This is a genomic window from Salmonella sp. 741265116_PST (assembly GCF_046567715.1).
GTDB lineage: Bacteria > Pseudomonadota > Gammaproteobacteria > Enterobacterales > Enterobacteriaceae > Salmonella > Salmonella enterica.
The window spans coordinates 1-57,671 of the sequence record NZ_JBKFPH010000001.1; the positions used below are offsets into that span (position 1 = coordinate 1).

A 57,671-nucleotide genomic window follows, 5' to 3' on the forward strand; every position below is an offset into this window, starting at 1 on the left:
GGTGTTTTTAGAACACGTTATATGTGGACCTGACTCCACATATAACGAATCCCCGTCCGCCAAATAACAATTTTTCGTGATAACCCTCACAAAAACAAAGCGATTTTTTATGGGGGCCTTCGTGGGGGCGCTGTTTACGAGAAATACCAACAAAACTAATAACAAACAACGTGTTAATCGTGGATATGATTCCGAGTCCGGCACCACTATTCAAAGCCGGTTGGTCAGATTTGCAAGATGCAATCCTGACGGACACGAAGGCGAGCCAGTAAAAACACGATGTAACGCTGTTACTTGTGGTTGAAAAAAGGCTCTTGGAAAACAGACTTGTTGGAGCAAGTCTGTTTTTTCGTGCGTGATCTTTACAGATATTTGTTGTTAATGTCAAATTGTGTCAGCGACACATTCATCAGGCCGCTACATCAACTCCGTTTCCAGTATATCCCGCAGGCTATCAACACTTTCATCAATGTATTCCAGCGTCGATGTGATGCTGACATGGCCCAGCAGTTTCTTCACCGCGTACAAATTACGTTCAGGTGATTTCATCATATGGGTTGCCACCGTATGCCGGAACCGGTGCGGTGTGATCGTGAACTTACACTCCCGGGATAAGCGCCGGAAGAATGCCCGCATGAGTCACTGAACAATATGACTCCGGCTGAATTTATCCGAAGTCTCCGGAAAGACGAAGATCTCTGATTTAGCACTGTACTGAATTTGGGCCAGGGTCATCAATTTGGCCGGGATCTCAAAAAAAGCATGGGACTAAAGTGGGTCTATTTACAGTTCCACAGGACTATCTTGCAGGAGTTTTATCAGGTGACGTTCCGCAAAAAGTTATATGGTGATCTTGAAGCATTACAATCGGATCTTGATGAATGGCTGGCTCACTATAATAATGAGCGAACCCATCAGGGAAAAATGTGCTGCGGCCGGACGCCGATGGAAACGTTACTTGATGGAAAGCGCATCTGGGCTGAGAAAAATTTAAACCAGATGTAATCTGACAGATACCTGTATAAATAACCGGTAACTGTCAGATCAGGTCTGAGCTAATACTATGATCTTGCGTTCGATCTCGTCGGACAGCGTAGTCTGATGTTTCTTCACCTGTTGTGGCTCAAAAGTGCCGTTACGATCGCGCGGGGTTGTCAGTTCGAAGTTGCCTGTCGGGGCCTTAATGGTCTTTTTACCGGAACCATTTTTACGGTTCGCTTCCACATCCTGAGCCAGATGAGAGTCAGGCTCAGCAGACAGAGCCGCTTAGGTTAACTTATTGATTAATAGCTCTAAAATACCATCATTGCCCGTTAATGCCTGACCGGACTGGAGGGCTTTAAGTGCTTTGTCGAAATCGAAGGGCTGGGACATGTGTCATTCCTTTTTGATTGTATATTACTGGAATGACACAGAATTCCTAACACTATCTTCTTTTCTGCATTACTAGCGCCATCTACCGTTAGAGTAGGCTATCTCCAGTCTTAACGGTTCAGACTCATCCTGTAACATCGCTTCCAAAGACAACGCCAGCGTCTGATGATGGGCATCTTTTACACTGACTTTCAGCATGTTGATGCTCGGTTCATAACGTAAAATAGCAGCGCGAAGCTCACGGCAAAACCAGTTGAGAACCCGTTTGTCACCCACATTCACCTCGTGCCATTCCGGCATACCCCGAGTGAGCAGCGGCGGTAATGTCTCGCCACCTGCCACAGCGCAAGAGTTGAATAAACACATTAACTTGCGGCGTACCAATTCATGTGGGCTTATCCCCTCAACCAAGAGCCTGTCGAATAGCGCGACCGGAATGGTTGGCGTCATCATCATTTCCCTATCTGGTCCATCGCCAGATCCCATACTGACGTTCTGGACTCCTGTTGAGCGCCGTCTGATTTCTCGGCAGTGATTTGCCATTCGATTTTCGTGAAGTTCAGCGACATCGTTTCCACTGGCTTACCGCCGGCGCCGCCGCTAACACTGAGTTGTGATATCAGCGCGTTTGTCAGGGTATAAACGATAAGCGACCGCATTTTGCCGTCGTCATTACGGCACAACGTCAGCACCGCTGTTCTAATTAGCCTCCCGCTACAGCAGTACTCATTGAGCACAGGCGTGGCGAGGTCGACAAATTTGGTGAGCGACATTTCACCAACATGCGTGCGCCCGGAAGTCCGCTCAGTGAGGCTAACATCGTTATTTACCTGCATTGCCACATTGTGGCTATAAGACATGATCTCTATCTGATCTTCAAAGCCTTCAACCTGGCTTTCGCCTTTGATATTGTCGAGCTTTAAAAAAATCACATCCATGATTTATCTCCTTGTTGATCAGGTGGCAGTTCAACAGCCAGACGAATACCGGCGGCCAACGCTTGTGACTCTTATTAAAAGCGCAACTACCAAAAATACAGCGTGAAAAGCGCCAGGTTTGCAGGGATTTTGCCAACGTTTACCCGCGTCTGATGAACGTTATTCGGCTGGTTGCAATGCAATAGAGGGTTTTGGCCCGCTGTGGCCAAATACAATTGAGGTTATACTGAACGCTCTCTGCCATATTCAATCCCTTTTATCGCAAAGTATCCCTGGTGCCGGTATCACAGCGTCATCATTCAAAAATTGACATTTCAGAATAATAGTCAGCTATATATAAAAAACACATCAAAAAGCAAATATCAACTTAATTTTTACTTATTTAATAAAAATATACAAATTGATTTACATCAATTAACACACACAAAAACATTAAAAATCAAAGCTTTAAATAAAAATTAATCACTATGGAAATTTTATTTTTCTTAATACTCACATTATAAATGTTATTTGCTTATTTTCCTGTGAACACAAAAAATGATTTAAATCAAAAAACAAACTATTCTTGTTGATTAACGTTTTGACCGAAATAAAAAAGATTTTATACGTCCCGGGATAGTCTCCCTTTCTGATGGACAATATGCATTAACGAGCGGGCAAACAGGTAACTTCTGCCCGGGTAATCCGTTACCCGACTGATATTAACATTGTCATGAGGTGATATCATTTGCCTGGCCAGCCATAATCATCCGGAACCGGCGCTACGCCACGAACATCAGGACGGAGCATTTTTTGTCGATCCTCTTCGTCATCCACCCAGACACTGGCTATCTCTTCACAGGTTGCAAACCATACGCCATCATGCCCTTTAATATGTTCAATCAAACGTGACAACATCATCATATGATGCCCATGACCGATTATCTGCGGATGAAGGGCCATCGCATATAAGCCGTTTTCCTGATGGTTATAAGCATAGGTAAAAATATCCTTCCAGCGTCGCAGAACACCGTCAGTATCGCTCATCCCCTCCTGGTTGCCGGTATACGCCAGTGCGGGAAAATCATCCAGATACCAGCTAACAGGAATTTCCAGAATCGCGCTGGCCGGGCCTGCGATATTTCCCGTCTCCCAATTCACCTGCCAACGTTGAGGATGGTAAGGCACAAGATCTCTCGCCATCAGGCTACTGTCATAGAGAAAACCGGCTTCCTCCAGAAGATCCAGCGTATTCTCGCTATAATCCCAATAGGGAGAACGGTATCCCACAGGACGTATGCCGAAATGTCTTTTATAACAGGCGAACGCCAGATCCATAAGTCGGCGTTCTGTATCACGATTCACCAGCGTCGGGTTTTCATGATAGTAGCCATGGTGAGCGATTTCATGCCCGGCATCAAAAATCGCTTTACTGATTTCCGGGAAGGTGTCTACAGTGTGTCCGGGAATAAAAAAGGTGGTTTTGATATTATTTTCTTTGAACAATTTCAGAAGCCTTGGTACGCCAACTTGTGCACCAAACTCTCCTCGTGACATAAAGGATGGCGATGGTCGATTAAATCCGCCCAGCCATAAAGACTGAGCATCTACATCAACACCAAGATTGACCGCAATCTTTTTACCCTCAGGTAAATTTAAATATCCCATAACGACCTCCAGTTAATACATAGAAGGGACACATTCTGTTATTTAATGTGTGATGGCCAGATATTATATATGCCTGTTTTTCTGCGTCTGTCCTTGAACGTTGTTGCTGCTCCCCCAAGTCTATTTTCATATAGAACATCGAGGTTAATTTCTCCTGAAATGACATCCTCTTGATTGACATGCGCCTCTGCAATAATACCTTGTGGATTGTTCCACACGACATCACAGGGGCTTAAAATTGAACTTCGGGCCCAGCAGCCAGGCAGTGGTCCACCCGGGTTTCCGCCCAGGCAACAGTGAACAAGATAAATTTGATTTTCAATACAACGTGCGTGGCAACAATGCCTGACTCGCCAAAATCCCTGTTCAGTAAACGTAGCGGAAGGCGTTAAAATTAACTCCACACCCTGTTCCGCCAGCGTCGCGGCACACTCCGGTATTTCTGCTTCATAACAAATATTAAAACCTACTTTTGCAAATGGCAGTTGAAAAACAGCCATTTTATCGCCTTCCTGAGTATACCAACCCCGTTCAGCCGGGAAAATATGCGTCTTACTGTGAGCATAATGTTCGCCATCGGGTCCCCATATATGCGCAACATTCTCATAGCGATCTGCTCCGGTCTGCTCCAGATGAGAGCCAGCAATAATGAACTGTCCTCTTTCTTTCGCTTCCTGTTGAAAAAGCTGCTTATAGGCATCCGTGAACTGATCAATTAAAGTAAGGTGTGAAATGGGTCTTTCTTGCCATTTTTTCAATAGGGTAAATAGCTCAATGGTAAATAGCTCCGGGAAGATAACGACATCAGCCCCCTGACTTTTATTAAGAAGTATTCTTACCTTTGTTATGAAATCTTCAAAAGTGTTTATTTCAGTAACAATATACTGACAGGCTGAAACAGTAAAATTACGTGACATCGTGATATCCCCGGCATGAAATTTAAACTCCAATTAACGTATAGTGTATGGAGCATATTATATAGTGGGCATTACTACATCAGGTTATTTTTTGTGAGGCTGCGCAAAATATATGAGAAAAAGAGTAGAAGCATTTAACCTTTATTTACATAAAGGGAATTTTATCGATGATCGTAGCGAGGCAGAGAGTCGATAAAAATCCTGGCGAAAAACAATAACTCTTACCACAATATTATTTTCAGCATCTGAAAATAATCAGGCAAACTAAAGGATAACGCGCTGGTATAAAACCAACGCGTATTTTTACCGATAAGGGTGATGAAGACGGCCACCCGAAGGTGGCCGTTAGAGGCCAGTAGCGCTTCGCTTATCAGGCCTGTGAAACCGAGACAGCTTTAGCGGTGAGACGCCAGCGGCTGCTCCGTCATTGGCGGGTGGTGCTTTTCTGGATCTTTAATCAGTACCCACAGGATGATGGCACCGATAATATCGAACAGACTGAGTGCAATGAAGAACGGGCCGTAACCGATAATAGCGACCAACGCCCCCATAAACAGGTTGAAGCTTAACTGTCCCATCCATGCCGCAGATCCTGCCAGACCGGCAACCGTCGCGACCTCATTTTTCTTGAACAGGTCAGCGCTCATGGTAATCACGACGGTAGACAGCGTCTGGTGCGCAAAACCGCCAATACTCATCAATGCAATGGCGACATACGGATTAGTCGTAATGCTGACAAAACCGATCGAAATCATCAAAACAGCGCCGATGGTAAAGCTACAACGACGCGCATTGATCGTGGTCATGTGCATCTTTTCCATGAAGAACTTCGCCAGGAAACCGCCTGCAACGCAGCCAAAGTCCGCCGCCAGGAACGGCAGCCAGGCAAACATGGCGATCTCTTTTAACGGCAGATGCATCACGTTAATCAGATACAGCGGCATCCAGAAACTCAGCGTTCCCCATGCCGGGTCAGCCAGAAAACGGGTTATCGCCAACGCCCAGAAGTTACGCTTTTTAACGATCTCTTTAACGGCCGGTTTTTTGTTATCGTCCTGGAGATAGCTTTCCTGGCCGTCTTCGATATAACGCAGCTCTTTGTGGGTGATCCACGGGTGTTTATTTGGCGAGTTATAAATCAGGAACCAGGTGATGGCGAACAGCACGCCGATCCCACCGGTAATCACAAACGCCATTTCAGTACCGATGCCGCTATCAGCAAAAGTCAGCATCGCCCAGACCACCAGCGGCGGCGCCAGCATCGCGCCAATTGAAGTACCGATATTAAACAGTCCCCCCGCAATACCGCGTTCTTTCGTCGGGAACCATTCGGCGCTGGCTTTAATCCCGGCCGGAATCGCTGACGCTTCGGTTAGCCCCATCAGACCACGCAGAAATGCCAGGCTTATCCAGCCGCCGGCCAGCGCGTGCGCCATGTTGATCAGCGACCACAACAAGGCAAAAATAAAGAAGCCGATTTTCAGTCCGATGACATCCATCAAATAGCCGGTGATCGGCTGCGCAATGGTGTAACAAAGCTGGAAGGCGCTCACCACCCAGGAATATTGTTGCTCATCAAAATGGAGTTCTTTCATCATCGCTGGCGCCGCAACGCTAAGCGAGCTACGGGACAGGTAGTTTACGATGGTCCCTACGCAGACCAGGCCGATAATCCACCATCTTAATTTTGTCATCTTCATGATAAAGCCTCGTTAAAAAACATTAGCTCCGCGCCGTCTGACCTGTAGCGGGAAAACTGAAATCACAAAATTGGTTGACCAATCAATATTTTCTCACCGGACCGGTCAAAATCTGGCGGCAACTCCCGCCCTTAATATTTTGAAATAAATACATCAACTCATTTCAAGTTGAATGGTGAATGCTTTTCATCCAGCAAAAATTGACGCAGATCAAATAATTAAAATTGGCAGACCGTGAATGATGATATTTGTGATTTGGTTAGCCAATTTAAACAGCAAGGTTGACATGAGAAAAATTTTGGTTGAATTTAGGGGGCAGAACGGGTTTACAAAGCACGTTTCGAAGTTGGCTGGCAATGGGTCAACCACGAAGACGTTATCGCAAGAAGAGGAAACGAGATATGAAACAAACCTGGCGCTGGTACGGACCTAACGACCCGGTAACGCTGTCAGATGTACGCCAGGCTGGCGCAACCGGCGTGGTAACGGCGTTACACCATATCCCGAATGGAGAAATTTGGTCGGTAGACGAGATCCAGAAACGTAAAGCTATCGTTGAAGAGGCGGGTCTGGAGTGGTCTGTGGTAGAGAGCGTACCTATCCACGAAGATATCAAAACCCACACCGGTCAGTACGATTTATGGATCAAAAACTACCAGCAAACGCTGCGTAACCTGGCGCAATGCGGTATCTATACGGTTTGCTATAACTTTATGCCGGTGCTGGACTGGACACGTACGGATCTGGAATACGTATTACCGGATGGTTCAAAAGCGCTGCGTTTTGACCAGATTGAATTCGCCGCGTTCGAACTGCACATCCTGAAGCGTCCGGGAGCAGAAGCCGACTATACGGCAGAAGAGATTGCTCAGGCAGAGCGGCGTTTCGCCACCATGAGCGAGGAAGACAAAGCACGTCTGACCCGCAACATTATTGCCGGTTTACCTGGCGCGGAAGAAGGCTATACGCTGGATCAGTTCCGTCAACACCTGGCGACGTATAAAGATATCGATAAAGCAAAACTGCGTGAACATTTTGCCTATTTCCTGAAAGCCATTATTCCGGTTGCCGACGAGGTTGGCGTGCGTATGGCCGTTCACCCTGACGATCCGCCGCGCCCTATTCTCGGCCTGCCGCGCATTGTCTCTACCATTGAAGATATGCAATGGATGGTGGAAACCGTTAATAGCATGGCGAACGGCTTCACCATGTGTACCGGATCTTACGGCGTGCGCGCCGACAACGATCTGGTTGATATGATCAAGCAATTTGGTCCGCGCATCTACTTTACGCATCTGCGCTCTACGCTGCGCGAAGAGAATCCGAAGACCTTCCACGAGGCCGCCCATTTGCACGGCGATGTGGATATGTATGAAGTCGTTAAAGCGATTGTGGAAGAAGAGCACCGTCGTAAAGCCGAAGGTAGCGACGATCTGATCCCGATGCGCCCGGACCACGGTCATCAGATGCTGGACGATCTGAAGAAGAAAACGAATCCGGGTTATTCCGCCATTGGCCGTCTGAAAGGGCTTGCGGAAGTCCGCGGCGTCGAACTGGCTATCCAGCGCGCTTTCTTTAGCAAATAACCTTCTTTCGCATGGCGCGACGCGTCATGCGATTTCCCCTACTCAATGCAATAGCAACATGCCTCGCCCCGGAGATCGCGGGCGAAGACGTCGAATGACAGGAGTTTGCAATGGAACAGAATATCGCCACCGCCCAGGTTTCCGTCGCCCGCCCAAACTGGGACAAATCACGTCTGGTATCCCGTATTGTGCATCTGGGCTGCGGGGCGTTTCACCGCGCGCACCAGGCGCTCTTTACCCATCATTTACTGGAAAAGAGCGACAGCGACTGGGGCATTTGTGAAGTGAACCTGATGCCGGGTAACGACGCGCGGCTGATCGCGAACCTGAAAGCGCAAAATCTGCTGTACACCGTTGCAGAACGCGGCGCAGAAAGCACCGAACTGAAAATTATCGGTTCAATGAAAGAAGCGCTGTACCCTGAATTCGACGGCCATGCAGGGATTCTGGCGGCAATGGCGCGCCCGGAAACCGCCATCGTCTCCTTAACCGTGACCGAAAAAGGCTACTGCACCGACCCCGCCAGCGGCGAGCTTGATGTCAATAACCCGCTGATCCAAAACGATCTTGCCCATCCACAGCAGCCTAAATCCGCCATTGGCTATATTGTCGAAGCGCTAAACATGCGCCGGGAGCAAGGACTGAAAGCTTTTACCGTGCTGTCGTGCGATAACGTGCGCGAGAATGGTCACGTCGCGAAGGCTGCCGTCCTCGGTCTGGCGAAAGCTCGCGATGCCGCCCTCGCCGCATGGATTGCCGACAATGTGACCTTCCCCTGCACCATGGTTGACCGCATTGTTCCGGCAGCGACCGAAGAGACGCTACAGCTGGTTGCCGACCAGTTAGGGGTTTATGATCCTTGCGCTATCGCCTGCGAACCCTTCCGCCAGTGGGTCATCGAAGATAACTTTGTGAATGGTCGCCCGGACTGGGACACCGTCGGCGCGCAATTCGTTGCAGACGTCGTACCGTTTGAAATGATGAAGCTGCGTATGCTTAACGGCAGTCACTCTTTCCTCGCCTATCTGGGTTATCTCGGCGGGTATGACACTATCGCCGATACCATGACCAACCCGGCATACCGTCGCGCGGCGCTGGCGCTGATGCTTGATGAACAAGCGCCGACGTTGTCAATGCCGGAAGGCACCGATCTGGAAGGGTATGCGAATTTGTTGATCGCGCGTTTCACTAACCCCTCGTTGAAACATCGCACCTGGCAGATCGCGATGGATGGCAGTCAGAAACTGCCGCAGCGTCTGTTGGACCCGGTACGTCTGCACTTGCAACAGGGCGATGACTATCGCCGCCTGACGCTGGGCGTCGCCGGATGGATGCGTTACGTCGGCGGTATCGATGAACAAGGTAAAACCATTGATGTCGTCGATCCGCTGCTCGCGCAGTATCAGGCGATTCATCAGCAATATCAGACGCCGGAAGAACGCGTTCGCGGGCTACTGGCCATCGAGTCTATCTTTGGCAGCGACCTGCCGAAGAACCACGAATTTGTGCAAGCCGTTACCGACGCTTACCAACAGCTATTGCAGAACGGCGCGAAAGCCACGGTAGAAGCGCTGGCTAAGTAAGGAGATAAATCATGGCTACGTTTATGACTGAAGATTTTCTACTTAAAAACGACATTGCCCGCACGCTGTACCATAAATACGCCGCGCCCATGCCGATTTATGACTTCCACTGCCATTTAAGTCCGCAGGAAATCGCCGACGATCGCCGTTTCGATAACCTCGGTCAGATCTGGCTGGAAGGCGACCACTATAAATGGCGAGCGCTACGAAGCGCAGGCGTGGATGAGTCGTTGATCACCGGCAAAGAGACCAGCGATTATGAAAAATATATGGCCTGGGCCAATACCGTACCAAAAACGCTGGGTAATCCGCTGTATCACTGGACGCACCTTGAACTACGCCGTCCATTTGGCATTACAGGTACGCTGTTCGGACCGGATACCGCAGAAAGTATCTGGACGCAGTGTAATGAGAAACTGGCGACGCCGGCCTTTTCCGCGCGCGGTATTATGCAGCAGATGAATGTGCGGATGGTCGGAACCACCGACGACCCGATAGATTCTCTGGAATATCACCGCCAGATAGCCGCCGACGACAGCATTGATATTGAAGTCGCGCCAAGCTGGCGCCCCGACAAAGTTTTCAAAATCGAACTGGACGGCTTTGTCGATTACCTGGGGAAACTGGAAGCGGCGGCAGATGTCAGCATTACCCGTTTCGACGATTTACGTCAGGCGCTCACTCGCCGTCTCGACCATTTCGCCGCCTGCGGCTGCCGCGCGTCGGATCATGGCATTGAAACGCTGCGATTTGCACCGGTGCCCGACGACGCGCAGCTTGACGCCATTCTGGGCAAACGTCTGGCTGGCGAAACGTTGAGCGAACTTGAGATCGCCCAGTTTACCACGGCGGTGCTGGTCTGGCTGGGCCGTCAGTACGCCGCGCGCGGCTGGGTGATGCAGCTACATATTGGCGCGATCCGCAACAATAATAGCCGTATGTTCCGCCTGCTGGGGCCGGATACTGGCTTTGACTCCATTGGCGATAATAACATTAGCTGGGCGCTCTCCCGTTTGCTCGACAGTATGGATGTGACCAATGAACTGCCCAAGACTATCCTCTATTGCCTGAACCCACGTGATAACGAAGTCCTGGCGACCATGATCGGTAACTTCCAGGGGCCGGGAATTGCCGGAAAAGTGCAGTTTGGTTCCGGCTGGTGGTTTAACGATCAGAAAGACGGGATGCTGCGCCAACTGGAGCAACTGTCGCAAATGGGACTGTTAAGTCAGTTTGTCGGGATGCTGACCGACTCCCGCAGTTTCCTTTCTTATACGCGACATGAATATTTCCGTCGTATTCTCTGTAACCTGCTGGGACAGTGGGCGCAGGACGGAGAGATTCCTGATGATGAAGCGATGCTAAGCCGTATGGTTCAGGATATCTGCTTCAATAATGCCCAGCGTTATTTCACGATTAAATAATCGCTATTAATCTGTGAGCACAGGTCTCAGGTATTTCGAGGGGCAGGAAGGCGGTAAGAGAGTGAGAAATTTAGCAGTAACGCACTTTTCCAGCCAAAGTCTGGCCGCCGATAAAAAGCAAAGAGGTTGCTAATTAATCCCGAATCACTTACTAAGGTAAGTGATTCGGGTAAACAAACACAGCCATCTTCTGCGTCATGCTTTTTTTCTCTGTCCGGAATAACTCCAGTGCAGAAAGTGTGATACATCAGTCCTGTTGATGATGGCTCCTGTTGGTTATACGGTAATAACTTATGACTTCACAGTGTGGTTTCTTTTAACAAATCGACAGCCAGCATTTCCAGCTGGTTAACCACCTCATTACTGGATCGCTCCATTCTGTCGAGTTCTTGCGACATCGCATTCATATCGCCTGCGGCAAAATAGTTCAGCGCAGAGTGACCAGCGGTATGCACCTCTTTATGCGGCGCTTCCAGACTACGGAAACTGTAGTAATTGCTAAACTGCTGCCCTTCAAAACCGTAGTACCATTTCCCCAGCCGACACTGATCGTGCATCGTTATTTTACTGTTTATGTCTTTATTTAAGAGTAATTTGTAGACTTCCATTTTCCAGATAACATGGTCAACTTTGACAATATTCAAAAACTGCACCGTAGAGATGTACTGCATGACCGATTTCATGCTCAGCGATTTATCGATGACGATGCCAATAGACTCCACAATTTGATTTATGTTAGTCGTAATATTATCAATAACCGGCTGTTGGTTATCCAGCACCTCACTCACTCTGGCCGTATTATCTTTGATTACAGAGGTTAACGTACTGACGCTTTTCGAACTGTGTTTAACATCTTCGGACAGGTTTTTCACTTCTTTCGAAATAACGCTAAAACCACGCCCGGCATCCCCTACGCGCGCGGCCTCGATCGCGGAGTTAATCGCTATCAAATTGGTCTGGTTAGCGATCTTCTGTATCTCTTTAATACACGCATTAATTTGCGTTAAGGAGGTGTTTAAGTCGCCCATACGACAGCCAATATCCGATGAAGTCGTGCCAATTTCGGTGATAAATTCCACGAGCGATTTTAATGAACTTCTGGCTTTATCATTCTGTTCGTTAAGTTCATTAATGCGTTCTTTTTCAATGTTTAGCTGCTCACAGGACTTAATGATGGCATTACGAATGATATCGATCGTCGAGATCCCCATCAGAATTTTTTGACACAGTATCCGCTCATAAGGCTCAGGAGTATCCACCACCACGTCAGACGCATTAGCGCCAGATTCTGCTGGCGGCGGTATTTTTACAACATTATTATTCCAGTGGCGCAAGCCTAATACTTTTTTAAACATATACCATTCTCCTTATTATATGTGGACATCCTGATCTATGCCTGGATAAAGTATTATCAACTCATGCTAACATAATGAAAAATCGGCTGTCATCTGCCATAACCATACGCTCACCAGAATAAGACAAAACGTCCACCAAACTTAAATAATTACAAAGTAAACTATTCAACAATACCATTAATAGTCATAATGGAAGTCGCTTTGCTTTATACGGAAATATTATTTACAAGGCTGACAATAATAGCTGAATAATAATTAACCGCATTTACTTAGGTGTATCTATATCTCGGCCCGAAGATTGCAGACAGGGTTTAAACGCAAACTTTTGCAATAGAAAAATAACCTAACGTAAACTTTTTATATGACCAATCATATCATTTGGACTCATCAATATATTATGCTGTCCGTTTACCAGCCAAACAGGCATGACCTAAATCCAAAGGGATAGGGGCGGCGTAACCAGCCGCAAAAAGTATCGATTAGTCGAAAATCAGGAAACGGATGCGCCAACGCGGCGAGCGTCACCGCCTGCGTCAGAAAAGTTAAGAATAATTTTTGATATTATTTCTCATATGTTACCAGTAAATGACAGGCTGACAGCCGTTCGCTGGTAAACACAACAGGCGGGATATCGGTACCAACGCCGATATCCCGACGAGAATGACCCCGTTACGCTTTGATGACGATTAACGGTTCAATATCGCTCTCTTTTTTAATGACTAATGAATCATCACCGCGCAGGCACGTACCGCCGTAGTTACCGCCCACGGTAAACGTACAGACCTGAATATACTTCCCGGCGACCTTCGGCAGGCACCACAACTGCTGATAGATATTTTTCTGCGTGGCGAACTTGCCGCTGGTTTTATCCAGGAGCTCTTCCTGATGACTCACCAAATCAATATTACTACCGCAACGTCCGGCAATCGGTTTTACCGCATAGCCGGTCTGCACCAGCTCATCGTTAACGGTAAAATCCGTGTCGAGCAAATAGCGATGATGCGGGAAGAGCGACCACAGGATGGGCAGGATCGCTTTGTTACCCGGGATCACCGTCCACAGCGGTTCAAACACCAACACTTCCGGGCGCAGTAATACATCAATCAGCCGGACTTCATTTTCCGGGTGCCCGGTACGAATAGGCACTGCGGCATACTCCGTCTCGCTGACTTCGCGTATCTGCTCTATCGCCGTTTCCCACGCCCAGGTTTTCCAGACACAATTCACCAGCCGTCCGTCGCCATCGATCAACTGCCCGGCGTCATCCCAGCGCAATTCGCCCAGCCCGCGGAGAATTTTGCTCGCGAAACCGGCCTGATGCAGCGCCTGCTGCATAAACTGCGCGTGATAGTCCTCCTCGATATCATCATCCTGCATGATATGGACGAAAGGACGCGCTTTACTGTGTTTCCAGGCGCCTGCCAGCTCGTTAATTAAGCCCTCCGCCGGGTTATGCCCTTTACCGGTATAGCCCTGCTCAGCCCATTTTTCGAGAATTAATCCCGCTTCGGTATGGCATGATGCGGAATCGGCATTGTATTCATAGACTTTCAGCCCGCGTTCATCCATGCAGAAATCCATACGACCGGTGATCATATGGTGACGACGGCGCTGCCAGGAGAGGCGCAGACGCGGCCAAAGAATTTTGGGGATATCGAATAGCGCCAGCAGATTATCGTCTTTTAAAACTTTGTCCGTGGCGTGCAGGTACATCAAATGCAACTCATTGGTCGCTTTGATAAGCTCCTGTTCAGCGCTCTCAGTGATGGTAAAATACTGGTACGGGTCCTGATTGATAACGTGTCCGTTCGCCTGTACATAGGCTTTTTGTAACGGATCGCGCTCATCCAGCCACTGACCGTCAAACTGACCTTTCTCTGGCAGTCTTGCGCCGCGAATCGCCAGCGACTGATTCGCGATGTCAGGCTGTGACAAACTGTATTGCGTGTCGTCGGTCTGGATCATCCAGCCTAAAATCGTCGTGTCATCAAAGGTGTCGCGCAGGGTGTAACACCCGTTTTCTACGACCATTTCCAGTTCGCGAGTCCACTGCTGCCCTGGCGGCAATGGCGTGTGGATAACGTTTTGCTCAGCAATACGAATTTTGTTATCCAGGAGCTGGGTGATAATCGCGACGTGCCCGGTTTCGTTAAACTCGCCACCCTTTTGCCAGATGAGCAGCGCCCCGGCCTCCGGCGCGCGCGGCGAACCGTTCGGGAAGGCCTGCAAAGGCAAAATATTGTCATTCACGACCTCGCGCAGAAAACGCAGCGAGAAGATTTCCCAGGCCATGCCGACGTCAGTAAAAACAACGCCATAATTCAAAAAGAGAAAACGGCGGGCAAATTCCACGCACTGCCATTTATGCCCCATGTATTCATCGTCGATGTAGCTACGAAAAGCTGCGTCGTCGTCGTCCCACGGATCGAGGGAATTGTAATCTGAAGAGTAGATCGCTACGCCGCCGGGGGCGTAACCCAATAATGTCCCGAAGGGGGCATCCTGACTGGTGGTTCCTTTGCTCATGCACTTACCTCAAAACAAGACCGCCTGAGCAGCCTGGCGTGATTTCGCTCTGATTGTCTGCTCTGTGACACTAACCGGACAGAGGTCGACATAATCATACACCTCAATAAGGCACACTGAGGCCAGAAGGTTAAAATTTCACTCGCCGGAATGTCCCAATCGGTTAAATGTCCGGTTAGCAAGCTGCTACACTGCTTCAACACCACCACTGTGAAGGCAGGTCAATATGGCAGATAATACTTATCAACCCGCAAAAGTCTGGACGTGGGATAAATCCGGCGGCGGCGCGTTCGCTAACATTAATCGCCCGGTTTCCGGCCCGACGCACGACAAAACGCTGCCCGTCGGCAAACATCCGTTACAGCTCTATTCGCTGGGGACGCCTAACGGCCAGAAAGTGACCATTATGCTGGAAGAGCTCCTGGCGCTGGGCGTGACCGGCGCCGAATATGACGCCTGGTTGATTCGCATCGGCGAGGGCGATCAGTTCTCCAGCGGCTTTGTTGACATCAATCCGAACTCAAAAATTCCGGCGCTGCGCGATAATTCACACAACCCGCCGATTCGGGTTTTTGAGTCGGGCGCAATTCTTGTTTATCTGGCGGATAAGTTTGGCCATTTCCTGCCGCAGGATCTGGCTAAGCGCACAGAAACCCTTAACTGGTTGTTCTGGCTACAGGGCGCGGCGCCGTTCCTCGGCGGCGGTTTCGGTCATTTCTATCATTATGCGCCGGTAAAAATTGAGTACGCCATTAATCGCTTCACCATGGAAGCCAAGCGTCTTCTGGACGTGCTGGATAAGCAGTTAGCTCACCACCCGTATATCGCGGGGGAAGAGTACACTATTGCCGATATGGCCATCTGGCCATGGTTCGGCAACGTGGTGCTGGGGAATGTCTATGATGCTGCGGAGTTTCTGGATGCCGGAAGTTATCAAAACGTACAACGCTGGGCGAAACAGGTAGCCGAACGTCCGGCGGTAAAGCGGGGGCGCATTGTCAACCGGACCAACGGCCCATTGAACGAACAGCTTCACGAACGCCATGACGCCAGCGACTTCGAAAACCATACCGAAGATAAACGTCAAAGTTAAACCATGATGCCGGATGAGGTAGTAATGTCATCATCCGGCATGGTATTCCCTGCTGACGCTTCGCTTATCAGTTCTGCGAGTGTGTCATATGCGGCGCTTCACTAAACCCATGTTGCATGAGAATCAACCTCGCCCGTGCTGACAGTAAAAAGTCGGCAAGCGTTTTTCCCTGCTCGCTCAGGCAGGCAAAGCCATATTCAGCCACGGGATTATAAGGTTCCGGGATATCAACCACTCGCAGCGAATTAACCAGCCGTAGCCTGGGAGCATAGCTGGCATAGCCGATAAAGATATCGGTGTAATCATGATTGATGAGCCATTCCGCCGCCAGCCGGCCCGCCGGTAACGGTAAAGTCTGCCTGCCGCCAACCAGCGCTACCGCGCGTTTTCGGACCGCTTCGCCCTCCTTGCCCATCCGCGAAAAAAGCTGTTGCGTATAATCGCCGGAAGGATCGCAACCTGCTGTTGAGGTGCCGATCCGCAGATCCCGCCGGGTTAACAGCGACAGCCAGTCCTCGCCTTCACGCATCGCCTGTGCCCGCACGCTCAGACACAAACGGTTCGTCGTAAAAGGCGCGACCCGCAGTGCCCGCCCGCTTTCCAGCAGCGCCTGCGGATGCGCCAGGTTCGCCGAAGCAAAAAAGTCGCACGCTTCGCCCGCTTCGATGCGTTCACGTAACAGCCCCGCCGGACCGAAATCACATACCGCATCCGCCTGAAACGCCGCCATTAGCTGCGGCCAGACGACACGCAAGCTCCCCGCTGCCAGTATTCGCATCACTGTACGCCCTGATAGTCAGTACGGTAAAAACGTTGATACCAGTCGTTAGCGGCCTTTTGCATGTCAATATCGTGGAATTTTTCCGGATAGAGTTTTTTCGCCATCCACAGTTCGCCGATTCCCATCGCCTCCGGCATCGGATATCCCCAGGCTTTGGCATAATCCGGCATCAGGTAAACCCGATGATGCTTCACCGCGTCAATGACCTGCCACTGGGGATTGTGCAGGATCTCATTGACGACCTTTGGATAGCGATTCTGGACAAAGATCACCTGCGGATCCCAGGCGATCACCTGCTCCATTGTCACCTGCTTAAAGCCTTTCACCGTGGATGCCGCTACATTCAGCGCCCCTGCATGGGCCATCATCAGACCGGTATATTTACCGGAACCGTAGGTGGTCAGCTCCGGATTCGCCATATAGGCGCGAACCCGCTCATTTTCAGGAACCGACTGCAAACGGTCGCTGACCATCTTGCGACCTTTATCCATCGCCTCAATCAGCGCTTTCGCCTCCTGCGGTTTATTGACGATATCGCCAATCAGCGTTATTCCTTCACGCAGCCCGCGGTTGTAAGCCTGCTCTTCATCGGCCAGGGTCGGGTTCATTTTAGCCTGCTCGCCAGCAACATCATGGCGCAGCGAAATCGCCACCACCGGAATGCCAAGACGGCTGATCTTGTCGATCATCTCCTGCGGAGCGTAATTCGTGACAAACACCACCTGCGGGCGCAGCGCCACCAGTTTTTCAGGATCAACGTGCGTTAGATCGCCCAGCGAGGCTTTTTGCGCCAGTTCCGGCGCCAGACGCGCATAGCCGTCGCCTAATTGCTGTTTCCAGTTCGCCATGACCCCAACGATTTTGTCAGTGGCATTCATCTGTACAAGGAGATTGAGCGTTTGATGCTGGAGCACCACCACTCTGTCGACGGTGTCGGGAACCGTGACCTGGCGGCCAATTTGATCGGTAAAAGTACGCGCCGCCTGTGACATTAACGGCCAGCAAAAAAGCAACACCAGCAGAGAGAGCTGGCGCAAAAATTTATTCATAGATTTCGCCCCATAATCGATATATAAATAATTATACAACGATTATAGAGCGATATAATAGAGGTGATTAAGGGATCACGCGCTGGTGATGTCATACTCCATGCGGCGCAGCGCATCTAACGTGGCTTTCGCTTCGTCTTCGTCAATGATGCTCATCGCAAAACCAACGTGTACCAATACCCATTGCCCTATCAGCTCGGCTGGCTTACCTTCACAAATCAGAGCAATATTGACATCACGTTTGATGCCACACACTTCCACCTGCGCAAGCTGGTGAATATCATCTCCGACGGCCAGCACCTGACCGGGGACGCCAATACACATAATTAACCACCTGAAATAAAATGCGGGTTATTCGACCTCAATACTTTTTACTTTCAACGAATCGCCGGTATCCACCCGCAGGCGATCGCCATGACAATGCGGACATTGCGCGTCATGCCTGAGAATTTCCACCACCTGACTGCAATCCCAGCACCAGGCCTGGGCCGGTCTGTAGTCGATGTGCAATTCGCACCCTTGCGCTAAAGTCCCCTGGCAGGCGATATCAAAGCTGAAACGAACCGCGCGCTCTTCAACGCACGAAAGCGCGCCTATCTCCAGCCATACGCCGGTGACGCGCGCCACGCCGTGCTGTTCTGCCTGCTGCTGAATAATTTCAACGGCGCTTTGGCAAAGAGACAGCTCATGCATTCTCACAGCTCCGACGGCCAAACAGCAATGCGCGCCGGCTTGTCTGCGGCGCATCAGGATTGCTTACCGGCAGGGATAACAGCATCCGCGCGCAGTCATCCGCCAGCCGGACGCCCTCTTCCGGCGACAGGCTACGGGAAAGCGGCGACATCAACGAGCAGGCAAGATATTGCGAAACGCCTTCCAGTTCGCCAACGGTAAAGGTCATCGTGCCATAAGGCAGTTGCAGACCGAGTTTTTCACCGACGGTACGCCCGGGCCAGATCTGGTCCGGGCCAGGGAAGATTAATGCGCTTAACATCCACGGCGTAATTACCGTGCCCGTCCATTGTCCTTCAAACAGCGTAAAATCAGAGACATGCACCGGCATAGTCGGATGCAGAAACGAAAGATCGTGCATCGAACGATGGGCTATCTCTTCAAATGCCGCCTGAATCCGGGCGACGGGCGCCGTGTCGAATCCGGAAAACGTTTCAGACATGCGCCGTCTCCTTAGGAATTGCTTCGACGCCGGATTCACGCAGCGCAGCAAGAACCTGCTCAAGCGCAGGTTCAATCATCGCTTCTACGGTTGGCGTTAAGCCGATGTGCGGTTCCAGCGACTGTGGAATAACGCCGACCAGGGTCAGTTTCTTCGGAAACTCGCCGGTAAAGCGGAGGGCCGACAATACGTCGGCCAGCCCAAGCTGATGGGGGGAGATTTTGTTGGTGAACAGCGCCGGAACTTCATCGTCGCGCAGTACCATAATGGTTCCCGGCGCGTTCTTTTTCGACACGATGGCGTCGGCAATGATCAAATGATCCCGATTCGCCATATCGCCAAGAAGTTCCATTCCCGCCGTACCGCCATCCAGAATCTCAACGAAATCCGGCAGGGTGTATCGTTGCTCTAACGCTTCAACAATACGTACCCCGATGGCTTCATCGGTCAGCAAAATATTGCCGACCCCTAAGACTAATATCCGCATTACAAAACCTTCACCGAGACCACTTCATTGCCATCAGCGTCCACCACGTGTACTGCGCACGCCATGCAAGGGTCGAAGGAGTGGATGGTACGTACCACTTCCAGCGGCTTCGCCGGATCGGCGATCGGCGTACCGACCAGCGACTGTTCGTACGGCCCCACGTCATCGTTGAAGTTACGCGGACCTGAGTTCCAGGTCGATGGCACCACCGCCTGATAGTTACTGATAATGCCGTCTTTAATCACCATCCAGTGAGACAGCATACCGCGCGGCGCCTCCAGGAAGCCCACGCCTTTGAACTCGCCCGTCGCCGGAATGTTCGGCTTCACAAACGTGGTGTAATCGCCTTTGCCGATATTTACAATCAACGCGTTGTATTGATCCTGCAATATGTTTTGCAGTTCACAACAGTGAACGGTACGCCCGATGATACGACCCAGCGTAGAGTGAAGTTGCGCCATTTCCAGCGTTTTGCCGGTCAGCTTCTGATAAAGCGCAATGATTTCATTGAGCTTGGTCTGGGTGGATTCACGACCTGCAGCCAGTTTACACAGCATGTTCGCCAGCGGCCCGACTTCAACGGTTTTGCCGTAGAATGTCGGCGACTTGACCCATGAGTATTTACCGTCATCCGACCAACCGTCGTAAGCCGGGATCGTAGTGCCTTCCCACGGTGCCTGCGGCGCTTCATCTTTATACCAGGCGTGCTTCGCGCTCTCCTGAATACCTTTAATCAGGAATTCGTCGGAGTGAGAGGTGATCGGACGGTATGTCGACAGATCGGCATTGGTAATGTAACCGCCCGGGAACAGGAAACTGCCGTTTTTACCGTCGGTCGGGAATTCCGGCGCGCTCAGGTAGTTCACCGCGCCTTTGCCACGCTCCAGCCATTCCGGATAGTAAGCCGCGATGACTGCGGTATCCACTTTATACACCTGCTCGACAAAATCGCTCAGCTTATCGATAAACGATTTGATGTACATCAGGCGTTCAAGGTTCAACGTACCGATACTGTCGAGATTGATCGGGTTCGCCACCCCACCGACCGCCAGGTTCTGGATATGCGGCGATTTACCGCCCAGCAACGCCACCACGCGGTTAGCGTCACGCTGACATTCCAGCGCCTGCAGATAGTGAGCGACCGCAATCAGGTTGACCTCCGGCGGTAACTGCATTGCCGGGTGCCCCCAGTAGCCGTTGGCGAAAATACCTAACTGACCGCTGGCGACAAGATCCTTGATCTTGTTCTGAACTTTCGTGAACTCTTGCGCGCTGTTCAGGTGCCAGCTCGACACGCCATCCAGCATCGCGGAGGCTTTTTCCGGATCGGCTTTCAGCGCAGAGGTAATGTCCACCCAGTCCAGCGCAGAAAGCTGGTAGAAATGGACAATGTGGTCATGGGTGGTATGCGCCGCCAGAATAATATTACGGATATACTGCGCGTTGACGGGAACATCAATATTCAGCGCGCTTTCCGCTGCACGAACGGAGGAGATCGCGTGAGTTGTCGTACAAACGCCGCAAATACGCTGCACAATCATCCACGCATCGCGCGGATCGCGGTTCTTCACGATCTCTTCCATACCGCGCCACATGGTGCCGGACGCCCATGCTTTGGATACGACGCCGTTCTCAATTTCGCAGTCAATGCGTAAATGACCCTCAATACGGGTTACCGGATCAATAGTAATTCTCTGGCTCATGCTTTGCTCGCCTCATGACGATTATGATCGTTTTGTTTTAAAGGAGGAAGTATCGGCAGTAGACGAATGAGTACGATGTATGCACAAATCTCAATAGCCACAAAACCAATAGAAATCAACAATTCTTCCCAGGTCGGGAAGTAGTGGTAGCCGCCACCTGGGTTGAATGCCACCAGCGAATAGGTCAGACGCCACGTCGCGCAGCCCAGCAGCGCACTCAGCGCCGACAGGTACAGCATACGAGAGTCATTACGCAGTTTCGCCACACGCAGCACCACTAGCGGGAAGACCATCAGGACGACTTCAATCCAGAACATGGCGGAGTAAAAATCGCCGGCAAACGCATAGGACAGCTTGTCGCGATAAATCAGTTCGCCAAAGCGCAGGACGACGAAAATCGCCAGCAGCACGCTGATGGTATTCGTCAGTTTAACAAACAAATTTTTCTCATCCGGACCGTTTCCTTTCAGGCCTGCCTGAACCAGCGAACCCTCAAATATGACAATGGAGAAGCCCATGATAAACGCGGTCAGAACCGAGAACAGCGGCAGCATTTCATAGCTTTGCCATAGCGGATGCACTTTATAGCCCGCCGAGATCATCAATGACCCCATTGAGGACTGGTGCATGGTTGGCAGCAGCGCGCCGAGGGCAATAATAAAGAACATCACTTTGTTCAAACGTTTGAGGGAAACTTTCCACCCCAGACGTTCAAACAGAGCCGGAGCAAATTCCAGCGCCATGATGCCGATATAAATGGTCATACAGACCGCCGTTTCGAACAGTACCGAGTTCACGTTGAAGTGACCAGGAATGTAGAAGTACGGCAGGTTCCAGTAACGACCGACGTCGATAGTGATCGACAGGCCGCCCAGCGAGTAACCAAACAAACTTGCCAGCAACGCCGGGCGCACCAACGGATGGTATTGCCCACGGTTAAAGACATACACCGCCCATGCCAACGCCCAACCGCCGCAGGCAAAGCCGGTGCCGATCAACAGGTCAAAGGCAATCCAGACGCCCCACGGGAAACCGCCGTTCAGGTCGGAAACGGAGCCCAACCCGAAGACCAGACGCTTCACGATAAGGAGCATACACAGGACGATTAACGGTCCAAAGATAATGACCGGTTTACTGATGATTTTTCCGCCCAGCGGTTTTGGATCATGACTCATGATCGTCTCCTCCATCGTGATGGTCGTTTTTGCTATTACGACGAACCAGCACGGTTAAGCCCGCCAGCGCAGCCAGGGGTAGTATCATGCCTTTATAAAGCGTGTGTTGAACATGCTCGGAGCGCGCTCCGGTTGAAAGGTCATCCAGCTTCGGCAGATCCAGATCTTCATAAGGAACGCCTGTCAGCACCAGCACCTGAGTACCACCGCCCTCTTTTTCACCGTAGAGGTGTGGATAGTATTTAGGCACCGTATGCAGATAGGTGTCGTCCGTTTTCAACGTTTGGCGCGGATAGTGATATTCACTGCCTGGTTTGAGGGCCAGACGTTTTTTCGCTTCCGCCATCAGCTCTTCACGAGTACCGAAAATGACGGCCCCTGCCGGACAAACTTCCACACACCCAGGCAAACCGCCTTTATCCAGACGCTCAACGCCTTTCTGGTTACACAACTCACACTTGTGAAGCGCGCCAAACGGGTTGTTGTAGTCGTACTTAGGTACGTTGTACGGACAGGCGACCATGCAGTAACGGCAGCCGGTGCAGACATCTTTGTCATAGTGGACGATGCCGGTTTTCGGATCTTTTTTCAGCGCCGACACCGGACAAACGGAAACGCAGTTAGGATCGACGCAGTGCATACACTGTTTCTTGATGTAGGCATAGCCGTTCTCTTCCTGATCTTTGTTCACGCCCGTGCCGCTACGCCATACCTGGATAATGTTATTGGTATACGGCGACAGTTTGTCGTTGTTCGACCAGGTCTGCTCCCCTTCCGGGTTACGCGCCGGGAAGTTGATATCCTGACACTTTGTGACGCAGGCCTGACAGCCCACGCACAGAGTGGAGTCATACAACATGCCCAGCGAACCTGGAATCGGCGGACGGTTTTCTGCAGCCGCATGGCTGACAGACGGCGCGGCGCCCAACAGCAATGCTCCACCGGAAGCTGCTTTAATAAAGTCACGTCTGTTCACGGTTATTCTCCCCGTGAGTCAGCGTTATCTTTCTTTTGCTGACGCCCCAGTTCACGTACCGCCATCACGCTGACGCCGGCAACCAGACCGACTACGCCGCCAAGCAGACCGACAGCGCCCGCAGAGATATTGCCGCCTTCTTTCATATTGACGTCAGGTTTCTCTGAACGCGGAGTTTGGTTTTCGACATGAGCAAGCTGGTGAATGCCCTTATGGAAGCCGATACCTTCTTCGTTACAGCCATAGCAAGGATGACCGATCGCCACTGGCCAGACACCGCCAACGTCACAGAACTGTAACGTAGAACAGTTGCCCCAGGTTTCCGGCCCTTTACAGCCAAGATGGTAGAGACACCAGCCCTGACGGTGGCCTTCGTCGCCAAATTCTTTGGCAAAACGGCCTGCGTCGAAGTGTGGACGACGTTCGCAATGCTCATGAATCAAACGGCCATAGGCAAAGGTTGGACGATTTTTCGCATCCAGCTTCGGCGGCGTGCCGTAAGTGATGATATGCGCGACGGTCGCCAGGAAGTTATGCGGGTTTGGCGGACAACCTGGAATATTGATAACCGTTTTGCCCGGTAAGACTTCCTGCAGACTGACAGCGCCGGTTGGGTTTACGCCAGCCGCAGCAACGCCGCCCCATGCCGAGCAGGAACCGATAGCGATAATCGCGGCTGCGCCGTCGGCGGCTTTGCGGATGTGATCCACGATCGGCTCGCCGGCAACCATGCAGTAGATACCGTTATCTTTTAGTGGGATAGAACCATCCACCACCAGAACATATTGCCCTTTATACTTCTCCAGAGCGTTATGTTTGTTTTCTTCGACCTGGTGACCGAATGCGGCGGAAAGTACCTCGTGGTATTCCAGAGAGATGGTCTCCAGAACGAGGTTTTCAACGGTTGGGTGTGTAGCACGAAGCAGTGATTCGGTACAACCGGTACACTCCTGAGCGCCAATCCAGATAACGGGCGGACGCTGTGGATTGGATACCGATTCTGCCATTTCTGCGGCGGCTTTGCTACTGAGCCCCATAGTAGCGGCCAGTGCTGCACAAAGCTTCATGAAATCACGACGGTTAATGCCGTGAGAAGTGATGAGAGTATTATCTCCAGTCATTTTATAGTTATTCCGTTACGAAGACCTGGCTTTTATTTTGCACTGTTCGCGAAGAAGTTATTGCGATCGGTACGCCATTTACCACACTTTTTTTATGGTTATGTGCGCCATAATACTTCGACGGAACAGTAAAACGAAGGGAAGAAGCGATAGTGTAATTAATTAAAGCAAGATAATACCCCTGTTGGATCAACCTTCGAGTCGATAACCGGCCATAAAGAAGCGAACCGCCATCCCGGAATGATTCTCTTTAAAGAAATCCATCACCATTTCTTTCTCCAGACCATAGCGACGCGTCAGAATTCCGGCCTCCCACGCGCTAAGTTGACGATCGCCGGTCTTTTCGAACATACGGTGTGTAAAACCTAATACAAAGCCACGTTTATACTCAGAACAGAAATTCACCGCATGATGCGCGCTATATGCATATGGCGCGTGCAACCCGGCCATTAACCCTTTCCCAAAATGATTATTCATCTGACCTCCCCAGTCGCTATGTAATAAATTATATAGCGACTGGTTAAATGAAGGCCAGCGCATTACGCGCTTTTTTGCTTCACATCAGAAAGCAACCCATTCATCAGTAGACTGTGCGGGAGCCGACGCCATTCTCTGAACGCCAGGCGCCGCTTTCGCCGTGACGCGTTGTTGCGGCTCACTAGCGGAAAGCCGGAACTGCTGTACGGAGCGTTGCAAATCCTCCGTCTGCCGTTCCAGCGCCGCCGCCGCCGCGGAAACCTGCTCAACCAACGCGGCGTTTTGTTGCGTAACGCTATCCATTTGCGTGATCGCCACGCCAACCTGAGAGATACCTTTACTCTGATCTTCGGAGGCGGACGCGATCTGTTTCATAATCGTCGTCACTTCCGTGACGCCACGCAGGATGGCGTCCATCGTCGCGCCGGTCTCCTGGACCAACTGCGCGCCCAGCGCTACGCGACGTACCGATTCGCCAATTAAGGCTTCAATTTCTTTCGCCGCCCCCGCGCTGCGGCTGGCCAGGTTACGAACCTCACCGGCGACCACCGCGAAGCCGCGTCCCTGCTCGCCCGCTCTGGCCGCTTCTACTGCTGCGTTCAAGGCCAGAATATTGGTCTGGAAAGCAATACTATTAATCACGGTAGTAATTTCGGCGATCTGCTGCGAACTGGCGGAAATACCGTCCATGGTTTCTACCACATCGGAAACCAGCTCACCGCCTTTTCCTGCCGTTAGCGAGGCGGCGTCCGCAAGCTGACTCGCCTGGCGGGCGTGTTCGGCGTTCATTTTCACCGTTGCGGTAAGCTGTTCCATGCTGGCGGCTGTCTCTTCCAGCGCGGCGGCCTGTTCTTCCGTTCGGGAAGAGAGATCGTTATTACCGGTAGAAATTTCCGTCGCGCCGCGCCAGATATTGTCGCTTCCTGCGCGGATCGTGCTCACGGCTTCGCGTAAACTGTCCTGCATCGCGCGCAGTAGCGGCACCAACCGGCCTACACAGTTACGCCCCAACGCTTCAATCGGCTGGCTAAGATCGCCTTGCGCGATGCGCTGAAATTGCTGACGGATGCGCTCCAGCGGTTTCACCATCATTGCAACCAGATAGCGATCGGTAAAAATCAGGATGGCAATGCCCAGAATCACCGCCGTGATAAGCAGGATGCGGATGGTATGGGTTTTACCATCGACCATCACGCGGGTGTTATCCAGCATGGCGCCAGCTTCATGACTAAACCGTTCCGCGCTGGCGCCGAACGCGCGGCTGAGTGCAGGCGTAATCGTACTGGCATGTTCGCTCCAGGCGGTCAGCGATCCTTGCTGCGCCAGTTGCATTTGAGGAACGACGCCTTTCTCCAGCAAGGCCTGCCAGTTGGACAAGACCTCCCTTGAGATATCAGGGTTCATCGGCCCTGGCGATAGCGCTTTCATCTCCTCCAGCTTCTGACGCATATTCTCGAGCGACTGCCGGGCGGGCGCAAAATCGGGCGTGCCGCCGCTGATTTTTACATCCATCGCGCGGCTAAGACGGGTAACAAAGCGGAAATATTGATCGTTACCCTGGCTTAGCACCGTCATTTGCCGCACAAGATGCCGGTCAATATCATTTCCTTCCGAAACTTCGGATAAAGCATGGACGCTGTATAACCCCACCCCCGACCAGAGTAGACAAAAAAGTCCCAGTATCGTCAGCATGACCATACGAATAGTAAAGTTTTGCAGCAAACGCATATGAATTTCCTTGCTGAATATAAGAGATTAGTCATCAGACGATGACGCACTCTCGTTATCGGCAAGGCGCGGAGAATATATAATGCATTCTCCATTTTTTTACAGTTATCGCCGTTTACGTACCCGCAGATGTTATATATCTGTGAACGCAGAGAAAATCTTTTAGTCTTATTACTGGGTAAATGAATAGATGTAGTAAAAATATTGCGTAAGACTGCAGGGAGACGGTTATCCGCCGTTAAAGAAGCGCTGTTTTACAGCCGGGCTCAACGTCCTTTGCCCGACTGCCCCGCCGTTGACGGCGGCTCAATGGTTATGCCGCGTCAATCTGTCCAGATAGCCCATCACGAATGCCGACAGGACAAAGGTCAGATGGATGATGACATACCACATTAATTTGTTATCCGGGACGTTTTTCGCGTCCATAAACACGCGTAACAGGTGAATGGAAGAGATAGCGACTATCGATGCCGCCACCTTATTTTTTAGCGAAGTCGCATCCATTTTCCCCAGCCAGTTCAGCTTCTCCTTGCCCGCAGAGATATCCAGTTGAGAGACAAAATTCTCATACCCGGAGAACATGACCATTACCAGCAATCCGCCGACCAGCGTCATATCAACCAGCGATAACAGCACCAGGATCAGATCGGCCTCCGCCAGGGCAAAAACGTTCGGCAGAACGTGTAGAATTTCCTGGAAAAATTTTAGCGCTAAAGCGATTAGCGCCAAAGAGAGGCCAAAATACACCGGCGCGAGCAGCCAGCGAGACGCATACATTACATTTTCAAGAAAGCGTTCCATAGGGACCTGTCAGGTAACTAAAACCAGCAACAGTATATCTCAACCATGCAACATCAGATCAACATGCCAGTTAAGAGCCTATCCCACCAGGCGTTATTGGCGCAGCCAGTTTGGACACGGACAGCGCGCAAAAACCGGAGCGTACACGTAGTACGTGAGGTTTGACTCGCTACGCTCGCCCTTCGGGCCGCCGCTAGCGGCGTTCAAAACGCTAACGCGTTTTGGCGAGCACTGCCCAGGTCCAAAATGGCAAGTAAAATAGCCCTAATGGGATAGGCTCTAAATCTCATCCGGTTTAACCTGTGGGCGCTGATATTCCGGCCATACCAGCGCGACCAATGCCGGGTAGGCCTCAAGACTGAACTCGCGAAAACACTGACGTAAATTCAGGACGTCCAAATCCGAATACGGCACCTTTTCTCCGTTCAGACAACGCTTCTTAATATTGTCGTAATACTTATAAACGGCAGAGTTAAGGTCGCTGCAACGACGCTGTGCGTCAAATAATCCAGGCGTTTCATTCAACTCAGTCATTGTCATTCGTTTTATCGTTGCATGAAGGAAGTCGATATATTCATGGTTAACACGCCAGTACCATACCGGCGTTATCGAATTCATTAATACTGAGAAATGATCTTCGCCCTCTTCCTTTGTCATGGGTTCAGTTTGATTTAAATTTACGGTTTTTCCACCAGGACGTTTTTTATTAATCTCCCACATCAGGAAGAGTATCGCGCCGGTCAGTAATAGCAATATAATAACAGAATAAAAAATACTGTTCATAGCAGGCTCCATTTTTTTTGATTTTAAAATTACGCCATGTTATTGTCAACGAAACCTACACTATTAAAAATAGTATACCACTGATCGTAAAGGATATTTAGTCATGCTTCCTGAGCATCTGGTTTCCTCTCATTTTCGCCTGTCATCGCCGCCCCCTGAAGCCACAGAAAACAGTAAAAATTTGCCTAAGGGAAAGACAAAACTCAGCGATTTCGAGCCCGATATTTTAATTAGCGCTAACGCTGCCGGGCAACACAGAAACGTATTATTTGAAGAACGCGACCGTCATATTAAAGAACGTCTGTATTGTGTGGCTAAAATTGAAACGTTTGCCCGCCTGATAAACGCACTACAGGCAGAAGGCGATATTGATGCCCAAACGCTAAGTAAAATACTGGCGGATAAAACCGCAATGATAAATGAAAAAGGCAATGCCATTTGGCTTAATTTAATCACTCGCGAAACCAATATGCCGCTATTTTATTCACTGGAAGATAAAGATGAAAAAAGTTGAAGACAATAACGTTTATTTGGCTTTAGACAACCATAAAAGTGATGAATTTATCTTAAAGCAAAATCTTGCAGCGCTAATCGCCAGTAAAAATGCCACGCTGGAAAAGGTAACGCAGGAGGTGGTATCCATACCGGCGGCGTTAGTGCGCCTGAAGTGGCAAAACCGACGGGAGATGTATGCGTTACAGGTCAAAGAGGAGATTTATGGCGCGACCATCAATGCCATTATCGAGCAGCATCCTGAATTACGAGACAAAATTATGTCTCGTCTTGAAAGTGACTGGCAGCATCTGCTGGCTCGCGAGACGGCAACCTTACGTCTGACGCGTAAGCTTTCTGATGGCGACTACCGGACGCGCAACGTCGCCACCGTCGCACGGCAAGAAAAATAACCTTCATGGCTAGTTAACTCTGTTGTAAATACGGGCGAAGCATAAGGATCGTTCTGATTCTCCCTCTTACGGTAGTAAAAGTGTCTACGCTTAAAGGGTGTTCAACCTGAAGGGAGAAGCTCAATGTCTCATCTATACGACCCTACCACGCAGTATTACACCGGCGAGTATCCTAAGCAAAAACAGCCGGCGCCCGGCGTCCAGGCGAAAATGACGCCTGTTCCTGACTGTGGTGAAAAAAGTTATGTCGGCAGTGGTCGCCTTAAAGATCGTAAGGCGCTGGTGACAGGGGGCGACTCCGGGATTGGGCGCGCTGCCGCTATCGCTTACGCGCGTGAAGGCGCAGATGTCGCGATCAACTATCTGCCAGCGGAAGAGGAGGACGCCCAGCAGGTTAAAGCGCTGATTGAGGAGTGCGGCCGTAAAGCGGTGTTATTGCCAGGCGATCTTAGCGACGAATCGTTCGCCCGTTCGCTGGTCCATAAGGCGCGTGAAGCGCTGGGCGGGCTGGACATTCTGGCGCTGGTGGCCGGTAAACAGACGGCAATCCCGGAGATAAAAGATCTGACCAGCGAGCAATTTCAGCAAACCTTCGCCGTTAACGTTTTTGCCCTGTTCTGGATAACCCAGGAAGCGATTCCGCTGCTGCCAAAAGGTGCCAGTATTATCACAACGTCGTCTATCCAGGCGTATCAGCCCAGTCCGCACCTGCTGGATTATGCGGCAACCAAGGCGGCAATCCTCAATTACAGCCGTGGCCTGGCGAAACAGGTGGCGGAAAAAGGAATTCGTGTGAATATTGTCGCGCCTGGCCCTATCTGGACAGCGCTGCAAATTTCCGGCGGTCAAACCCAGGATAAAATTCCGCAGTTTGGTCAGCAAACGCCAATGAAGCGGGCCGGCCAACCGGCAGAGCTGGCGCCGGTGTATGTTTATCTGGCAAGCCAGGAATCCAGTTACGTTACCGCAGAAGTGCACGGCGTGTGCGGCGGGGAACATTTAGGCTAACGCATGAAGTCGATTAAGATGGCGCACTTCTGTTAAGCAAAGCGCCACTTTAAGCAATAAAAAAGCCGGGTGGCGACTTCGCCTTACCCGGCCTACAGCATCAGCAGAATACTTATTTCGCTTTCGCGGTCTCTTCGCCGACCAGACCAATCTTGAGATAGCCCGCCTGATGCAGCATATCCATCACTTTCATCAGAGTTTCATACTCTACGGTTTTATCCGCGCGGAAGAAAATCGTAGTATCCTTTTTCCCTTCCGTCAGGGCCGTTAGCTCGGCAATCATCGTATCATCCGTCACCGGATCGTTACCGATAAACATGGTGTTATCCGCTTTCACCGACAGATAAACCGGTTTTTCCGGACGCGGCTGTGGCGTACTGGTAGAAGCGGGCAGATTCACCTTGACGTCCACCGTCGCCAGCGGCGCAGCCACCATAAAGATAATCAGCAGAACCAACATGACATCGATAAACGGCGTCACGTTGATTTCATGCATTTCGCCGTTGTCATCCAGGTTCTCGTTAAGACGCATTGCCATGACGCATTACCCTACCCGTAATTTCTGCGCGGCGCGTACCGGCTGCGCACTGGCGCTCGCATTCAGATCGAGATCGCGGCTCTGCAGCAACAATACCTGCGCCGCCACGTCGCCCAGCGTTGCTTTATAACTGCCTATCTGACGTGCGAAGATGTTGTAAATGACGACCGCCGGGATCGCGGCTACCAGCCCAATCGCCGTCGCCAGCAGCGCTTCCGCAATCCCAGGAGCAACCACCGCCAGGTTGGTGGTCTGCGTTTGCGCAATACCGATGAAACTATTCATAATGCCCCATACGGTGCCAAACAACCCGACGAAGGGGGAAATGGCGCCGATCGTCGCCAGATAACCGTTGCCTCGTCCCATGTAGCGGCCAACTGCCGCGACGCGACGTTCCAGACGGAAGCCGGTACGTTCTTTAATCCCTTCGTTATCTTCGCTGCCCTGAGAGAGTTCCAGTTCATTCTGCGCTTCATTGATGAGCTGTGCGCTGAGGCTTTTTGCGCTGAAACCTGCCGCAATGTCGGAAGCCTGATCTAAAGAGCGCGCATCGGCTAATTGCAGTTGTTCACGCTTTAAGCGGCGCTTTTGCGTGAAAAATTCAACACTTTTACTGAAGAAGATAGCCCAGGTGACGACTGACGCCAGAATCAGACCAATCATCACGCACTTCACGACAATATCGGCGTGCTGATACATACCCCAGACGGAGAGATCCGTCTGCATCAAATTATTACCCACTCTGTATCTCCAGGACGCAAATCACAAAATCTGAGCATAATAATATCAAAACGACGTCGAATTGATAGTCGTTCTCATTACTATTTACATACTGCCGCACCTTTAATGCTTTTTCTTTGCGCTTACGCATTAAAAAAGCCACCTGTTTTTATTTTGGCAAAATTTTCATCTGTATCACACGTCGCCAGGGTGCAGATGGTTATATTCATGCTAGTTTAGACATCCAGACGGTTAAAATCAGGAAACGCAACATGACGGATAAACAGCTGGATACCAAACTGGTAAACGCAGGACGCAGCAAAAAATACACGCTTGGCTCCGTGAATAGTGTGATTCAACGCGCTTCTTCACTGGTGTTTGACACCGTCGAGGCCAAAAAACACGCTACCCGCAATCGCGCCAACGGCGAATTATTTTACGGACGCCGGGGAACGCTGACCCACTTTTCGCTCCAGGAAGCCATGTGTGAACTGGAAGGCGGCGCCGGATGCGCGCTCTTCCCGTGCGGCGCGGCGGCGGTCGCCAACACCATTCTGGCATTCGTTGAGCAGGGCGACCACATCCTGATGACCAATACAGCCTATGAACCCAGCCAGGATTTCTGCAGCAAAATTCTCGGCAAACTGGGCGTGACGACAAGCTGGTTCGACCCGCTCATCGGCGCGGATATCACGCAACATATTCAGCCGAACACGAAAGTCGTATTTCTGGAATCCCCCGGTTCTATTACCATGGAAGTACATGATATTCCGACCATTGTCAGTGCGGTCAGACGCATCGCGCCAGAAACCGTCATCATGATTGATAATACCTGGGCGGCTGGCGTTCTGTTCAAAGCGCTGGAATTCGATATTGATATCTCTATCCAGGCGGGCACTAAATATCTGATTGGTCATTCTGACGCGATGGTCGGCACTGCCGTTGCAAATGCGCGCTGCTGGGAACAATTGCGGGAAAACGCCTATCTGATGGGGCAAATGCTCGACGCCGACACGGCTTATATGACCAGCCGCGGTCTGCGCACGCTCGGCGTCCGACTGCGCCAGCATCAAGAAAGCAGCCTCAAAATCGCCGCATGGCTGGCGAACCATCCTCAGGTCGCGCGCGTTAATCATCCGGCCCTGCCGGGTAGCAAAGGTCATGCGTTCTGGAAACGAGACTTTACAGGCAGCAGCGGTCTGTTCTCCTTTGTGCTCAATAAAAAGCTGACCGAGGCAGAATTATCAGCCTATCTGGATAACTTTTCGCTGTTCAGTATGGCCTACTCCTGGGGAGGCTACGAATCGCTGATAATTGCTAATCAGCCGGAACAGATCGCCGCGATTCGTCCCGCAGGCGGCGTAGATTTTACCGGTACGCTGGTCCGGGTGCATATTGGTTTAGAGAATGTTGATGATTTGATCGCTGATTTAGCCGCCGGCTTCGCCAGAATTGTGTAAAGTTGCCGTGGATGGACATATATGCAGACAATTTCCGTCGAAAAGTCTGCGTTTGTTGCGTCCGGGATCAAGGCATCCCGGACGATTCAGGAGTACAATAGGTGGATAAAAGCGTAAATGCTGTTCCACAGGAAAGTTCATGGCTGTCATTCAAGATATTATCGCTGCGCTCTGGCAACATGATTTTGCCGCGCTGGCGAATCCACACGTTGTTAGCGTCGTCTACTTTGTCATGTTCGCCACGCTATTTTTAGAAAACGGTCTGCTGCCAGCGTCGTTCTTACCCGGCGATAGTCTGCTGCTACTGGCAGGCGCGTTGATCGCCCAGGATGTGATGCATTTTTTGCCGACGATTGGCATTCTCACCGCCGCGGCCAGTCTCGGCTGCTGGCTTAGTTATATCCAGGGACGCTGGCTCGGTAATACGCGTACCGTCAAAGGCTGGCTGGCGCAGCTTCCGGCAAAATATCATCAGCGCGCCACCTGCATGTTTGACCGTCATGGTTTGTTAGCGTTGCTTGCCGGGCGCTTTCTGGCGTTTGTCCGCACTCTGCTGCCAACAATGGCGGGTATTTCCGGCCTGTCCAACCGCCGGTTTCAGTTTTTTAACTGGTTAAGCGGCCTGCTGTGGGTAACTGTCGTGACCAGCTTCGGCTACGCGCTCAGTATGATCCCGTTTGTTAAGCGCCATGAAGACCAGGTAATGACATTTTTAATGATCCTTCCCGTCGCGCTACTGGTCGCCGGGCTGTTAGGTACGCTGGTCGTGGTGATTAAAAAGAAATACTGTAACGCCTGACGTATTCATAATCGGCCAGGATGGCCCGGTTACGCTTCGTTGAGCCGTGGCGGGATGCCCCACTTAGCTCCCTTGCATTGTCCGCATTCTTGCCGCATCTTCGCCCGGCGTAACGCCAAAATAACGTTTAAACTCCCGGCTAAACTGCGATGCGCTCTCATAGCCGACCCGCATCGCCGCGGCGCTGGCCTTCATACCGTCGTGAATCATCATCATCCGCGCTTTATGCAGTCGGTAGCTTTTTAAATACTGCAACGGCGAGGTGCTGGTGACCGCCTTAAAATTATGGTGAAACGCCGACACGCTCATGTTCGCTTCTGCCGCCAGTTGCTCAACATTCAGGTTCTCGGTGTATTTCATTTCGATCTGTTTAAGTACGCGACTGATCAGGCTAAAGTGCGTCTGGCGACTAACCAGCGCAAGCAGCGCCCCGCCGCGCGGCCCCATCAGCACATGATAAAGAATTTCGCGAATAATCTGTTTTCCCAGAATCCGCGCATCCAGCGGGCGCTCCATCACATCCAGCAATCTTTCCACCGCGCATAAAATCTCGTCCGACAGCGTGGCGGAGTTAATCCCACTGGCCGCCATCGGCAACTGGAAACGCTCATCTTCACCAATGTCCATGAGCAACTCTTGCAGTTGCAGCACATCAATGTCGAGCCGAATGCCGGCCAGCGGTACCTCCGGCGTCGCCCAGGTCTCGCATTCAAAAGGAAGCGGCACGGTCAGTAAAAGATATTCATTAGCGTCATAACGAAACTTGCGCTTGTTAATATAGCCAATTTTATGGCCGGAAAAGAGAAATATGATGCCAGGCTGATACATGACCGGCGTGCGCGGCCCCGGTTCAACACCATACAACAGACGAATGCCCGCCAGCCGCTCGCTGATTATTTTATCATTACTTTTTAAATGATTAATTTTATCCGCCAACTGTAAGCAAATTGCTTCACGATTCATAACGCGCCATTTTTTTATCAAATCCACTCCGCTGGATTGTGCGCATTTTTAGCGATTTTCTCCAGCATTCTGGAGAAATAGGCAAAACATTGGCAGAAATGTGCATTGAGAGACATCCCTCACAAGACCACAATGATGACCATCAGGCAGACAGCCGCCTGCCCTCTTTTTACCCACATAAGGGAATGAGCAATGAACAATTTCAAATTACATACCCCTACCCGCATTCTGTTTGGTAAAGGCGCTATCGTCGATCTCCGCGATCAGATCCCACAGGACGCCCGCGTGCTGATTACCTATGGCGGCGGTAGCGTGAAAAAGACCGGCGTACTGGCGCAAGTTCAGGAAGCGTTAAAAGGACTGGATGTTCGGGAGTTTGGCGGTATTGAACCGAACCCGTCCTATGAAACGCTGATGAAGGCCGTGCAGCTTGTGCGCGACGAAAATATTACCTTCCTGCTGGCCGTTGGCGGCGGTTCCGTACTGGACGGCACCAAATTTATCGCCGCAGCGGCGCAGTATACGAACGACGTCGATCCGTGGCACATTCTGGAAACCGGCGGTACTGAGATTCGTAGCGCAATCCCGATGGGGTCTGTGCTGACCCTACCGGCAACCGGCTCAGAATCGAACGCCGGCGCAGTCATTTCCCGTAAAACCACTGGCGACAAACAGGCCTTCCACTCCTCGTTCGTGCAACCGGTGTTTGCCGTACTGGATCCGGTCTACACCTATACATTGCCGCCGCGCCAGGTTGCGAACGGCGTCGTGGATGCTTTCGTCCATACCGTTGAGCAGTACGTCACTTACCCGGTTAACGGCAAAATTCAGGATCGTTTCGCCGAAGGTATTTTACTCACACTGATCGAAGAAGGTCCCAAAGCGCTGCAAGAGCCTGAAAACTATGACGTCCGCGCTAACGTGATGTGGGCCGCTACTCAGGCGTTGAATGGCCTGATTGGCGCTGGTGTTCCGCAGGACTGGGCGACGCATATGCTGGGCCATGAGCTTACGGCGATGCACGGTCTCGATCATGCCCAGACGCTGGCTATCATTCTGCCTGCGCTATGGAACGAAAAACGAGACGTTAAACGCGCAAAACTCCTGCAATATGCTGAACGTGTATGGAATATCACCGACGGTTCCGACGACGAGCGTATTGATGCCGCCATTGCCGCCACCCGCCGTTTCTTCGAACAGATGGGCGTGCCTACCCACTTGTCCGATTACGGCCTGGATGGCAGCGCTATTCCGGCGCTACTGGCCAAACTTGAGGCGCATGGATGCACAAATTTAGGTGAAAATCAGGATATTACGCTGGATGTCAGCCGTCGGATTTATGAAGCGGCGCGCTAAGGTTTTTTCGCCTCTGACTTTCGTTTTTGGCCATTTCGTCCAGACTTAAGTCACTTAGTCTCGCCGGACCCGACTCCGGCGAGCCAATTAAAAGAGGAACACATCATGGCTAATCCAACCATTATCAGGCTACAGGATGGCAACGTAATGCCACAACTTGGGCTGGGAGTCTGGAAAGCAAGCAATGAAGAGGTGATCGCGGCGATTCATAAAGCGCTGGAGGTGGGCTATCGATCGATTGATACCGCCACAGCATATCAGAATGAAGAAGGCGTCGGCAAAGCGCTAAAAGCAGCGAGCGTAGCGCGGGAAGAGCTGTTTATCACCACCAAGTTGTGGAATGACGATCAAAAACGTCCCCGCGAAGCCCTGCAGGAGAGTCTGAAAAAACTGCAGCTTGATTATCTCGATCTTTATCTGATGCACTGGCCCGTACCGGCTATCGATCACTATGTCGACGCCTGGAAGGGCATGATCGCGCTGCAAAAAGAGGGGCTGGTAAAGAGTATCGGGGTTTGTAACTTTCAGATCCATCACCTCCAGCGTCTGATCGATGAAACCGGCGTTACCCCTGTGATCAACCAGATCGAGCTTCACCCCTTGATGCAACAGCGCCAGCTACATGCGTGGAATGCGACGCATAAAATCCAGACCGAGTCCTGGAGCCCGCTGGCGCAGGGCGGCGAAGGCGTATTCGATCAGAAAGTGATTCGCGAACTGGCGGATAAATACGGCAAAACGCCCGCCCAGATTGTTATTCGCTGGCATCTGGACTGCGGGCTGGTCGTCATTCCGAAATCCGTCACCCCTTCCCGTATCGCGGAAAACTTTGCTGTCTGGGATTTCCGTCTCGATAAAGATGAATTAGGCGAGATCGCAAAACTGGATCAAGGAAAACGCCTCGGCCCCGATCCGGATCAATTCGGCGGTTAAGCCGGATTTATCGCACGTCATGCCCGACGATATCGTCGGGCTTTTTTGCATTCCGAAATATTAAGAAACAATTACGCGCATTTAACAGTATATTTCCCCCACACACAAGCGCAGAATTATTCTGATTTTGTGAATATTTATTCATAATTATTATCAATTTACTTAATACATATAAAATATTTATGGATGTGCGATTGTGGCGGAAAAAAAATCTCAGGGCGTCAAATGGCTCCCATTCATTCTTATTCTGATTATCGCCGCCGGACTGTGGCAGCTAACGCCCCCTTCCGGGTTAAGCGCGCCGGCCTGGCATTCCGCGATTATTTTTGTCGCGACGATCGCCTCTATCGTGGCGAAAGTGCTGCCTATTGGCGCGGTCGGTATTATCGGCATCACCGTCTTTGCGCTCGCCTATGCTGCCGGCGACAAAACGGCCAGCGGCGCGATTACCACGGCGTTGAGCGAGCTGAACAGTTCGCTAATCTGGCTTATCGTCGTCGCCTTTATGATTGCCCGTGGGTTTATCAAAACCGGGCTGGGTCGGCGTATCGCCCTACAAATGATCCGTCTGTTAGGTAAACGAACGCTGGGCCTGGCTTATGGCCTGGCGTTTGCCGATCTGATCCTCTCCCCCGCGATGCCCAGTAACACCGCGCGCTGCGGCGGCGTGATTTACCCGATCGCCGACTCGCTGGCGCGCAGCTTTGATTCACATCCGGAAGATGAGTCTCGCAGCAAAATCGGCACCTTTCTGATCACCTGTATTGGCAATGTTAACGACGTCACCGCCGCACTGTTTATGACCGGTTATACGGGTAACCTGCTGGCGGTAAAACTGGCGGCGAACGCCGGCGTTACGTTGAGCTGGGGAAGCTGGTTTATCGCCGCGCTCCTGCCTTGCCTGGTCTCTTTTCTTATCGTCCCGCTGCTGGTCTACTGGCTGACCCGTCCGGAAATTAAACATACGCCGGATGCGCCGGATTTGGCGCGCAAAGAGCTGGTGCAAATGGGCAGTATGACGCGCGGCGAGTGGCTCATGCTGGCGACCGTCGGCGTGTTGCTGGTGCTATGGATTTTTGGCAGCTCGCTCGGCGTGGATGCCACGACGGCCTCTTTTGTCGGTCTCTCGATTTTATTACTGAGCGGCGTGCTCACCTGGGAAGACGTTAAAAGCGAAAAAGGCGCCTGGGATACGTTGATTTGGTTTGCCGCGCTGCTGATGATGGCTAACCAGTTGAAGAAGCTAGGATTCACCAGCTGGTTTGGCAACCTGATTGGCGACAGCATCGGCAGTACGATGCATGGAACCAGTTGGATAATCATCCTGCTGCTGCTTAACGCAGCCTATTTTTATACCCACTATTTTTTCGCCAGCGGTAACGCGCAAATCGCCGCGCTGTATGCGGTGTTTCTGGGCGTCGGTCTGCATCTGAATATACCGGCGGCGCCGATGGCGCTTATGCTGGCGTTTACCAGCAGCCTGTACTGCTCTCTTACGCAGTATACCCACGCACGCGGCCCCATTCTATTTGGCGCCGGCTATGTACCGACGGGCGTCTGGTGGCGAACGGGATTTATCATCAGTCTCTTTAATCAGGCGGTCTTTTTGACAGTCGGCCTCGCATGGTGGAAAGTGCTGGGTCTTTATTAAACTCAGTCGCGAAGATAATTGAGCGGTTAATCGTCTCTTCCGGCCCGACAATTGTCGGGCTTTTCGGAAATCATCAATTCTCCCCGCTAGCCCGCACTTGTTAATATCTACAGATCCGCCTCTTCATCAGGGATGTCATCATGAAAGTGTGGTCAACAGGGTTGTTGCCTCTGTTTCTTCTGCCTCTTGGCCGATATCTATGGCGGCCTTGCTGGCAATTAATAGCGAAAATCAGAAAAACCTTGCGTCGCTGCGATCGCTGCAAAGAGAGCGCCCACAAAATTTTGTCCGTGAACTTTTCAACCGTCTGGATGATTATAGCTGGCCGTGGACATGGGTTGTTTCCGCACAGTATCGCCAGGCGGTAAATGATTATTCTCAGACAGCATATAAAAATAATGATGTTCCTACACTTGGCCGCCTTAGCCATTTTGCCTGGCCGTGGCGCTGGACGACGTCATCTGCGTATCGTAACGCCTTTCTTGCCGACGCCCCTATAACCGTCGGATCTGATAACGATCAGGATATGGAAATGGAAACCGATAAGTTATATCTGTTTGATAATCCGATATTTTTTGGCAAAGAACCGCAATTTTCCAGATTGAATAGCATTCAGGTGATTGAAGAGAATAACGATCGCGCACGTATCCATGTCCGTTTTACGCTGACCGATTCGTCAACGAAAGCGCAGGATTTATTGCTTCACCGCACGCAGGGCCAGTGGGAGATTGAAGACTTTATCCGCCCGGATGGCGGGAGCCTGCTAAAAGCAATGCAACAGATTACGCTGGTACGGAGATTTCCCGCCAACAAACACAGGAGAAAACGATGACCGTTGCAGATACCGTATTGATTAACGGCAAAGTGGCGACAGTCGATCGTCATTTTCGTTTCACCCGCGCCATCGCGGTGAAAAACGGCTGGATCATCAACGTCGGCGAAGACGAAGAGATAAAAACGCATATCGGCCCCGACACGCAGATTATTGATCTGCAAGGCAAGTTGATTCTGCCCGCCGCCCACGATGCCCATGTACATATTAGCTGGCTGGCGGCGAGCTGGAAATGCGTTAACTGCAGCACGGCACGCACGCTGGAGTCGCTTTTAGCGCTGCTGCGCGAGCGAGCGGCAACAACACCTCCCGGCCAGTGGATCCACGCCTGCGGCTTCAACCCTGCCATCATCGACAGCCGCCGCCCGCTGACGCGTCATGACATCGACAGCGCGACGCCCAACCACCCTGCCTTTCTGGCCCTCTGGGATGGTCACTCCTGTCTCGTCAACAGCAACGCGCTGGAGATCGTCGGCATCACCCGCGAGACGCAAGATCCCATCGGCGGATACATTGGTAAAACGCCAGACGGCGAACCGGACGGCAACTTTCTGGATATCCCGGCGCTGCAATTGATTACACAAGCCATGCCGCGCCCGACGGTGGAAGAACTAAAAGAAAACATTATCGCGGCCCAACGCTTTATGAACCGCGAAGGCTATGCCAGCTATACGGAGGGCGCTATGGGGCCGGGCGAGACGGGCGCCGCTGGCGTATCCGGCATTGCCGCTTACCGCCAGCTACTGGAAGAAAAAAAGCTCACGGCGCGCGTCTCTATCGCCTTTTATGCCGCCGATAAAGGCGTTCAGTCTTATGAAATTTTAAAACACACGCTGGACGCCAGCGGGCTACCGGAATTTCCCGATAAAAACTGGCTGGACTGCCACAGCGTGAAGATATTCTGCGACGGCGTGCCGATGTCGCACACGGCGTGGATGAATCAGGATTACGCCGACAGGCCGGGTTGGGCTGGCCGTTCGGTATTTTGCGGCCCAATGGCCAGCGAAGAAGAACAAATTCAGGAGTTCCATAAAATGGCCCTGCTGGCGCATCAGCGCGGCTACCAGTTGGCCGTTCACGCGGTCGGCGATAAAGCGGTAAAGGTCACCATCGACGGCTTCATTAACGCCATTCAAACCTGCCCAGGCCCGCAGCGCCGCCACTATGTGCTGCATGGCTCAATGGGGGATCGCGAAGATTTCGTCAAGGCGGCAAAATACGGCATTATCCTGTCTGAACAACCCTCCCCCGGAGGATCGGCATACGACTACGAGCGCCGGGCGCAGGTCTGCGGAATCAAAGGCGAAATCGGCAAGGGGCTGAAAGATATCATCGACCTTGGCGTTACGGTGGCGGGCGGCTCCGACGGTATTATGGATCTCGTCAACTGGCGGCAAATGGTGCAGGCGGCGGTCACGCGCAAATCGGCGTCCAGCGGCAAGATTATCCGGCCAGAGCTGGCGATAAGCGTGGCGGACGGCGTGCGGATGTACACCATCAATGCGGCGTATCAGGAGTTTCAGGAACAGGTTCGCGGCTCTATCGAAGTGGGAAAAGTCGCCGATTTTCAGGTGCTGGACAGGGACATTTTCTCGGTGCCGCATGAGGATATCGGCAATAGCCAGGTGCTGCTGACGATGGTTGACGGCAACATCGTCTGGCAATGCCAGGAACAGGTATTGCAGATAAATCTCCCGGCAGCATTAACGCTGCCGGGATAACCTTCTTAACGACCTGCTGACGTTTTAGCGCGCTTCTTCGCACCTGCATTCACAGGACGAGATGGCGCAACCGGTGCTTTCTTTGCTCCCGCAGGCGTCTGCCGCTGATGTTCCACTGGCGTATGTTTGGTCAGCGCCGGGCGCGTGTTGCGGTTCTGGCGACGCGCTTCGCGCATCTCTTCAATGGTCGGCGCAGGCACCAGACACTCACGGCGACCGCCAATCAAATGCTTTTTCCCCATCGCTTCCAGCGCCTGGCGAATCAGCGGCCAGTTCGCCGGATCGTGATAACGCAGCAGCGCCTTATGCAGGCGACGTTGCCTGTCTCCCTTCGGCACCACCACATCTTCACTCTTATAACCAATTTTACCCAGCGGGTTTTTACCGGTGTAATACATGGTGGTCGAATTCGCCAACGGCGACGGGTAGAAGTTCTGCACCTGATCCAAACGGAAGCGGTGGCGCTTGAGCCACAGCGCCAGATTCACCATATCCTCGTCCCGCGTGCCCGGATGCGCGGAGATAAAATACGGGATCAGATACTGCTCTTTTCCGGCCTGTTTAGAGTAAAGGTCAAATAACTCTTTAAAGCGATCGTAGCTGCCCATACCCGGCTTCATCATTTTCGACAGCGGACCTTCTTCAGTATGCTCCGGCGCAATCTTCAGATAACCGCCCACATGATGGCTCGCCAGCTCTTTAATGTAGCGAGGATCTTCTACGGCGATGTCGTAGCGCACGCCGGAGGCAATTAAGATTTTCTTAATGCCTTTCAGCTCGCGGGCGCGGCGATAAAGATTGATCGTCGGCGTATGGTCAGTATCCATATGCGGACAGATATCCGGATAGACGCACGACAGGCGACGACAGGTCTGCTCCGCACGCGGCGACTTACAGCGCAGCATATACATGTTCGCGGTAGGACCGCCCAGATCGGAGATCACGCCGGTAAACCCCGGCACCGTGTCGCGGATCGCTTCGATCTCGTTGATGATAGAGTCTTCCGAGCGGCTCTGAATGATGCGCCCTTCATGTTCAGTGATCGAACAGAAAGAGCAGCCGCCAAAGCAGCCACGCATGATATTGATCGAAAAGCGGATCATCTCATAGGCCGGAATGCGGGCATTGCCGTAAGCCGGGTGCGGCACACGCTGATACGGCAGCGCAAACACGCTATCCATCTCTTCAGTGGAGAGCGGTATGGCGGGCGGGTTGATCCAGACATAGCGGTCGCCGTGTTTTTGCATCAGCGCCCGCGCGCAGCCTGGGTTAGTTTCGTGATGCAGAATACGCGACGCATGGGCGTACAGCACCTTGTCGCCTTTCACCTTTTCAAAGGATGGCAACAGGATATAGGTTTTTTCCCACGGCTTCAGACGCGGCGGCTGCACGGTAATCGCCTTAGCTTCCTGCTTTTTCGGCGCGACCGGCTTGTTATCCGCGCATGGCAGATCCTCACCATAGGGATGGGGGATCGGATCAATTTTACCCGGCGTGTCCAGACGAGTGGAGTCGACGCCGCTCCAGCCAGGCAGAGCTTCTTTAACCATAATCGCAGTGTTACGCACGTCGCGAATCTGATCGATGGTTTCGCCCATTGCCAGACGGTGCGCCACTTCCACCAGCGGACGCTCGCCGTTGCCGAACATCAGCATGTCGGCTTTGGAATCGACTAACACCGAACGGCGCACAGTATCAGACCAGTAGTCGTAATGCGCGGTACGACGCAGACTGGCCTCAATGCCGCCGAGGATCACCGGGACATCTTTCCACGCTTCTTTGCAACGCTGGGTATAGACCAGCGTGGCGCGGTCCGGGCGTTTGCCCGCGACGTTGTCCGGGGTATAGGCGTCGTCATGGCGCAGCTTACGATCGGCGGTGTAACGGTTGATCATCGAGTCCATGTTGCCAGCGGTGACGCCGAAGAACAGGTTCGGTTTACCCAGACGCATAAAGTCGTCTTTGCTGTTCCAGTCCGGCTGGGCGATGATCCCCACGCGGAAGCCCTGCGCTTCCAGCATACGACCGCAAATCGCCATGCCGAAGCTCGGATGGTCGACATAGGCGTCGCCGGTTACCAGAATGATGTCGCAGCTATCCCAGCCAAGTTGATCCATCTCTTCACGTGACATCGGCAAAAACGGCGCCGGCCCAAAGCAGGCGGCCCAGTACTGCGGCCAGGAGAAAAGGTCGCGATCCGGTTGGATCAGGGAGATAGCGCTCATATTGCTTCCAAAACGATTGGCAAAAAAATAATCAAAGGTCGGGGATTATAAGCCGGAATGGGAGAGAAATCGAATTGATTGGTGAGGCTGCACTCTGTAGCGGGGCCGATTGTCTGCCCCGCCGGTTATCGTACTTATGGACGAGCAGGCATATCTGCTACTTTGATAATAGGATTTTGTTCTTCGAGCAAATTCAGCAGTACCGGCGTGACATGATACATGGATTCTGCAATCATGACTTTCCCTCGCAGGGTGATTCTCTTTCCTATAAATCGTTGATAATAGTTGTATTTTTCAGGAGAAAGAATGAGCTGGACATAGCGATCCCAGTCAGGTTGATCCGTCATGGCCCCAGCCACACACTGAAGGTTTATTGTTTTTAATTCGAGATCTTTATCCGAGTGTTGGCCTTGATTATCTTCAATGACGTGCTCGCGTTTGACCATCATACCTTCCAGTTCGATCGTGTCACCCTCTTTGTTGCAGGAAGAATCAAAGTTCACATAAGCGAGAACATATTTCCCTTTCTCTTCATCAAACTCAAAAGTGGAATTGTAATAAATACCTAAAGGTTCGCTGTATAAAAAGGAGTAGCGCTTATAGCTCTCGATATCGCGTTGACAGTTTCCGCCGCCATTGATCATTAAGTCTCTGTATTTTTGCCATACTTTTTCTAAATTGATTGGCTGATCTGCGCCAGTCGTAAGGTATTCTGCCGTATTGTCCATGACATATTTGATATTATTCGCTTTCAGCGCCTCACAAAAATCGGTTGTGTTCTGAATATACAGCGCCTTTTTACGCTGTGACTCAGGAGAAAGCAGCTTTTTGAGGAGTTTGATATTACGATGTTCTGTCTTGGTAATGAGGTAATCAACGTTCGCATAGCGTGGGCGATACCACTGCTGCTGTCGGAAGTACCGTTCCATCTCACCGCCCGGTCTGAAAATATAACCGTGGCGAGCATAAATCTCATTAAGCATAATTTTAAGATCGGCTATCGAGGTTGCGCTGGTTTGCACGTTTCTTACAGGAAGCCAGGTCCGCGAGGCTTCAGGAAATCGGCCTTCCAGCGTAATGCGCTTTATCTGCGGTGCGAACGCAAGATAGCTGCCGTAATCCATCAGAGTTCCCTTTGTCCCCATGGGAATGAGCCCTTTTCTTTTAGGCGTCACGAGAAAATCGATACAGCGCATATGTTCACTTCCAGTAATCACCGAATGATCATTCTCTTGTTCAAAAAACTGGATATCACACCACGGCGCGCCACTCATCGTAGAAAAATCGTCAGGAACCACTCGCTGCCATTTTCGAACGTCGGGCAACTCAGCGTAAAACCCGAGCCACTCATCTGCAGTGGCGGTATAATCATCGTTTTCGCTGCCATAAAAGGGTTCGCGGCTGTCACCGAAAAAGGTAAAGTCATTAAGCGTGTAGTCTGTGACCTTGCCCTGAAAATAAATTTTTTATTTTCGATCTCAGGGCGGAATTTTAGTTCCGCATTAGCTGAGAAGATAAACAGGCACATAAATATAAATAAAAAACATTTTTCATTATTTACCACTCCCTGTATCTCTCTTAACAATCAATGTAATTTTTAATTATCAGAGCACGGCATATCAGTCTAAATCGGCGCACTGCTGCGCTAATTTTATACGCACATTGGTACGCCGCGTATCTTCTGGTGGATACACCTTATCAATCATTGCGTTAAGCTTGTTACAGCCCAACCAGGCCATCCGGTAGGCAGTCATCAGGCTATGTATTTCATCCTGGTAATCAAGGCTGGCTACAATAAGGGCTTCCGGCAACGCCGTATGTTGCTGTTGCATACTTTGCAGTATCCCCGCCAGAATATCCGGCGGCAGCGCGTCCTCTTTCGAGGCTGTATGCAATGTGCGTGAAATCAGGAAATTCCAGCCGTCCGTCAACTTATCCTGAGGGATGTGCTGCCAGTTCAGCATCTGCCCTTTCACCAACGCATGCAGCGTCTCGCCATCCGCATCACTAAACAGCGACGCCAGCAGATTTTTATTCGGATAAATCGATTGTCCCAGCACCTGCGGCGTCAATTTTATCTGGGCAAGCAGCGCTTTAGTTTGCCCCTGCGACAAGAAATAATATGCGCGATACAGCGGATTTTGCGCTTCACGCCGCTGCCAGAAAAAGGCCAGTGTCTCTTTATCCTGAAGCTGTATTGCCCCCGAATAGGCTTCATCGGTGAGGAGATCGGGCATGACCCGTAGCAGAACGTCGGCCATCTCAAAAAAATTCTGGCGAAATCCCTCAGGCTTAAAACGGGGCGTGGGGAGATACGTCAGCGGATTTTGCTGCCGTACGATGGTGCGATTTGCCTGCGCCTGCGGGGAGTCGCCCGTGAGCTGCTCGCTAAAAATACGCACCGCAGTGATATTGCCACTCTCAAAAGCTACAAAAAATGGCGCATTAACGAAATAGTCATCTTCCCGCGAAATACTAAAAGGCGATGCCACACGTGCAGTCAGAGCGCGCAAGCTTTTTTCTGATATGCCTGGCGCTTTTACCGCCTGAACCAGTGTCTGTTCCAACGTACTGTTATCATGAATGCTCTCTAACTGACCCAAGTCGCCTGCCTGAACCTGCCTGAGCAACTGCGCAATATTTTGCTGTTGCCATTGATGGCTAATAGCACGCCACAGCTCCGGCATCACCGGGCACAGCACCCCAATGAACACAATATGGCACAGTAGCCATGCGGGCCACGGCTTGCGCAGCCAGGTTCCCAGCAGCAGCGCGGGCAGCAAGCCCGCCCAACTCAGAATCGGCAACAGGAGCATCAACATCCATACCGTGCCTGTTTGACTCAACAACTGGGTGTACTGCAACGTGAGTAACAGCAATATCACGACTGCCCACTGTGGTAGTAATACCCACAGCAAAATCTGTCGGCTGCGTTTTTTGGAAAACATCAGGATCAGCAGTGATGCCACCGCAGCGGCATACCCCCACGGCAGAATACAAAACATCAGCAGTTCAGAGCCAAGCCATCGATTAATATACTCCATTTACTATTCCTTTAGTCACTTCGCGACTGGACACAGCGCATTCAGCCTTTGTCGCGTATCGTGTAGTACTTGTTCGCTCCCCGCTACTGAAGCATTCAACACCTCACGCAATTGCTCACAGGAAAGCCCAGCCTGTAAAAAAGCGGCAGGAAACGTCGGTGTCCAGGGAAGATAGTGGGCGATTTGCTCGTTGGATAACGCTTTCTGCGCTTGCATCGCCTTAATGATCTGTATCAGCAATGCGTTCTCTAACGCTCCACCACGCAGCCGCAATATGGCCTGATGCAGAGGCTCATTATTTCCGTCTTCCATTGCTCGTTTCCAGTCCACCACGTTTGTATCAATAAGCGATTGAATCATTGCCAGATCGCCATTGCTCAGTATGAAAGTGAGCAGGTTTTCACGATCCCACCTCTCAATCGGCGGTGTGATCAATATTTCTGGATTATGGGTTACCTCGCTTATTAGCGGTTCCGTGTTGGCTAACAACACCATCGCTTCGAGCCTGCGCAGAGGAATAGTGGGCGGATGTTTCTGCCAAAAATAAGCAACCAACTCGGTGTTACGTTGGATAATGGGATGAATATAGACAGCATCATTCAACAGTTCTGGCATAATATTCAGCAATAGCTGACTAATTTCTAGTCTGTACTGCTCGCGATACTGTGATATATAGTTAGAATGATAAAGCGTCAGCAGTGGATTTTCTTTACGGGCAACAATGTTGCGATTCTCTCTGGCGGAAGATGTCTCGCCCACCAGTTGCTGGCTAAAAAAGCGTACTATCGGTACGTTATGTTGGCGAAGAGCGGTAACAAATGGCGTATAAAGAAATTCGGCGTTCGGGATCGCCGCTTCAGGGCAAGATTCTGCCGCTGTCAAAAATGGCGAAATACCTCGTATTTTAGCCAGATAACGTAATAAATTTTCCGGTGTGTCGCGATGTTCTGCAGCCAGCGTCAAAACACTTGCCAATTGATAACAAGATGCATCCTGCAAAACCTGAACATCCCCCTTCGCGCGCTCAAACAGTCGGGTAATTTTATAGTTATCCCAGTCTTCACCAATGTGATGCCATAATTGTGGGCCGGCCATCACATAAACGAAAGCGAACAAAAAAATAGTATGGCATACGATAGTTTCCAGTATAAAAAACGGAGACTTTCGACCAGAAAAAATAGCAATCATTATCGAGGGCAGCAATCCTAATATCAATAAATATACGATATAAATATTTTTTGAATCGATCCAGAATAATCCTCCCCACACTACACAGACAACGCTCACCTGTGGAAGAACAACACGCAAGAAAACCCGCCGATAGCGCAAAGAATCAAATGCGCCGACAATTAACCTCAATAATATAACGCCGTAAATACCCCATGCGCTCATCAATATTACTGAATACAACATCATCCATGCAAATGATTCAACCATAAAGCATCCTTACTTTCCATACTCATTACCGAGTTCAAATCCCTCGTTTCTATTTTCTGATAACACAGCGAGCTAAACGCACTAATAACTATAGCCAATACGATGATTGTATATATATATTGCCCAGCACGGTGGATATTATCATCAACAACAAACTCCATCCGTTTCCCAAATTCATTATTGTCCGCTATTTTTCCTGATGATAAAACGCATCAAACTCAAACTGCCATGAGAAACGTTCCGGTTTGTTGCTATTATCAAAGGCAACGGCTTGCGCATACAGTTCGTCCGTCAATAATTCCGGTACGACGCTAATCAAACTGGTACAAATATCTCGCGCCAAAAGTTGTTGTTGCAGAAAAGTTTGTTCATCAGCCGTACTATCATTAAAAACACGATTCAGTAGGTCCAATAATGGATTGTTTTGTAAAAGCTGATACCGATATTGCTTTGCCTGTACAGAATCGCCAATAAACCAGGAGGCAAACGCCCCAACAGCAGGACGATTAAGCCGGTCGATAGCCAAAACCAACCAAATTTTTTCAGTTCCGTCCGCAATATCAAAAGGGGAAATGCGTTTGCGAGATGCTCAATCCGCCTATTCGTCCACCAATCCCCTGCGTTTTGCGGCTGCATTGCTTGCGACATCAAATGATTTAAAAAAGCGCGGTCATCAGTCGTATCGATTTTTCGTAACAGCGTTTCTTCCGCCGCCTGCTGTGCCTGATAGGCATCGCGCCGATGATGCCTCTCGAGAATATCCCCCATGTGCGCTAACAACAGCAGCAATACGACCACATGGCCCCCGGCCCAAAGGTGGTGTGGTTGGCGTAATCGGTGGCTAAACAGTAGCGCCAGCAATAAACTAAGCCCCAGTATCCACCCTGCGCCAATCGGGAAGAAAAGCGTTTCATCACCCGCAGCAAACCATAGCAAAAGAACCAGCGTAATCTGTGGCAAAGCAATCCACAGCAACACACGACGAGGCGTTTGGAACAAAAAAGCCAGGCAAATAACAATGAAGAACAGAATAAGATAACTGCCTGCAGTAAACATCCAGAACGTCAGCAGCCGCCATCCCTCTTCACTGATTCTCATCGAATATCTCTGGTCCGCCTTTACGGCGCCGGATTCACCAGCATTTGCCCAATCGAGCCGCGGTCAGCCATTTCCAGCGTCTGGCTGTTGAAATAGAACGGGAAGTGCGGCCAGGATGGCTGACCGTAGTAGACCAGCAGTTCGACTTGCCCATCCACCCAGACGGTATCTTTCCAGCCTCTATCTTCCGGGAACGGCATAGCGCCGTTGACGTTACGAATCAGGAAAGAGACGCCCTCAATATGGAACGACTGCGGCATATCGGCGCGTACCGTCCAGCGCTCCCAGGTGCCTTGTTGGGCGGTAATATCAATGCGATTCACATCCCACAGTTGGCCGTTAATCCCCGGATCGTCACCAAGACTGATGTCCCGACTGCGGACAGGCGCGCCGCTCATGATCTCCGTCGGCAACAGACGCATCGGCAGATTATCGGTCACCAGCGGCAACAATCCGGTTGGTCGTAACGTCAGCACCAGGGTAGAAACCAGAATACTGGAAGGCTCAAAGAAACCGCGAATCCGATCGACTATGCTGGCCGCTTCCCCGCAGGTGATCGAGACTTCGTCGCCGTTGGTCATATCAACCAGGATTTCACGTCGCTCGCCGGGCGCCAGTGACAACTGTTTGACGGAAACCGGCGCAGGTAAAAAGCCCTGATCGCCTGAAATCACATGCAGCGCCCGGCCATCGCTCATCTGAAGCTGATAGCGCCGCGAGTTCGAAGCGTTCAACAACCGTAACCGTACCCAGCCGCGGGACACTTCGACATAGGGGCTTTGCGCGCCGTTCACCAGCAGCGTATCGCCAACAAAACCACCGCTTCCCGGTTCGCTGTACTCCGGCGTCCCAAAGTTATCCAGCCGTTTATCCTGGATAATGACGGGAAAATCATCCACACCGTAATGGTTCGGAATGGGCAGCGTTTTACTGATGTCGTCTTCGACCAGCCACATTCCTGCCAGGCCGTTATACACCTGCTGCGCAGTGCGGTTAGGCGTGTTAGCGTGATACCACAGCGTCGCGGCGCTCTGACGAATCGGCAACACCGGCGCCCAGTCCGCGTTCGGCGACATCATACGCGCCGGGCCCCCCATCAGCGGCCCCGGCACCAGTAAACCAGCAACCGTCATGGAGACATTTTCCGCCAGGCGGTTGCTATAGATAAGTTTAACGTCATCGCCTTTCCAGACGCGGATTGTCGGCCCCAGATAACGACCGTTCACTCCCCAGACCGGCGCGCGCGTGCCTTGCGTAAAGGACCAGTGCGCTCGCTGTAGCGTCATAAACAACGGCTGCCCGCGACGGGACTCCAGCAACGGCGGAACAGGCAACGGCTGTTGCTGACCGGCAGCATTCGCCCTGAGGGGAATCGCGCCTGCACATAGTGCGATTCCCGATGCCTGAAGAAACTGACGCCGACTGAATGACATATAAGCTCCATATAAAACAGGCTAAAGAGTTGTGCCTGAAAAAATGATTTCTACAATAACAGAGTAAGGCTGCTTAAACCTTACCGGTCGCTTCACGTTCCGCAACCTCTTTATCAAGTTCCGCGATTTTTTGCTCCATTAACGCACGGCAGTGGGCCGCCAGCTCGCGAACCTGATCTTTACCATATTCGCTGACGTCGACTGGCGGCAGCATTTCCACAATAACCAGTCCGTTGTTCAGGCGGTTTAGATTGACTTTGTTAGAGGTGTTGGAAACGCAGACAGGAATGATCGGCACACCAGCCGCGATAGCCGCATGAAACGCGCCGGTTTTAAACGGCAGCAGGCCGCGTCCCCGGCTACGCGTACCTTCAGGGAACATCCAGATAGAAATACGGCGCTTTTTAAAATGGTTAACCACTGCCGCAATGGTGCTATGCGCTTTGGCGCGGTTATTACGGTCAATCAACAGATTACCGGTCAGCCAGTACAGTTGCCCAAAAAACGGGATCCAAAGCAGGCTTTTTTTCCCCACCGTCACCGTTGGCGGCTGCACAATATTCGCCGCCGTGACCATATCATAATTATTCTGATGGTTAGCAATATAGATAGCATTGCCATAGTTTTCCGCGTCGGCGGGTTTGCGACACTCCACTTTCAGGCCAAACAGCGGGGCCAGACGACCGAACATATGTCCAAACGTCGCCACGTGTTTTGGGTTACGTGGGCTGAAAAGGCAGTAAATAGAACCGAAAACACAGACCAGAATGGAGTAAATAACGGTAATAATAAGACGAAAAATATATAGCATAACAACCTCTGAAGGCCTAAGAGCCCGGCATTCTACGTCACCTGAAATTCAGGTTAGGATTTTGGTAAGTGTGGCTCTCTGGAAAAACGTATTGTTAATCGCAATGCACGAATAAACAACGGTTTTACGGGAAATTTTAATGTTAATCCGATCTGAAACCGTAGGCCGGATAAGACGCTACTGCGTCGTCATCCGGCAACGGCAGAGCGCCGGATGGCGGCTTAAATGCCTTGTCCGGCTTACGGGTGCCCCTGTCTTACTCTTCGCTGTCGCCATGACTTACGCGATGCGGTGAATCAATCTCAATGCGATCGATACGCTGCAGGCCGCGCATTAATGTGCCACGGCGTCCACGTTCGCCGACCACCTTTTGTAACTCTTCAGGGCGCAGTTTGATTTTGCGCTTCCCGACATGGATAGTCAGAGTGCTTTGTGGCGGCAGCACGTACAGGTGCGCCAGTCCATCATCGCCTTTCGCCGCTTCCGCAGAGGGGATATTAATGATCTTATTCCCTTTGCCTTTCGACAGCTGCGGCAGAGAGTCTACCGGAAACATCAACATCCGTCCGGCCTGGGTAATCGCCAGCAGCATATCGTGCTCGTCTTCAATCACCAGCGGCGGCATGACGTGCGCATTTTCCGGTAGTGTAATCAATGTTTTACCGGCACGGTTACGGGCAACCAGATCGTTAAACGTACAAACGAAGCCATAGCCCGCATCCGACGCCATCAGCAGTTTCTGGTCATCGCCTTCCATCAGCATATGCTCTACGGTCGCCCCCGGCGGCAGCGTGAGTTTACCGGTCAGCGGCTCGCCCTGCCCACGCGCCGACGGAAGCGTAATGGGATCAATAGCATAGCTGCGCCCGGTGGTATCAATAAACACCACCGGTTGATTACTCTTACCTTTCACCGCGGCTTTAAAGCTGTCGCCCGCTTTATAGTTAAGCCCCGGCGCATCAATATCATGACCTTTGGCGCTGCGCACCCAGCCCATCTGCGACAGCACGATAGTCACCGGTTCGGACGGCAGCATATCGTGTTCGCTCATCGCTTTAGCTTCTTCGCGCTCACGCAGCGGAGAACGGCGATCGTCGCCATAGGCATCGGAATCTGCCTGTAGCTCTTTTTTCAGCAAGGTATTCATTTTGCGTTCGGATGCGAGAATGCCCTGCAACTGATCCCGCTCTTTTTCCAGCTCGTCCTGCTCGCCGCGAATTTTCATCTCTTCCAGTTTGGCGAGATGACGCAGTTTCAGTTCGAGAATCGCTTCCGCCTGGGTTTCGCTGATGCCGAAACGCGACATCAGCGCGGGTTTCGGCTCATCCTCGCTACGGATAATCTCAATCACTTCATCGATGTTGAGAAACGCCACCAGCAGACCTTCGAGGATATGCAGGCGCTTAAGCACTTTCTCCAGACGATAGTTCAGACGACGACGCACCGTGTCGCGACGGAACGCCAGCCACTCGGTGAGGATCTCCAGCAGGTTTTTCACCGCCGGACGACCATCCAGACCGATCATGTTCAGGTTAATACGGTAGCTTTTTTCCAGATCGGTGGTGGCGAACAGATGGTTCATCACCTGTTCCATATCCACACGGTTGGAGCGTGGCACAATCACTAAACGCGTCGGGTTTTCGTGATCCGATTCATCGCGCAGGTCGTCCACCATCGGCAGTTTTTTATTACGCATCTGCGCAGCAATCTGCTCCAGCACTTTCGCGCCAGAGACCTGATGCGGCAGCGCGGTGATCACCACGGCGCCGTCTTCTTTGGTCCATACCGCGCGCATACGCACCGAGCCCCGCCCGTTTTCGTAAATTTTACGAATTTCCGCACGTGGGGTAATGATCTCCGCTTCGGTCGGGTAATCCGGCCCCTGGACGATATCCAGCAACTGATCCAGCGTCGTTTTCGGCTGCTCAATCAGCGTAATCGCCGCTTTCGCCACTTCGCGCAGGTTGTGCGGCGGGATATCTGTTGCCATGCCCACCGCAATACCGGTGGTGCCGTTCAGCAGGATGTTCGGCAGACGCGCCGGTAACATTTTCGGTTCCTGCATCGTGCCGTCGAAGTTTGGCACCCAGTCCGCCGTCCCCTGCCCCAGCTCGCTTAACAGCAGCTCGGCGTATTTGGACAGGCGAGATTCGGTATAACGCATTGCCGCGAATGACTTCGGATCATCCGGCGCGCCCCAGTTTCCCTGCCCGTCGACCAGCGGGTAACGGTAAGAGAACGGCTGCGCCATCAGCACCATGGCTTCATAGCAGGCGCTGTCGCCATGCGGGTGATACTTACCCAGTACGTCACCAACGGTACGGGCGGATTTTTTAAATTTAGCGCTGGCGTTCAGCCCCAGCTCTGACATCGCATAGACGATGCGGCGCTGTACCGGCTTCAGGCCGTCGCCAATAAACGGCAACGCACGATCCATGATCACGTACATGGAGTAGTTTAAGTAGGCGTTTTCCGTAAATTCATGTAGCGCAAGGCGCTCTGCCATATCGCTCATTGATTGTGATTCCTCAACTGTTAGCCCGAATAATACCCGGTATCTCTCAGGCAATATTGCCGCAGATACTACCTTATCTGGCGCGTTGAGTCACAAAGAAAAGGGCCGCGAACGCAGCCCTAATGGAGTTTATTTGGCAACTTTAGAGATCTGTTTTACGTCGATTTCAACAGAGTTCCAGTCTTTATCCACTTCACCCTGAATTTCAACGGTATCCTGCGGGGTTACGGTCAGGCCGTTCCAGCGCTTGTGGTCAATATCCACATTGATAGTACCGGTCGCATCTTTAAACACATACAGGTCGTCGGAAATGCGCTCGACGATATTCCCGCGCAGCGTTACCCACGCATCGTCACGCAGCGATTTAGCGCTCTCTACCGTCGTGCTGCTGCCGTTCGGGCCGACAAATCCGCCGCCTTGCGTTTGCGTCGCCGACGGGCCGGAGAAACCGCCCTGCTGAGCCGCCAGAACCGGGGTAGAACACAGTGCCATAACGGCAACGATTGCAGCTAATTTTTTCATGATTACTTTTCCCTTTCATGTCGTTTCAGATCCATTAAATAAGGTAATCCTTAACAACTTCTTAAGGCAAAAAAAGATTCTTTTTTCTGTACATCGCCTGCGGCGACAAGGTTAACTGACGGCAACGCGAGTTACCGCAAGGAAGAACAGATGCGAATTTTACTGGTAGAAGATGACACACTTATTGGCGATGGCATAAAAGCGGGTCTGAGTAAAATGGGTTTCAGCGTCGACTGGTTTACCGAGGGACGTCCGGGCAAAGAGGCGCTTTACAGCGCGCCTTATGATGCGGTCATTTTAGATTTGACGCTGCCAGGCATGGACGGACGGGATATTTTGCGCGAATGGCGCGAAAAGGGTAAACAGGAACCGGTACTGATCCTGACGGCGCGCGACGCGTTAGCAGAGCGCGTCGAGGGGCTACGTCTGGGCGCCGATGACTATTTATGTAAACCTTTCGCGCTCATTGAGGTCGCCGCCCGTCTGGAGGCGCTGGTACGCCGCGCCAGCGGTCAGGCCAGTAGCGAATTGCGCCACGGCCAGGTGACGCTCAATCCAGGCAATCTCGTCGCGACGCTTGCCGGCGAACCGCTGGCCCTAAAACCAAAAGAGTTCGCGTTGCTGGAACTCTTACTGCGCAACAAAGGTCGCGTGCTGCCGCGCAAGCTTATTGAAGAGAAGCTGTATAACTGGGATGACGACGTGTCCAGCAATGCAGTGGAAGTCCATGTTCATCATTTACGCCGCAAGCTCGGCAGCGAATTTATTCGCACCGTACACGGCATCGGCTACACCCTGGGTGACGCATGAAATTGACGCAACGTCTCAGCCTGCGCGTCAGGCTGACGCTTATTTTCCTGATTCTGGTCTCCATCACCTGGGCAATCTCCAGTTTTGTGGCCTGGAGAAAGACGACGGATAATGTCGACGAGCTGTTTGACACACAGTTGATGTTGTTCGCCAGACGGCTTAGCACGCTCGATCTTAACGAGATCAACGCCCCGCAGCGCATGGCGCATACGCCAAAGAAATTAAAACATGGGCATATCGATGACGATGCGCTGGCATTTGCCATCTTTTCCGCTGACGGCAAAATGTTGCTGCATGATGGCGACAACGGCCAGGATATTCCGTATCGCTATCGCCGCGAAGGTTTCGACAATGGCTATCTGAAGGATGACAACGACCTCTGGCGTTTTTTGTGGTTGAACTCGGCGGATGGTAAGTATCGTATCGTCGTCGGTCAGGAGTGGGATTACCGCGAAGATATGGCGCTGGCGATCGTGGCGGCGCAATTAACGCCGTGGCTGATCGCCCTTCCCTTCATGCTGCTGATTTTATTACTCCTGCTTCACCGCGAGCTCAGACCGTTGAAAAAACTGGCGCAGGCGCTGCGCTTCCGGTCGCCGGAATCGGAAACGCCGCTCGACGCCAAAGGCGTACCGAGCGAGGTTCGCCCACTGGTCGAAGCGCTTAATCAGCTTTTTAGCCGCATCCACTCCATGATGGTGCGCGAACGGCGATTTACCTCCGACGCCGCCCATGAATTGCGCAGCCCGCTGGCCGCGCTGAAAGTACAAACCGAGGTGGCGCAGCTCTCGGGCGACGATCCGCTATCGCGCGATAAAGCGCTGACCCAGCTCCATGCGGGGATCGATCGCGCCACGCGGCTGGTCGATCAGCTACTGACGTTATCGCGTCTCGACTCGCTCAATAATTTGCAGGATGTGGCGGAGATTTCGCTGGAAGAGCTGCTGCAGTCCGCGGTAATGGATATTTATCATCCGGCGCAGCAGGCGAATATCGACGTGCGTTTACAGCTTAACGCCCATGACGTCATACGTACCGGCCAGCCGCTACTCTTAAGCCTGTTAGTGCGTAACCTGCTGGATAATGCGATTCGCTACAGTCCGCAGGGCAGCGTCGTCGACGTTACCTTACATGCCCGCAGCTTCACCGTCAGAGATAATGGCCCCGGCGTGGCACCAGAGATTCTGACGCATATCGGCGAGCGTTTTTACCGCCCGCCAGGCCAAAGTGTGACCGGCAGCGGTCTGGGATTATCAATCGTCCGTCGCATCGCTACGCTGCACGGCATGACGGTGTCGTTTGGCAACGCCGCGGAAGGTGGATTTGAGGCCGTAGTAAGTTGGTAGCAGAGACTTTTGCCAAAAACGCAAAAGACTTTGCACATTTTGCTAATTTCACCGCACCGCCCGTCAGCGTAGAATCAGCAGCAAACGCATTTCTTGAGGAGACAAAATGAGCAACATCCTGATTATCAACGGGGCGAAAAAATTCGCGCACTCCAACGGCCAGTTAAATGACACCCTGACCGAAGTTGCCGATGGGCTGCTGCGCGATCTGGGTCATCAGGTTAAGATCGTCCGCGCCGACAGCGACTATGACATTAAAGAAGAGGTGCAGAATTTCGTCTGGGCTGACGTGGTGATTTGGCAGATGCCAGGCTGGTGGATGGGCGCGCCATGGACAGTAAAAAAATATATGGATGATGTCTTTACCGAAGGTCACGGTACGCTCTATGCCAGCGATGGCCGCACGCGTTCCGATGCCGCTAAAAAGTACGGTTCCGGCGGTCTGGTGCAGGGGAAAAAATATATGCTGTCACTGACGTGGAACGCGCCGATGGAAGCATTTACCGAAAAAGATCAGTTTTTCCACGGCGTAGGCGTAGATGGCGTCTATCTGCCCTTCCATAAAGCCAACCAGTTCCTGGGCATGGACGCGCTGCCAACGTTTATTGCCAACGACGTGATTAAAATGCCGGATGTTCCGCGCTATACCGCAGAATATCGCAAGCATCTGAGCGAAATTTTTGCTTAACTGGTCATCCTGGAATTAGAAGGAGTTAACCATGCTTACCGTCATTGCCGAAATTCGCACGCGTCCGGGCCAACATCACCGTCAGGCCGTCCTCGACCAGTTTGCGAAAATTATTCCAACCGTTCTTAAAGAAGAGGGGTGCCACGGTTACGCGCCGATGGTGGATCATGCCGCGGGCGTGAGTTTTCAGACTCTGGCGCCTGACTCGATCGTGATGATTGAACAGTGGGAAAGCGTTGCGCACCTTGAGGCGCATCTGCAAACCCCGCATATGAAAGCCTATAGCGACGCGGTAAAAGACGATGTGCTGGAAATGAATATTCGTATTCTGGAATCCGGCGTTTAAGTTATTACCCTCGTCTGACGTCTCCCTGATGCGATGCGCAAGTGTCGCCATCAGGCTGCGGCGTCATGTCGAATTCGCTTATCCGGCCTGCGCCACGCAGACCGGATAAAGC

The 57,671-nt window shown here is 51.6% G+C and carries 50 protein-coding genes and 6 pseudogenes; 19 read left to right on the forward strand and 37 right to left on the reverse strand.

What is annotated here, in order from left to right; genetic code table 11:
- Nucleotides 1–417: 417 nt before the first annotated feature.
- Nucleotides 418–636: pseudogene (locus ACLD11_RS00005) on the reverse strand (tyrosine-type recombinase/integrase); the annotation flags it as partial.
- Nucleotides 637–786: 150 nt separating this feature from the next.
- On the opposite strand from ACLD11_RS00005, the pseudogene ACLD11_RS00010 reads away from it, so the two are divergent.
- Nucleotides 787–1,005, forward strand: a pseudogene (locus ACLD11_RS00010) (IS481 family transposase); the annotation flags it as partial.
- Nucleotides 1,006–1,062: 57 nt separating this feature from the next.
- On the opposite strand, the pseudogene ACLD11_RS00015 reads toward ACLD11_RS00010, so the two are convergent.
- The 6 genes and pseudogenes from ACLD11_RS00015 to ACLD11_RS00040 all read right to left on the reverse strand — a co-directional run.
- Nucleotides 1,063–1,374, reverse strand: a pseudogene (locus ACLD11_RS00015) (transposase); the annotation flags it as partial.
- 72 nt (nucleotides 1,375–1,446) lie between these two features.
- Complete coding sequence (gene iraD / locus ACLD11_RS00020) at nucleotides 1,447–1,827, reverse strand: anti-adapter protein IraD (protein WP_001543513.1); 381 nt, start codon at nucleotides 1,825–1,827, stop codon at nucleotides 1,447–1,449.
- Nucleotides 1,827–2,312 (reverse strand): Hcp family type VI secretion system effector, encoded by a 486-nt coding sequence (locus ACLD11_RS00025; RefSeq protein WP_411014373.1) that lies wholly within the window; start codon nucleotides 2,310–2,312, stop codon nucleotides 1,827–1,829. Before ACLD11_RS00025 ends, iraD begins: the two co-directional genes overlap by 1 nt.
- Before the next feature lie 723 nt (nucleotides 2,313–3,035).
- Nucleotides 3,036–3,959 (reverse strand): polysaccharide deacetylase family protein, encoded by a 924-nt coding sequence (locus tag ACLD11_RS00030; RefSeq protein ID WP_108638389.1) that lies wholly within the window; start codon nucleotides 3,957–3,959, stop codon nucleotides 3,036–3,038.
- Nucleotides 3,960–3,997: 38 nt separating this feature from the next.
- Nucleotides 3,998–4,876: a carbon-nitrogen hydrolase family protein gene (locus tag ACLD11_RS00035; RefSeq protein ID WP_108638390.1), complete on the reverse strand. Its 879-nt coding sequence runs from the start codon at nucleotides 4,874–4,876 to the stop codon at nucleotides 3,998–4,000.
- Between the two features lie 395 nt (nucleotides 4,877–5,271).
- A complete protein-coding gene (locus ACLD11_RS00040; RefSeq protein WP_000784371.1) occupies nucleotides 5,272–6,576 on the reverse strand; it encodes an MFS transporter in 1,305 nt (434 codons plus the stop codon).
- 401 nt (nucleotides 6,577–6,977) lie between these two features.
- Here ACLD11_RS00040 and uxuA point away from each other — a divergent pair, with 401 nt between their 5' ends.
- The 3 genes from uxuA (at nucleotide 6,978) to uxaC (ending at nucleotide 11,169) form a co-directional block, all read left to right on the forward strand.
- Complete coding sequence (gene uxuA, locus ACLD11_RS00045; RefSeq protein ID WP_000815487.1) at nucleotides 6,978–8,162, forward strand: mannonate dehydratase; 1,185 nt, start codon at nucleotides 6,978–6,980, stop codon at nucleotides 8,160–8,162.
- Between the two features lie 110 nt (nucleotides 8,163–8,272).
- On the forward strand, nucleotides 8,273–9,745 hold the full coding sequence (locus tag ACLD11_RS00050; protein ID WP_411014374.1) for a fructuronate reductase: 1,473 nt from the start codon (nucleotides 8,273–8,275) through the stop codon (nucleotides 9,743–9,745).
- Between the two features lie 11 nt (nucleotides 9,746–9,756).
- On the forward strand, nucleotides 9,757–11,169 hold the full coding sequence (uxaC, locus tag ACLD11_RS00055) for a glucuronate isomerase (RefSeq protein WP_411014375.1): 1,413 nt from the start codon (nucleotides 9,757–9,759) through the stop codon (nucleotides 11,167–11,169).
- A gap of 299 nt (nucleotides 11,170–11,468) precedes the next feature.
- Here the strand turns inward: uxaC and ACLD11_RS00060 are convergent, their stop codons facing one another.
- Both ACLD11_RS00060 and gss read right to left on the reverse strand, forming a co-directional pair.
- The gene (locus tag ACLD11_RS00060) at nucleotides 11,469–12,524 is read right to left on the reverse strand and encodes a methyl-accepting chemotaxis protein (protein WP_000475253.1); all 1,056 of its coding nucleotides are present in this window, start codon (nucleotides 12,522–12,524) and stop codon (nucleotides 11,469–11,471) included.
- Between the two features lie 669 nt (nucleotides 12,525–13,193).
- Nucleotides 13,194–15,050: a bifunctional glutathionylspermidine amidase/synthase gene (gss, locus tag ACLD11_RS00065; protein ID WP_080110701.1), complete on the reverse strand. Its 1,857-nt coding sequence runs from the start codon at nucleotides 15,048–15,050 to the stop codon at nucleotides 13,194–13,196.
- Nucleotides 15,051–15,276: 226 nt separating this feature from the next.
- Here gss and yghU point away from each other — a divergent pair, with 226 nt between their 5' ends.
- Entirely contained in the window at nucleotides 15,277–16,143 is an 867-nt protein-coding gene (gene yghU / locus ACLD11_RS00070; RefSeq protein ID WP_411014376.1) for a glutathione-dependent disulfide-bond oxidoreductase, read from the forward strand.
- Between the two features lie 67 nt (nucleotides 16,144–16,210).
- Here the strand turns inward: yghU and ACLD11_RS00075 are convergent, their stop codons facing one another.
- The 14 genes from ACLD11_RS00075 to ACLD11_RS00140 all read right to left on the reverse strand — a co-directional run bounded on the left by ACLD11_RS00075 (nucleotide 16,211) and on the right by ACLD11_RS00140 (nucleotide 28,398).
- Nucleotides 16,211–16,921: a molybdate ABC transporter substrate-binding protein gene (locus tag ACLD11_RS00075; RefSeq protein ID WP_023212697.1), complete on the reverse strand. Its 711-nt coding sequence runs from the start codon at nucleotides 16,919–16,921 to the stop codon at nucleotides 16,211–16,213.
- The gene (locus tag ACLD11_RS00080) at nucleotides 16,921–17,973 is read right to left on the reverse strand and encodes an ABC transporter substrate-binding protein (protein WP_411011896.1); all 1,053 of its coding nucleotides are present in this window, start codon (nucleotides 17,971–17,973) and stop codon (nucleotides 16,921–16,923) included. Before ACLD11_RS00080 ends, ACLD11_RS00075 begins: the two co-directional genes overlap by 1 nt.
- Before the next feature lie 75 nt (nucleotides 17,974–18,048).
- Nucleotides 18,049–18,297, reverse strand: a complete 249-nt coding sequence (gene hybG / locus ACLD11_RS00085) for a hydrogenase maturation factor HybG (protein ID WP_000334890.1) — start codon at nucleotides 18,295–18,297, stop codon at nucleotides 18,049–18,051.
- A 27-nt stretch (nucleotides 18,298–18,324) separates the two neighbouring features.
- Nucleotides 18,325–18,666: a hydrogenase maturation nickel metallochaperone HypA gene (gene hypA / locus ACLD11_RS00090; protein WP_000544945.1), complete on the reverse strand. Its 342-nt coding sequence runs from the start codon at nucleotides 18,664–18,666 to the stop codon at nucleotides 18,325–18,327.
- Entirely contained in the window at nucleotides 18,659–19,147 is a 489-nt protein-coding gene (hybE, locus tag ACLD11_RS00095) for a hydrogenase-2 assembly chaperone (RefSeq protein WP_250292827.1), read from the reverse strand. Before hybE ends, hypA begins: the two co-directional genes overlap by 8 nt.
- Nucleotides 19,140–19,634, reverse strand: coding sequence for a HyaD/HybD family hydrogenase maturation endopeptidase (locus ACLD11_RS00100; protein WP_001221960.1), 495 nt, complete (start codon nucleotides 19,632–19,634; stop codon nucleotides 19,140–19,142). The genes hybE and ACLD11_RS00100 overlap by 8 nt, the downstream gene beginning before the upstream one ends.
- On the reverse strand, nucleotides 19,634–21,337 hold the full coding sequence (hybC, locus tag ACLD11_RS00105; protein ID WP_000083044.1) for a hydrogenase 2 large subunit: 1,704 nt from the start codon (nucleotides 21,335–21,337) through the stop codon (nucleotides 19,634–19,636). The genes ACLD11_RS00100 and hybC overlap by 1 nt, the downstream gene beginning before the upstream one ends.
- Nucleotides 21,334–22,512 (reverse strand): Ni/Fe-hydrogenase cytochrome b subunit, encoded by a 1,179-nt coding sequence (hybB, locus tag ACLD11_RS00110; RefSeq protein ID WP_411014377.1) that lies wholly within the window; start codon nucleotides 22,510–22,512, stop codon nucleotides 21,334–21,336. The genes hybC and hybB overlap by 4 nt, the downstream gene beginning before the upstream one ends.
- Nucleotides 22,502–23,488 (reverse strand): hydrogenase 2 operon protein HybA, encoded by a 987-nt coding sequence (gene hybA, locus ACLD11_RS00115; protein ID WP_001081721.1) that lies wholly within the window; start codon nucleotides 23,486–23,488, stop codon nucleotides 22,502–22,504. Before hybA ends, hybB begins: the two co-directional genes overlap by 11 nt.
- Nucleotides 23,489–23,490: 2 nt before the next feature.
- On the reverse strand, nucleotides 23,491–24,609 hold the full coding sequence (gene hybO / locus ACLD11_RS00120; protein WP_000145429.1) for a hydrogenase 2 small subunit: 1,119 nt from the start codon (nucleotides 24,607–24,609) through the stop codon (nucleotides 23,491–23,493).
- Between the two features lie 189 nt (nucleotides 24,610–24,798).
- Nucleotides 24,799–25,086, reverse strand: a complete 288-nt coding sequence (locus ACLD11_RS00125) for a DUF2623 family protein (RefSeq protein WP_183059497.1) — start codon at nucleotides 25,084–25,086, stop codon at nucleotides 24,799–24,801.
- An 84-nt stretch (nucleotides 25,087–25,170) separates the two neighbouring features.
- Nucleotides 25,171–26,814 (reverse strand): methyl-accepting chemotaxis protein, encoded by a 1,644-nt coding sequence (locus ACLD11_RS00130; protein ID WP_411014378.1) that lies wholly within the window; start codon nucleotides 26,812–26,814, stop codon nucleotides 25,171–25,173.
- Nucleotides 26,815–27,120: 306 nt separating this feature from the next.
- Entirely contained in the window at nucleotides 27,121–27,615 is a 495-nt protein-coding gene (locus ACLD11_RS00135) for a TIGR00645 family protein (RefSeq protein ID WP_000439335.1), read from the reverse strand.
- Nucleotides 27,616–27,894: 279 nt separating this feature from the next.
- Nucleotides 27,895–28,398 (reverse strand): ESA_00282 family adhesion-associated protein, encoded by a 504-nt coding sequence (locus ACLD11_RS00140; RefSeq protein WP_411014379.1) that lies wholly within the window; start codon nucleotides 28,396–28,398, stop codon nucleotides 27,895–27,897.
- Between the two features lie 103 nt (nucleotides 28,399–28,501).
- Between ACLD11_RS00140 and ACLD11_RS00145 the strand changes: the two genes are divergently transcribed.
- From ACLD11_RS00145 to ACLD11_RS00155, 3 genes are all read left to right on the forward strand, one after another.
- Nucleotides 28,502–28,912: a hypothetical protein gene (locus tag ACLD11_RS00145; RefSeq protein ID WP_411014380.1), complete on the forward strand. Its 411-nt coding sequence runs from the start codon at nucleotides 28,502–28,504 to the stop codon at nucleotides 28,910–28,912.
- Complete coding sequence (locus tag ACLD11_RS00150) at nucleotides 28,899–29,303, forward strand: cytoplasmic protein (RefSeq protein ID WP_411014381.1); 405 nt, start codon at nucleotides 28,899–28,901, stop codon at nucleotides 29,301–29,303. Before ACLD11_RS00145 ends, ACLD11_RS00150 begins: the two co-directional genes overlap by 14 nt.
- Before the next feature lie 123 nt (nucleotides 29,304–29,426).
- Nucleotides 29,427–30,311 carry an SDR family oxidoreductase gene (locus ACLD11_RS00155; protein ID WP_000019032.1) on the forward strand — a complete coding sequence of 295 codons (885 nt, stop codon included), beginning with the start codon at nucleotides 29,427–29,429 and terminating at the stop codon, nucleotides 30,309–30,311.
- 112 nt (nucleotides 30,312–30,423) lie between these two features.
- On the opposite strand, the gene exbD is transcribed toward ACLD11_RS00155, so the two are convergent.
- Both exbD and exbB read right to left on the reverse strand, forming a co-directional pair.
- Nucleotides 30,424–30,849: a TonB system transport protein ExbD gene (gene exbD / locus ACLD11_RS00160; protein ID WP_001251476.1), complete on the reverse strand. Its 426-nt coding sequence runs from the start codon at nucleotides 30,847–30,849 to the stop codon at nucleotides 30,424–30,426.
- Between the two features lie 6 nt (nucleotides 30,850–30,855).
- Nucleotides 30,856–31,590, reverse strand: a complete 735-nt coding sequence (gene exbB, locus ACLD11_RS00165; RefSeq protein WP_000527859.1) for a tol-pal system-associated acyl-CoA thioesterase — start codon at nucleotides 31,588–31,590, stop codon at nucleotides 30,856–30,858.
- Between the two features lie 251 nt (nucleotides 31,591–31,841).
- On the opposite strand from exbB, the gene metC reads away from it, so the two are divergent.
- Entirely contained in the window at nucleotides 31,842–33,029 is a 1,188-nt protein-coding gene (metC, locus tag ACLD11_RS00170) for a cystathionine beta-lyase (protein WP_023202153.1), read from the forward strand.
- A 139-nt stretch (nucleotides 33,030–33,168) separates the two neighbouring features.
- Nucleotides 33,169–33,828 carry a DedA family general envelope maintenance protein YghB gene (gene yghB, locus ACLD11_RS00175; protein WP_000268441.1) on the forward strand — a complete coding sequence of 220 codons (660 nt, stop codon included), beginning with the start codon at nucleotides 33,169–33,171 and terminating at the stop codon, nucleotides 33,826–33,828.
- A 63-nt stretch (nucleotides 33,829–33,891) separates the two neighbouring features.
- Here yghB and ACLD11_RS00180 read toward each other — a convergent pair whose 3' ends face one another.
- Nucleotides 33,892–34,791, reverse strand: a complete 900-nt coding sequence (locus tag ACLD11_RS00180; RefSeq protein WP_411014382.1) for an AraC family transcriptional regulator N-terminal domain-containing protein — start codon at nucleotides 34,789–34,791, stop codon at nucleotides 33,892–33,894.
- A 192-nt stretch (nucleotides 34,792–34,983) separates the two neighbouring features.
- On the opposite strand from ACLD11_RS00180, the gene yqhD reads away from it, so the two are divergent.
- From yqhD to ACLD11_RS00205, 5 genes and pseudogenes are all read left to right on the forward strand, one after another.
- Entirely contained in the window at nucleotides 34,984–36,147 is a 1,164-nt protein-coding gene (gene yqhD, locus ACLD11_RS00185) for an alcohol dehydrogenase (protein ID WP_411014383.1), read from the forward strand.
- Nucleotides 36,148–36,252: 105 nt separating this feature from the next.
- A complete protein-coding gene (dkgA, locus tag ACLD11_RS00190) occupies nucleotides 36,253–37,080 on the forward strand; it encodes a 2,5-didehydrogluconate reductase DkgA (RefSeq protein ID WP_000013100.1) in 828 nt (275 codons plus the stop codon).
- A gap of 165 nt (nucleotides 37,081–37,245) precedes the next feature.
- Nucleotides 37,246–38,731: pseudogene (locus tag ACLD11_RS00195) on the forward strand (DASS family sodium-coupled anion symporter).
- A gap of 202 nt (nucleotides 38,732–38,933) precedes the next feature.
- Nucleotides 38,934–39,563: pseudogene (locus ACLD11_RS00200) on the forward strand (hypothetical protein); the annotation flags it as partial.
- Complete coding sequence (locus tag ACLD11_RS00205; protein WP_183059490.1) at nucleotides 39,560–41,284, forward strand: amidohydrolase; 1,725 nt, start codon at nucleotides 39,560–39,562, stop codon at nucleotides 41,282–41,284. The pseudogene ACLD11_RS00200 and the gene ACLD11_RS00205, both read left to right, overlap by 4 nt.
- 5 nt (nucleotides 41,285–41,289) lie before the next feature.
- On the opposite strand, the gene ACLD11_RS00210 is transcribed toward ACLD11_RS00205, so the two are convergent.
- The 11 genes and pseudogenes from ACLD11_RS00210 to ACLD11_RS00260 all read right to left on the reverse strand — a co-directional run bounded on the left by ACLD11_RS00210 (nucleotide 41,290) and on the right by ACLD11_RS00260 (nucleotide 54,369).
- A complete protein-coding gene (locus ACLD11_RS00210; RefSeq protein ID WP_411014384.1) occupies nucleotides 41,290–43,509 on the reverse strand; it encodes a YgiQ family radical SAM protein in 2,220 nt (739 codons plus the stop codon).
- A gap of 134 nt (nucleotides 43,510–43,643) precedes the next feature.
- The gene (locus tag ACLD11_RS00215; RefSeq protein ID WP_411014433.1) at nucleotides 43,644–44,654 is read right to left on the reverse strand and encodes a DUF4459 domain-containing protein; all 1,011 of its coding nucleotides are present in this window, start codon (nucleotides 44,652–44,654) and stop codon (nucleotides 43,644–43,646) included.
- A pseudogene (locus ACLD11_RS00220) lies at nucleotides 44,649–45,037 on the reverse strand (DUF4459 domain-containing protein); the annotation flags it as partial. The pseudogene ACLD11_RS00220 and the gene ACLD11_RS00215, both read right to left, overlap by 6 nt.
- A 91-nt stretch (nucleotides 45,038–45,128) precedes the next feature.
- A complete protein-coding gene (locus tag ACLD11_RS00225; protein WP_411011887.1) occupies nucleotides 45,129–46,553 on the reverse strand; it encodes a hypothetical protein in 1,425 nt (474 codons plus the stop codon).
- A gap of 15 nt (nucleotides 46,554–46,568) precedes the next feature.
- Nucleotides 46,569–47,528 (reverse strand): hypothetical protein, encoded by a 960-nt coding sequence (locus ACLD11_RS00230; RefSeq protein ID WP_411011900.1) that lies wholly within the window; start codon nucleotides 47,526–47,528, stop codon nucleotides 46,569–46,571.
- Nucleotides 47,529–48,177: 649 nt separating this feature from the next.
- Complete coding sequence (locus ACLD11_RS00235) at nucleotides 48,178–48,333, reverse strand: hypothetical protein (RefSeq protein ID WP_411011886.1); 156 nt, start codon at nucleotides 48,331–48,333, stop codon at nucleotides 48,178–48,180.
- Nucleotides 48,334–48,389: 56 nt separating this feature from the next.
- A complete protein-coding gene (locus ACLD11_RS00240; protein ID WP_411014385.1) occupies nucleotides 48,390–49,088 on the reverse strand; it encodes a hypothetical protein in 699 nt (232 codons plus the stop codon).
- 20 nt (nucleotides 49,089–49,108) lie between these two features.
- The gene (gene ftsP, locus ACLD11_RS00245) at nucleotides 49,109–50,521 is read right to left on the reverse strand and encodes a cell division protein FtsP (RefSeq protein WP_094882361.1); all 1,413 of its coding nucleotides are present in this window, start codon (nucleotides 50,519–50,521) and stop codon (nucleotides 49,109–49,111) included.
- A 73-nt stretch (nucleotides 50,522–50,594) separates the two neighbouring features.
- Complete coding sequence (gene plsC / locus ACLD11_RS00250; RefSeq protein ID WP_080096757.1) at nucleotides 50,595–51,332, reverse strand: 1-acylglycerol-3-phosphate O-acyltransferase; 738 nt, start codon at nucleotides 51,330–51,332, stop codon at nucleotides 50,595–50,597.
- Between the two features lie 256 nt (nucleotides 51,333–51,588).
- A complete protein-coding gene (parC, locus tag ACLD11_RS00255) occupies nucleotides 51,589–53,847 on the reverse strand; it encodes a DNA topoisomerase IV subunit A (protein WP_411011884.1) in 2,259 nt (752 codons plus the stop codon).
- Between the two features lie 129 nt (nucleotides 53,848–53,976).
- Nucleotides 53,977–54,369, reverse strand: coding sequence for a YgiW/YdeI family stress tolerance OB fold protein (locus ACLD11_RS00260; RefSeq protein ID WP_000731553.1), 393 nt, complete (start codon nucleotides 54,367–54,369; stop codon nucleotides 53,977–53,979).
- 150 nt (nucleotides 54,370–54,519) lie between these two features.
- Here ACLD11_RS00260 and qseB point away from each other — a divergent pair, with 150 nt between their 5' ends.
- The 4 genes from qseB (at nucleotide 54,520) to ACLD11_RS00280 (ending at nucleotide 57,559) form a co-directional block, all read left to right on the forward strand.
- The gene (qseB, locus tag ACLD11_RS00265; RefSeq protein WP_001221574.1) at nucleotides 54,520–55,179 is read left to right on the forward strand and encodes a quorum sensing response regulator transcription factor QseB; all 660 of its coding nucleotides are present in this window, start codon (nucleotides 54,520–54,522) and stop codon (nucleotides 55,177–55,179) included.
- Nucleotides 55,176–56,525: a quorum sensing histidine kinase QseC gene (gene qseC, locus ACLD11_RS00270; protein WP_000779328.1), complete on the forward strand. Its 1,350-nt coding sequence runs from the start codon at nucleotides 55,176–55,178 to the stop codon at nucleotides 56,523–56,525. Before qseB ends, qseC begins: the two co-directional genes overlap by 4 nt.
- Before the next feature lie 106 nt (nucleotides 56,526–56,631).
- Nucleotides 56,632–57,213: an NAD(P)H-dependent oxidoreductase gene (locus ACLD11_RS00275; RefSeq protein WP_000065416.1), complete on the forward strand. Its 582-nt coding sequence runs from the start codon at nucleotides 56,632–56,634 to the stop codon at nucleotides 57,211–57,213.
- A gap of 31 nt (nucleotides 57,214–57,244) precedes the next feature.
- Nucleotides 57,245–57,559 carry a putative quinol monooxygenase gene (locus ACLD11_RS00280; protein WP_000958587.1) on the forward strand — a complete coding sequence of 105 codons (315 nt, stop codon included), beginning with the start codon at nucleotides 57,245–57,247 and terminating at the stop codon, nucleotides 57,557–57,559.
- The last annotated feature ends 112 nt before the right edge of the window (nucleotides 57,560–57,671 follow it).

Coding starts and splice junctions, on each gene's coding strand:
- ACLD11_RS00050 (WP_411014374.1), top strand. CDS start 8,273: ATGGAACAGAATATCGCCACCGCCCAGGTTTCCGTCGCCCGCCCAAAC.
- hybC (WP_000083044.1), bottom strand. CDS start 21,337: ATGAGCCAGAGAATTACTATTGATCCGGTAACCCGTATTGAGGGTCAT.
- yghU (WP_411014376.1), top strand. CDS start 15,277: ATGGCAGATAATACTTATCAACCCGCAAAAGTCTGGACGTGGGATAAA.
- ACLD11_RS00140 (WP_411014379.1), bottom strand. CDS start 28,398: ATGAACAGTATTTTTTATTCTGTTATTATATTGCTATTACTGACCGGC.
- iraD (WP_001543513.1), bottom strand. CDS start 1,827: ATGATGACGCCAACCATTCCGGTCGCGCTATTCGACAGGCTCTTGGTT.
- metC (WP_023202153.1), top strand. CDS start 31,842: ATGACGGATAAACAGCTGGATACCAAACTGGTAAACGCAGGACGCAGC.
- uxaC (WP_411014375.1), top strand. CDS start 9,757: ATGGCTACGTTTATGACTGAAGATTTTCTACTTAAAAACGACATTGCC.
- hypA (WP_000544945.1), bottom strand. CDS start 18,666: ATGCATGAGCTGTCTCTTTGCCAAAGCGCCGTTGAAATTATTCAGCAG.
- ACLD11_RS00215 (WP_411014433.1), bottom strand. CDS start 44,654: ATGGGGACAAAGGGAACTCTGATGGATTACGGCAGCTATCTTGCGTTC.
- ACLD11_RS00145 (WP_411014380.1), top strand. CDS start 28,502: ATGCTTCCTGAGCATCTGGTTTCCTCTCATTTTCGCCTGTCATCGCCG.
- qseB (WP_001221574.1), top strand. CDS start 54,520: ATGCGAATTTTACTGGTAGAAGATGACACACTTATTGGCGATGGCATA.
- ACLD11_RS00080 (WP_411011896.1), bottom strand. CDS start 17,973: ATGAATAAATTTTTGCGCCAGCTCTCTCTGCTGGTGTTGCTTTTTTGC.
- ftsP (WP_094882361.1), bottom strand. CDS start 50,521: ATGTCATTCAGTCGGCGTCAGTTTCTTCAGGCATCGGGAATCGCACTA.
- ACLD11_RS00260 (WP_000731553.1), bottom strand. CDS start 54,369: ATGAAAAAATTAGCTGCAATCGTTGCCGTTATGGCACTGTGTTCTACC.
- ACLD11_RS00240 (WP_411014385.1), bottom strand. CDS start 49,088: ATGAGAATCAGTGAAGAGGGATGGCGGCTGCTGACGTTCTGGATGTTT.
- qseC (WP_000779328.1), top strand. CDS start 55,176: ATGAAATTGACGCAACGTCTCAGCCTGCGCGTCAGGCTGACGCTTATT.
- ACLD11_RS00035 (WP_108638390.1), bottom strand. CDS start 4,876: ATGTCACGTAATTTTACTGTTTCAGCCTGTCAGTATATTGTTACTGAA.
- dkgA (WP_000013100.1), top strand. CDS start 36,253: ATGGCTAATCCAACCATTATCAGGCTACAGGATGGCAACGTAATGCCA.
- ACLD11_RS00180 (WP_411014382.1), bottom strand. CDS start 34,791: ATGAATCGTGAAGCAATTTGCTTACAGTTGGCGGATAAAATTAATCAT.
- ACLD11_RS00040 (WP_000784371.1), bottom strand. CDS start 6,576: ATGAAGATGACAAAATTAAGATGGTGGATTATCGGCCTGGTCTGCGTA.
- ACLD11_RS00060 (WP_000475253.1), bottom strand. CDS start 12,524: ATGTTTAAAAAAGTATTAGGCTTGCGCCACTGGAATAATAATGTTGTA.
- ACLD11_RS00135 (WP_000439335.1), bottom strand. CDS start 27,615: ATGGAACGCTTTCTTGAAAATGTAATGTATGCGTCTCGCTGGCTGCTC.
- plsC (WP_080096757.1), bottom strand. CDS start 51,332: ATGCTATATATTTTTCGTCTTATTATTACCGTTATTTACTCCATTCTG.
- ACLD11_RS00225 (WP_411011887.1), bottom strand. CDS start 46,553: ATGGAGTATATTAATCGATGGCTTGGCTCTGAACTGCTGATGTTTTGT.
- ACLD11_RS00130 (WP_411014378.1), bottom strand. CDS start 26,814: ATGCGTTTGCTGCAAAACTTTACTATTCGTATGGTCATGCTGACGATA.
- exbD (WP_001251476.1), bottom strand. CDS start 30,849: ATGGCAATGCGTCTTAACGAGAACCTGGATGACAACGGCGAAATGCAT.
- ACLD11_RS00210 (WP_411014384.1), bottom strand. CDS start 43,509: ATGAGCGCTATCTCCCTGATCCAACCGGATCGCGACCTTTTCTCCTGG.
- yqhD (WP_411014383.1), top strand. CDS start 34,984: ATGAACAATTTCAAATTACATACCCCTACCCGCATTCTGTTTGGTAAA.
- ACLD11_RS00155 (WP_000019032.1), top strand. CDS start 29,427: ATGTCTCATCTATACGACCCTACCACGCAGTATTACACCGGCGAGTAT.
- gss (WP_080110701.1), bottom strand. CDS start 15,050: ATGAGCAAAGGAACCACCAGTCAGGATGCCCCCTTCGGGACATTATTG.
- ACLD11_RS00100 (WP_001221960.1), bottom strand. CDS start 19,634: ATGCGGATATTAGTCTTAGGGGTCGGCAATATTTTGCTGACCGATGAA.
- hybO (WP_000145429.1), bottom strand. CDS start 24,609: ATGACTGGAGATAATACTCTCATCACTTCTCACGGCATTAACCGTCGT.
- ACLD11_RS00030 (WP_108638389.1), bottom strand. CDS start 3,959: ATGGGATATTTAAATTTACCTGAGGGTAAAAAGATTGCGGTCAATCTT.
- ACLD11_RS00150 (WP_411014381.1), top strand. CDS start 28,899: ATGAAAAAAGTTGAAGACAATAACGTTTATTTGGCTTTAGACAACCAT.
- hybE (WP_250292827.1), bottom strand. CDS start 19,147: ATGTCTGAAACGTTTTCCGGATTCGACACGGCGCCCGTCGCCCGGATT.
- uxuA (WP_000815487.1), top strand. CDS start 6,978: ATGAAACAAACCTGGCGCTGGTACGGACCTAACGACCCGGTAACGCTG.
- ACLD11_RS00075 (WP_023212697.1), bottom strand. CDS start 16,921: ATGCGAATACTGGCAGCGGGGAGCTTGCGTGTCGTCTGGCCGCAGCTA.
- ACLD11_RS00280 (WP_000958587.1), top strand. CDS start 57,245: ATGCTTACCGTCATTGCCGAAATTCGCACGCGTCCGGGCCAACATCAC.
- ACLD11_RS00125 (WP_183059497.1), bottom strand. CDS start 25,086: ATGAATAATCATTTTGGGAAAGGGTTAATGGCCGGGTTGCACGCGCCA.
- ACLD11_RS00025 (WP_411014373.1), bottom strand. CDS start 2,312: ATGGATGTGATTTTTTTAAAGCTCGACAATATCAAAGGCGAAAGCCAG.
- ACLD11_RS00205 (WP_183059490.1), top strand. CDS start 39,560: ATGACCGTTGCAGATACCGTATTGATTAACGGCAAAGTGGCGACAGTC.
- parC (WP_411011884.1), bottom strand. CDS start 53,847: ATGAGCGATATGGCAGAGCGCCTTGCGCTACATGAATTTACGGAAAAC.
- hybG (WP_000334890.1), bottom strand. CDS start 18,297: ATGTGTATTGGCGTCCCCGGTCAGGTGCTGGCCGTCGGAGATGATATT.
- ACLD11_RS00275 (WP_000065416.1), top strand. CDS start 56,632: ATGAGCAACATCCTGATTATCAACGGGGCGAAAAAATTCGCGCACTCC.
- hybB (WP_411014377.1), bottom strand. CDS start 22,512: ATGAGTCATGATCCAAAACCGCTGGGCGGAAAAATCATCAGTAAACCG.
- yghB (WP_000268441.1), top strand. CDS start 33,169: ATGGCTGTCATTCAAGATATTATCGCTGCGCTCTGGCAACATGATTTT.